General features: G+C 61.7%; 62 protein-coding genes, 1 tRNA gene and 1 pseudogene (1 of these 64 cut by a window edge). 35 read left to right on the forward strand and 29 right to left on the reverse strand.

Features of this window, described 5'->3' with window-relative positions; genetic code table 11:
* The 8 genes from ATY29_RS26600 to ATY29_RS26630 form a co-directional block, all read left to right on the forward strand.
* Positions 1-307 carry the 3' end of a terminase large subunit domain-containing protein gene (locus tag ATY29_RS26600; RefSeq protein WP_097533354.1) on the forward strand. It extends 1,091 nt beyond the left edge of the window, so only the last 307 of its 1,398 coding nucleotides appear in the window; the start codon falls outside the window, past its left edge; it ends in the stop codon at positions 305-307.
* 14 nt (positions 308-321) lie between these two features.
* Entirely contained in the window at positions 322-498 is a 177-nt protein-coding gene (locus tag ATY29_RS37020) for a hypothetical protein (RefSeq protein ID WP_165779365.1), read from the forward strand.
* Positions 488-1,348, forward strand: coding sequence for a hypothetical protein (locus ATY29_RS26605; RefSeq protein WP_097533356.1), 861 nt, complete (start codon positions 488-490; stop codon positions 1,346-1,348). Before ATY29_RS37020 ends, ATY29_RS26605 begins: the two co-directional genes overlap by 11 nt.
* A gap of 93 nt (positions 1,349-1,441) precedes the next feature.
* On the forward strand, positions 1,442-1,750 hold the full coding sequence (locus ATY29_RS26610; protein ID WP_097533358.1) for a hypothetical protein: 309 nt from the start codon (positions 1,442-1,444) through the stop codon (positions 1,748-1,750).
* Between the two features lie 2 nt (positions 1,751-1,752).
* Positions 1,753-2,142, forward strand: coding sequence for an HK97 gp10 family phage protein (locus ATY29_RS26615; protein WP_097533360.1), 390 nt, complete (start codon positions 1,753-1,755; stop codon positions 2,140-2,142).
* A gap of 7 nt (positions 2,143-2,149) precedes the next feature.
* Complete coding sequence (locus ATY29_RS26620; protein WP_097533361.1) at positions 2,150-4,954, forward strand: phage tail length tape measure family protein; 2,805 nt, start codon at positions 2,150-2,152, stop codon at positions 4,952-4,954.
* 45 nt (positions 4,955-4,999) lie between these two features.
* The gene (locus ATY29_RS26625) at positions 5,000-5,413 is read left to right on the forward strand and encodes a DUF3102 domain-containing protein (RefSeq protein WP_244597451.1); all 414 of its coding nucleotides are present in this window, start codon (positions 5,000-5,002) and stop codon (positions 5,411-5,413) included.
* Complete coding sequence (locus ATY29_RS26630) at positions 5,410-5,613, forward strand: hypothetical protein (protein ID WP_097533363.1); 204 nt, start codon at positions 5,410-5,412, stop codon at positions 5,611-5,613. Before ATY29_RS26625 ends, ATY29_RS26630 begins: the two co-directional genes overlap by 4 nt.
* Here the strand turns inward: ATY29_RS26630 and ATY29_RS26635 are convergent.
* The 5 genes from ATY29_RS26635 to ATY29_RS37025 form a co-directional block, all read right to left on the reverse strand.
* The gene (locus ATY29_RS26635) at positions 5,597-6,031 is read right to left on the reverse strand and encodes a hypothetical protein (RefSeq protein ID WP_097533364.1); all 435 of its coding nucleotides are present in this window, start codon (positions 6,029-6,031) and stop codon (positions 5,597-5,599) included. The two genes, ATY29_RS26630 and ATY29_RS26635, sit on opposite strands and share 17 nt — an antisense overlap.
* Positions 6,032-6,240: 209 nt before the next feature.
* A complete protein-coding gene (locus tag ATY29_RS26640) occupies positions 6,241-6,444 on the reverse strand; it encodes a hypothetical protein (protein ID WP_097533365.1) in 204 nt (67 codons plus the stop codon).
* A gap of 18 nt (positions 6,445-6,462) precedes the next feature.
* Positions 6,463-6,753, reverse strand: coding sequence for a hypothetical protein (locus ATY29_RS26645; RefSeq protein WP_097533366.1), 291 nt, complete (start codon positions 6,751-6,753; stop codon positions 6,463-6,465).
* 69 nt (positions 6,754-6,822) lie between these two features.
* Positions 6,823-7,362 (reverse strand): hypothetical protein, encoded by a 540-nt coding sequence (locus ATY29_RS26650; RefSeq protein WP_244597452.1) that lies wholly within the window; start codon positions 7,360-7,362, stop codon positions 6,823-6,825.
* A 10-nt stretch (positions 7,363-7,372) separates the two neighbouring features.
* A complete protein-coding gene (locus ATY29_RS37025) occupies positions 7,373-7,537 on the reverse strand; it encodes a hypothetical protein (RefSeq protein ID WP_097533367.1) in 165 nt (54 codons plus the stop codon).
* A 257-nt stretch (positions 7,538-7,794) separates the two neighbouring features.
* On the opposite strand from ATY29_RS37025, the gene ATY29_RS26655 reads away from it, so the two are divergent.
* Positions 7,795-8,205 (forward strand): hypothetical protein, encoded by a 411-nt coding sequence (locus ATY29_RS26655; RefSeq protein WP_244597453.1) that lies wholly within the window; start codon positions 7,795-7,797, stop codon positions 8,203-8,205.
* The gene (locus ATY29_RS26660; RefSeq protein ID WP_097533368.1) at positions 8,202-8,585 is read left to right on the forward strand and encodes a hypothetical protein; all 384 of its coding nucleotides are present in this window, start codon (positions 8,202-8,204) and stop codon (positions 8,583-8,585) included. Before ATY29_RS26655 ends, ATY29_RS26660 begins: the two co-directional genes overlap by 4 nt.
* A gap of 373 nt (positions 8,586-8,958) precedes the next feature.
* On the opposite strand, the gene ATY29_RS26670 is transcribed toward ATY29_RS26660, so the two are convergent.
* A tRNA-Arg gene (locus ATY29_RS26670) sits at positions 8,959-9,035 on the reverse strand.
* Positions 9,036-9,088: 53 nt separating this feature from the next.
* Positions 9,089-10,252 (reverse strand): M20 aminoacylase family protein, encoded by a 1,164-nt coding sequence (locus tag ATY29_RS26675; RefSeq protein WP_003567121.1) that lies wholly within the window; start codon positions 10,250-10,252, stop codon positions 9,089-9,091.
* A 170-nt stretch (positions 10,253-10,422) separates the two neighbouring features.
* On the opposite strand from ATY29_RS26675, the gene ATY29_RS26680 reads away from it, so the two are divergent.
* Positions 10,423-11,556: a D-alanyl-D-alanine carboxypeptidase family protein gene (locus ATY29_RS26680; protein WP_003567117.1), complete on the forward strand. Its 1,134-nt coding sequence runs from the start codon at positions 10,423-10,425 to the stop codon at positions 11,554-11,556.
* 18 nt (positions 11,557-11,574) lie between these two features.
* A complete protein-coding gene (locus ATY29_RS26685) occupies positions 11,575-12,747 on the forward strand; it encodes a CobW family GTP-binding protein (protein ID WP_003567116.1) in 1,173 nt (390 codons plus the stop codon).
* A 61-nt stretch (positions 12,748-12,808) separates the two neighbouring features.
* On the opposite strand, the gene ATY29_RS26690 is transcribed toward ATY29_RS26685, so the two are convergent.
* The 3 genes from ATY29_RS26690 to ATY29_RS26700 form a co-directional block, all read right to left on the reverse strand.
* The gene (locus ATY29_RS26690) at positions 12,809-13,033 is read right to left on the reverse strand and encodes a sulfurtransferase TusA family protein (protein WP_003567115.1); all 225 of its coding nucleotides are present in this window, start codon (positions 13,031-13,033) and stop codon (positions 12,809-12,811) included.
* Positions 13,034-13,038: 5 nt separating this feature from the next.
* The gene (locus tag ATY29_RS26695; RefSeq protein WP_037091791.1) at positions 13,039-14,286 is read right to left on the reverse strand and encodes a L,D-transpeptidase family protein; all 1,248 of its coding nucleotides are present in this window, start codon (positions 14,284-14,286) and stop codon (positions 13,039-13,041) included.
* A gap of 288 nt (positions 14,287-14,574) precedes the next feature.
* Entirely contained in the window at positions 14,575-15,474 is a 900-nt protein-coding gene (locus ATY29_RS26700) for an AraC family transcriptional regulator (protein ID WP_003567108.1), read from the reverse strand.
* Between the two features lie 154 nt (positions 15,475-15,628).
* Here ATY29_RS26700 and ATY29_RS26705 point away from each other — a divergent pair, with 154 nt between their 5' ends.
* Positions 15,629-16,387: an SDR family NAD(P)-dependent oxidoreductase gene (locus ATY29_RS26705; protein ID WP_003567106.1), complete on the forward strand. Its 759-nt coding sequence runs from the start codon at positions 15,629-15,631 to the stop codon at positions 16,385-16,387.
* Between the two features lie 36 nt (positions 16,388-16,423).
* Positions 16,424-17,092, forward strand: a complete 669-nt coding sequence (locus ATY29_RS26710) for a glutathione S-transferase family protein (RefSeq protein WP_097533370.1) — start codon at positions 16,424-16,426, stop codon at positions 17,090-17,092.
* Between the two features lie 59 nt (positions 17,093-17,151).
* On the opposite strand, the gene ATY29_RS26715 is transcribed toward ATY29_RS26710, so the two are convergent.
* A complete protein-coding gene (locus ATY29_RS26715; protein ID WP_003567104.1) occupies positions 17,152-18,069 on the reverse strand; it encodes an AraC family transcriptional regulator in 918 nt (305 codons plus the stop codon).
* Positions 18,070-18,225: 156 nt separating this feature from the next.
* Here ATY29_RS26715 and ATY29_RS26720 point away from each other — a divergent pair, with 156 nt between their 5' ends.
* A complete protein-coding gene (locus ATY29_RS26720) occupies positions 18,226-18,612 on the forward strand; it encodes a limonene-1,2-epoxide hydrolase (RefSeq protein WP_003567103.1) in 387 nt (128 codons plus the stop codon).
* Positions 18,613-18,754: 142 nt separating this feature from the next.
* Here the strand turns inward: ATY29_RS26720 and ATY29_RS26725 are convergent, their stop codons facing one another.
* The 3 genes from ATY29_RS26725 to ATY29_RS37030 all read right to left on the reverse strand — a co-directional run bounded on the left by ATY29_RS26725 (position 18,755) and on the right by ATY29_RS37030 (position 20,907).
* Entirely contained in the window at positions 18,755-19,708 is a 954-nt protein-coding gene (locus tag ATY29_RS26725) for an acetyl-CoA carboxylase carboxyltransferase subunit alpha (RefSeq protein WP_097533371.1), read from the reverse strand.
* Between the two features lie 63 nt (positions 19,709-19,771).
* Positions 19,772-20,725, reverse strand: coding sequence for a site-specific tyrosine recombinase XerD (gene xerD / locus ATY29_RS26730; RefSeq protein ID WP_097533372.1), 954 nt, complete (start codon positions 20,723-20,725; stop codon positions 19,772-19,774).
* A 5-nt stretch (positions 20,726-20,730) separates the two neighbouring features.
* Entirely contained in the window at positions 20,731-20,907 is a 177-nt protein-coding gene (locus ATY29_RS37030) for a hypothetical protein (protein WP_003567096.1), read from the reverse strand.
* Positions 20,908-21,055: 148 nt separating this feature from the next.
* On the opposite strand from ATY29_RS37030, the gene ATY29_RS26735 reads away from it, so the two are divergent.
* The 3 genes from ATY29_RS26735 to ATY29_RS26745 are packed head-to-tail and all read left to right on the forward strand — an operon-like array spanning position 21,056 to position 24,083.
* The gene (locus ATY29_RS26735; RefSeq protein WP_003567095.1) at positions 21,056-21,646 is read left to right on the forward strand and encodes a shikimate kinase; all 591 of its coding nucleotides are present in this window, start codon (positions 21,056-21,058) and stop codon (positions 21,644-21,646) included.
* Positions 21,643-22,773 carry a 3-dehydroquinate synthase gene (aroB, locus tag ATY29_RS26740; protein WP_003567094.1) on the forward strand — a complete coding sequence of 377 codons (1,131 nt, stop codon included), beginning with the start codon at positions 21,643-21,645 and terminating at the stop codon, positions 22,771-22,773. The genes ATY29_RS26735 and aroB overlap by 4 nt, the downstream gene beginning before the upstream one ends.
* On the forward strand, positions 22,770-24,083 hold the full coding sequence (locus ATY29_RS26745; RefSeq protein WP_097533373.1) for an HlyC/CorC family transporter: 1,314 nt from the start codon (positions 22,770-22,772) through the stop codon (positions 24,081-24,083). Before aroB ends, ATY29_RS26745 begins: the two co-directional genes overlap by 4 nt.
* Before the next feature lie 42 nt (positions 24,084-24,125).
* Here ATY29_RS26745 and ATY29_RS26750 read toward each other — a convergent pair whose 3' ends face one another.
* Complete coding sequence (locus tag ATY29_RS26750) at positions 24,126-24,407, reverse strand: BolA family protein (protein ID WP_097533374.1); 282 nt, start codon at positions 24,405-24,407, stop codon at positions 24,126-24,128.
* Between the two features lie 105 nt (positions 24,408-24,512).
* Here ATY29_RS26750 and ATY29_RS26755 point away from each other — a divergent pair, with 105 nt between their 5' ends.
* The 5 genes and pseudogenes from ATY29_RS26755 to ATY29_RS26775 all read left to right on the forward strand — a co-directional run.
* The gene (locus tag ATY29_RS26755; protein WP_025417190.1) at positions 24,513-25,130 is read left to right on the forward strand and encodes a J domain-containing protein; all 618 of its coding nucleotides are present in this window, start codon (positions 24,513-24,515) and stop codon (positions 25,128-25,130) included.
* A gap of 308 nt (positions 25,131-25,438) precedes the next feature.
* The gene (gene cobS / locus ATY29_RS26760; RefSeq protein ID WP_097533375.1) at positions 25,439-26,431 is read left to right on the forward strand and encodes a cobaltochelatase subunit CobS; all 993 of its coding nucleotides are present in this window, start codon (positions 25,439-25,441) and stop codon (positions 26,429-26,431) included.
* 13 nt (positions 26,432-26,444) lie between these two features.
* The gene (cobT, locus tag ATY29_RS26765) at positions 26,445-28,346 is read left to right on the forward strand and encodes a cobaltochelatase subunit CobT (protein WP_097533376.1); all 1,902 of its coding nucleotides are present in this window, start codon (positions 26,445-26,447) and stop codon (positions 28,344-28,346) included.
* Between the two features lie 21 nt (positions 28,347-28,367).
* On the forward strand, positions 28,368-29,387 hold the full coding sequence (locus ATY29_RS26770; protein ID WP_097533377.1) for an esterase-like activity of phytase family protein: 1,020 nt from the start codon (positions 28,368-28,370) through the stop codon (positions 29,385-29,387).
* Between the two features lie 59 nt (positions 29,388-29,446).
* Positions 29,447-29,521: pseudogene (locus tag ATY29_RS26775) on the forward strand (adenylate kinase); the annotation flags it as partial.
* A gap of 51 nt (positions 29,522-29,572) precedes the next feature.
* Here the strand turns inward: ATY29_RS26775 and ATY29_RS26780 are convergent.
* Complete coding sequence (locus tag ATY29_RS26780; RefSeq protein ID WP_003567080.1) at positions 29,573-30,208, reverse strand: VUT family protein; 636 nt, start codon at positions 30,206-30,208, stop codon at positions 29,573-29,575.
* A 109-nt stretch (positions 30,209-30,317) separates the two neighbouring features.
* Entirely contained in the window at positions 30,318-30,617 is a 300-nt protein-coding gene (gene rpmB, locus ATY29_RS26785; RefSeq protein ID WP_003567078.1) for a 50S ribosomal protein L28, read from the reverse strand.
* Positions 30,618-30,860: 243 nt separating this feature from the next.
* On the opposite strand from rpmB, the gene ATY29_RS26790 reads away from it, so the two are divergent.
* Positions 30,861-31,637, forward strand: a complete 777-nt coding sequence (locus ATY29_RS26790) for a DUF3108 domain-containing protein (RefSeq protein WP_003567076.1) — start codon at positions 30,861-30,863, stop codon at positions 31,635-31,637.
* Positions 31,638-31,668: 31 nt separating this feature from the next.
* On the forward strand, positions 31,669-32,556 hold the full coding sequence (gene yddG, locus ATY29_RS26795) for an aromatic amino acid exporter YddG (RefSeq protein WP_025417185.1): 888 nt from the start codon (positions 31,669-31,671) through the stop codon (positions 32,554-32,556).
* Between the two features lies 1 nt (position 32,557).
* Here yddG and ATY29_RS26800 read toward each other — a convergent pair whose 3' ends face one another.
* Together ATY29_RS26800 and gloB are read right to left on the reverse strand one after the other, a co-directional pair.
* A complete protein-coding gene (locus ATY29_RS26800) occupies positions 32,558-32,980 on the reverse strand; it encodes a cupin domain-containing protein (protein ID WP_025417184.1) in 423 nt (140 codons plus the stop codon).
* Positions 32,980-33,750, reverse strand: a complete 771-nt coding sequence (gloB, locus tag ATY29_RS26805; RefSeq protein WP_097533419.1) for a hydroxyacylglutathione hydrolase — start codon at positions 33,748-33,750, stop codon at positions 32,980-32,982. The genes ATY29_RS26800 and gloB overlap by 1 nt, the downstream gene beginning before the upstream one ends.
* Positions 33,751-33,803: 53 nt before the next feature.
* Between gloB and ATY29_RS26810 the strand changes: the two genes are divergently transcribed.
* The 4 genes from ATY29_RS26810 to ATY29_RS26825 all read left to right on the forward strand — a co-directional run bounded on the left by ATY29_RS26810 (position 33,804) and on the right by ATY29_RS26825 (position 37,119).
* Positions 33,804-34,580, forward strand: a complete 777-nt coding sequence (locus tag ATY29_RS26810; protein WP_003567069.1) for a class I SAM-dependent methyltransferase — start codon at positions 33,804-33,806, stop codon at positions 34,578-34,580.
* Between the two features lie 91 nt (positions 34,581-34,671).
* Complete coding sequence (gene hisC, locus ATY29_RS26815) at positions 34,672-35,769, forward strand: histidinol-phosphate transaminase (protein WP_172643020.1); 1,098 nt, start codon at positions 34,672-34,674, stop codon at positions 35,767-35,769.
* Positions 35,766-36,692: a prephenate/arogenate dehydrogenase family protein gene (locus ATY29_RS26820; protein ID WP_097533378.1), complete on the forward strand. Its 927-nt coding sequence runs from the start codon at positions 35,766-35,768 to the stop codon at positions 36,690-36,692. The genes hisC and ATY29_RS26820 overlap by 4 nt, the downstream gene beginning before the upstream one ends.
* Positions 36,693-36,699: 7 nt before the next feature.
* On the forward strand, positions 36,700-37,119 hold the full coding sequence (locus ATY29_RS26825; RefSeq protein WP_097533379.1) for a GNAT family N-acetyltransferase: 420 nt from the start codon (positions 36,700-36,702) through the stop codon (positions 37,117-37,119).
* Here the strand turns inward: ATY29_RS26825 and ATY29_RS26830 are convergent.
* Positions 37,116-38,132, reverse strand: coding sequence for a DUF2125 domain-containing protein (locus ATY29_RS26830; RefSeq protein WP_097533380.1), 1,017 nt, complete (start codon positions 38,130-38,132; stop codon positions 37,116-37,118). The genes ATY29_RS26825 and ATY29_RS26830 overlap by 4 nt on opposite strands.
* A gap of 50 nt (positions 38,133-38,182) precedes the next feature.
* Between ATY29_RS26830 and ATY29_RS26835 the strand changes: the two genes are divergently transcribed.
* Positions 38,183-38,713 (forward strand): gamma-glutamylcyclotransferase, encoded by a 531-nt coding sequence (locus ATY29_RS26835; protein WP_003567059.1) that lies wholly within the window; start codon positions 38,183-38,185, stop codon positions 38,711-38,713.
* Between the two features lie 2 nt (positions 38,714-38,715).
* On the opposite strand, the gene ATY29_RS26840 is transcribed toward ATY29_RS26835, so the two are convergent.
* The 4 genes from ATY29_RS26840 to ftsE all read right to left on the reverse strand — a co-directional run bounded on the left by ATY29_RS26840 (position 38,716) and on the right by ftsE (position 42,091).
* Positions 38,716-39,513: a lysophospholipid acyltransferase family protein gene (locus ATY29_RS26840; RefSeq protein WP_097533381.1), complete on the reverse strand. Its 798-nt coding sequence runs from the start codon at positions 39,511-39,513 to the stop codon at positions 38,716-38,718.
* A gap of 128 nt (positions 39,514-39,641) precedes the next feature.
* The gene (locus ATY29_RS26845) at positions 39,642-40,358 is read right to left on the reverse strand and encodes a YdcF family protein (protein ID WP_003567056.1); all 717 of its coding nucleotides are present in this window, start codon (positions 40,356-40,358) and stop codon (positions 39,642-39,644) included.
* A 67-nt stretch (positions 40,359-40,425) separates the two neighbouring features.
* Positions 40,426-41,439, reverse strand: a complete 1,014-nt coding sequence (locus ATY29_RS26850; protein WP_025417179.1) for a cell division protein FtsX — start codon at positions 41,437-41,439, stop codon at positions 40,426-40,428.
* Entirely contained in the window at positions 41,432-42,091 is a 660-nt protein-coding gene (gene ftsE / locus ATY29_RS26855) for a cell division ATP-binding protein FtsE (RefSeq protein WP_003567051.1), read from the reverse strand. The genes ATY29_RS26850 and ftsE overlap by 8 nt, the downstream gene beginning before the upstream one ends.
* Before the next feature lie 206 nt (positions 42,092-42,297).
* On the opposite strand from ftsE, the gene ATY29_RS26860 reads away from it, so the two are divergent.
* The 3 genes from ATY29_RS26860 to ATY29_RS26870 all read left to right on the forward strand — a co-directional run bounded on the left by ATY29_RS26860 (position 42,298) and on the right by ATY29_RS26870 (position 44,155).
* Entirely contained in the window at positions 42,298-42,948 is a 651-nt protein-coding gene (locus ATY29_RS26860) for a hypothetical protein (RefSeq protein WP_003567050.1), read from the forward strand.
* Positions 42,949-43,082: 134 nt separating this feature from the next.
* Positions 43,083-43,625, forward strand: a complete 543-nt coding sequence (gene hpt, locus ATY29_RS26865) for a hypoxanthine phosphoribosyltransferase (RefSeq protein ID WP_003567049.1) — start codon at positions 43,083-43,085, stop codon at positions 43,623-43,625.
* Between the two features lie 170 nt (positions 43,626-43,795).
* Entirely contained in the window at positions 43,796-44,155 is a 360-nt protein-coding gene (locus ATY29_RS26870; protein ID WP_003567048.1) for a response regulator, read from the forward strand.
* Between the two features lie 103 nt (positions 44,156-44,258).
* Here the strand turns inward: ATY29_RS26870 and ATY29_RS26875 are convergent, their stop codons facing one another.
* The 4 genes from ATY29_RS26875 to argH all read right to left on the reverse strand — a co-directional run bounded on the left by ATY29_RS26875 (position 44,259) and on the right by argH (position 50,217).
* A complete protein-coding gene (locus tag ATY29_RS26875; protein WP_097533383.1) occupies positions 44,259-46,940 on the reverse strand; it encodes a TIGR02302 family protein in 2,682 nt (893 codons plus the stop codon).
* A gap of 266 nt (positions 46,941-47,206) precedes the next feature.
* The gene (gene lysA / locus ATY29_RS26880; protein WP_003567046.1) at positions 47,207-48,475 is read right to left on the reverse strand and encodes a diaminopimelate decarboxylase; all 1,269 of its coding nucleotides are present in this window, start codon (positions 48,473-48,475) and stop codon (positions 47,207-47,209) included.
* Positions 48,476-48,486: 11 nt separating this feature from the next.
* A complete protein-coding gene (gene lptM / locus ATY29_RS26885) occupies positions 48,487-48,681 on the reverse strand; it encodes an LPS translocon maturation chaperone LptM (RefSeq protein ID WP_003567045.1) in 195 nt (64 codons plus the stop codon).
* A gap of 132 nt (positions 48,682-48,813) precedes the next feature.
* Positions 48,814-50,217, reverse strand: a complete 1,404-nt coding sequence (gene argH, locus ATY29_RS26890; protein WP_003567044.1) for an argininosuccinate lyase — start codon at positions 50,215-50,217, stop codon at positions 48,814-48,816.
* A 26-nt stretch (positions 50,218-50,243) separates the two neighbouring features.
* Here argH and tlpA point away from each other — a divergent pair, with 26 nt between their 5' ends.
* Positions 50,244-50,906 (forward strand): thiol:disulfide interchange protein TlpA, encoded by a 663-nt coding sequence (gene tlpA, locus ATY29_RS26895; protein ID WP_003567043.1) that lies wholly within the window; start codon positions 50,244-50,246, stop codon positions 50,904-50,906.
* A 248-nt stretch (positions 50,907-51,154) separates the two neighbouring features.
* Here the strand turns inward: tlpA and ATY29_RS26900 are convergent, their stop codons facing one another.
* Entirely contained in the window at positions 51,155-52,036 is an 882-nt protein-coding gene (locus ATY29_RS26900) for a 3-hydroxybutyryl-CoA dehydrogenase (RefSeq protein WP_003567040.1), read from the reverse strand.
* A gap of 50 nt (positions 52,037-52,086) precedes the next feature.
* Between ATY29_RS26900 and ATY29_RS36515 the strand changes: the two genes are divergently transcribed.
* A partial coding sequence (locus tag ATY29_RS36515; RefSeq protein ID WP_133118165.1) for a hypothetical protein occupies positions 52,087-52,318 on the forward strand: 232 nt, incomplete at its 3' end.

Genomic DNA, 52,318 nt, shown 5'->3' on the forward strand with positions numbered 1-52,318 from the left:
TGCCGGCGAATGGCCGCGCGAACAGTTCCGTAAGAAGGGCATCACTTACAAGATCGCCGAGAAGCCCCGCTCGGATCTGTATCGCGACATGCTGCCGCTTCTGAACAGCGGGGCGGCCGATCTCCTCGATTCCGATCGGCTCGTCACCCAGATCGTGGGGCTCGAGCGGCGGGTGAGCCGCGGCGGCAAGGAATCAATCGATCACGCTCCAGGAGGTCACGATGACCTGGCGAATGCGGTGGCCGGCGTCCTGAACGCAACGGCCAAGCCGCAGCACGTCGTCACCTGGGAAGAACTCAGGATCTGAAAGGAAAGCAAGCGATGAAGCCCTCGCACACCACTGAAGTAAAACCCGGCGTCCACGTCGATATGCGCGACTACGGCCGGCAGCCGGACTCTGCAGTCACGGACATGAGCCATCTGGATCGCGGCCTCGCCAAGGCGAAGGCCAGCACGGAAGGCAAGCTCAAGCTTGGAGGCAAGCGCGATGATCAATAAGGATTCGAAGTTCCCGGGCAAACACCACTCAGACAAGGGCAAATGGATAGGCCCTTGGATGCCCCAGTGGCGCGATAGTGGCGACAGCGGTCCGTTCACCACTTTGGAGAAGCTCTACGGCGAGATCCAGAGTGCTCCCGAACGGATCCGCGCCAAACGCGCCGAATTGGAAAAGACGGGCAAGTATACCGCTGCCGGCATCAAGGACATGCTCAAGCAGACAGCGCTTAGCGAGACGGTGCCGGACATTCGCCGCGCTGCCGCGCAGCAGGTCAGCAAGTTCCGTCGCGAGATCGATAAGCGTCGGGCGGCGTTCAAGCCATTCGATCATGATCCGAATGACCTCGTCGGTGAAATGCGCCGGCAGGAGGTCCGCGCCTGGCTCCGCACCATGACGCCCGACGAGCGTACCGAGGCTGTCAGGCGTGCCAGTGATCCGTTTATCGTGGAAGCGGCCATTTCGGTCCCGGTCGAGCTGACGGGCTTGCTTCCGTCGACGCGGGATCACCTCAGTCAGTTGCTTGTCGAGCAGCGCTATGGCGATGAAATCGCCGGGCTGAATGAACTCGACGAAGCCGTGAAGACGGTAGAGCGAGCCGTGGACGGCGCCCGTGATGATGTTCGCGAAATCATCGGCATGCTTCGCCATGACTTCGACGCTGAATTCAAGCCGATCGAGCAGCAGATTGATCAGCAGGTCGAACTGGACGCGAAAAGGGCATCCTTCACCCCGCCCCCCGTTGATCTCAATGCCATCGCCGAAACGATCAAGTCGCTGAAGTTCAACGAGCGTAACCTTCTGCTTGATATGGCCCTCGATCTGCAAACCACAGCGGCCAAGGCGGCCTGACGAGATGCGGTCCCCGTCGTTTCACGCCTTTTCGGCCAGAGGACGTGACTTCCTAGCGGCGGGGACCGCACCATTGATGGGAAGGAACTGACCATGGACGCTTTCGCAGCCGCAGCCACGTTCAAGGACAGCGTCGAGGCTTTCGGCGATGCCGCGGTCAATGAACTGACGCGATCGGTGGAGCGCGAGGGCAGCCACCGGATTGCCCGGGCAAATATCATCAGACTGTACCGGGCCAGGAAAACCGAGATCGAGAAAATGGTCGCGGCATACAGCCGACGGCCGTGGCCTACGGAACATCATCAGGGAGTGCGCGACGTCGCCGGGAACGCCTTGGCCGTCCTTGATCTCCTCTATCGGGATTTCCAACGGAATCTCGCCATTCTGCATAAGAGGGGCTGAGAATGGCCAACGCCTTCAGTTTTGCGCTCGATCTCCGGAAGTTCGCAGATTCAATTCCAGAAGAACTGGTGAAGCCTGTCGTTCAGAAGTTTGCCATGCACGCGCTCTCCAGCGTCGTTATGAAGAGCCCGGTCGACACCGGCCGTTTCCGCGGCAATTGGAATGTTGCGGTGAATGCGGTCGATTACTCCGTTTCTGAAGTCACGGATAAATCGGGGGGATCGACGATCGCCAAGGGCGTCGCCACCATCGAAGCGGCTGCGCCTGAACAGGCCATCTTCATTTCCAATAACGTCCCGTATGCGGTCGCCCTCGAAAATGGACACTCGAAACAAGCGCCGGCCGGTGTCGTTGCTCTGACCTTCGCTGAACTCGAATCAATGACCCTGTGAGGTAGACATGAACAGCACCAAGACACTCAGCATTGTCATTGATCCATCGGGAACCGAGGCCGGCGGCCGGGTCGTCAAGCGCGAGCTCCAGGAGATCGGCAACGCCGCGAAGCAAACGCAGCGCATGACTGATGCTTTGGGGCAGGCGCAGCAGCAAATGGCGAAGTCTGCGCAGACTTCGGCGCAAAGCCTGTTTCAACAACAGGACGCGCTGCGGGCCAAGTTCAACCCGACCTTCGCCGTGCTTCAGCGCTACAAGCAGACGCAGAACGAGATCCGGCAGGCGCACACACTGGGCGCTCTGTCGGTCAATGAGATGACAACGGCTCTCTCCCGAGAGCGTCAGGCGGCCTTGTCTGCCGTTGCCGCGATCAAGGGGTACAACAGCGCGGTCACGGCCGCGTCCACCGCGCGACAGACGATGAACAAGGGTGGTGGGATCAGGAGCTTTGAGACTGCCAACCTGGCAGCACAGTTCCAGGATATCGCCGTGACGGCGGCAATGGGTATGAGCCCGCTTCAGATCGCCCTGCAGCAGGGAACGCAGCTTTCGGCCGTGCTCGGCCCTATGGGCGCAGGTGGCGCTGTAAAAGGCCTTGGCGCCGCGTTCTTGTCGCTCTTGAATCCTGTCTCTCTGGTGACGATGGGTCTCGTCGCAGGTACAGCCGCCCTCCTCCAGTATGTGGGTAGCGCCGTAAGCGGTACCAAGACGGTCGACGAGCTGCTCAGTCGACACGCGGACAATATTCGCGGAATCAAAGCCGCCTATGGTGAAGCCGCTGCCGGCCTCAAAGCCTATGTCTCGGAAAGCAAAGCTACGCTTGCGGCCAATGCTGGCGAAACGCTCGAAGCAACCAAGGCGATCGTCGCCAAATCCGCGCGCAACGAGCTGTCCGAGGCGCTCGCCCTGCCTGCCTCCGACTTCGCCGGCAACATCAATGTCATCGATCGGTTCAAAGAGGCGATCAATCAGCTGAAAAAGAGCACCGAAGCCGGCAAGCCGGACCTCCTGGCTTACCGCGATGCGCTGTCCCAGATCGCCACCAGCGCCGACGCGGCGCCCGCTCAGAAAAAGCTCGCCAACAGGCTGCGTGTGATCGACGAGGATGAACTGAAAGCCGCAATGGCGCTGCCGGGAATGCTGAAGGCGGTCCAGGTCGCCGCGGAACAGAGCGCCGGCGGGCTGGACAGGCTGAAGGCAATCGATGTCTCCCAGACCACACAGGGCGTCGCGGCGCTCGGCACATCGCTCCAGACGGTTTCGCAGACCGCGAAAGGCACCGCCGCCACGGTTGTCGATGTCGCCCAGCAGGCGGCAAACTCGAGGCGGCAGACGCTTACCTCGCTGGAGCAGTCCAGCGCTCAGCTGCGCTCGATGAAAGCCGAGCTCTCGGATCTTCAGAAGGCGATCGCCGAGGCTGCAAAAACGCCAGTATCTGAGGTCTTCGGCGATGGCGTTGCCGGCCAGGCCGCCGCGGACGCGATTGCTCGGGCTGCATCATCGATCCAGAAGGTCTTCCAAGCGCTTGATGGTGGTCAAACGACCGCTCTGCAGGCGCACGAGAGCCTGGAGCTCATCCGGCAGAGCCTTTACCAGATCGGCGGCGACCCGCGGATCATCGACGGCTTCATAAACGCCCTGATGAACGGGAACGGGCGCGTTCGTGACCTCCAGGCATCCGTCGAATCCTTGTCGAAGTCGATCCTTTCGATCCCTGACAAGACGGTCAATATCGGCATCCGGCAATACACCGTCCCGTCGGCCGGCGGCGGCTCGGCAAACGTCAACGTCATCGGCGGTGGCGCTCCCGATATGACGATGCAGCAATACAACATCAACGGTCGGAACCACACGGTCTACGGTGGCATCAGCACCTTCGCGACCCATGAGCAATATGCGACGCTGACGCCGGCGGCGCGGGAACGCATCTATCGCGGTCAGTCGGATTTCATGCAGGAACTGTCGCCTACGACGTCGGGCGGGCTGATCTCTCAGAATGATTTTCAGACGATGTATGAAACTCTCGGCTATCGTGCGGCGGGTGGTCCGGTGTCTGCCGGCGGAACCTACCTGGTCGGTGAGAAAGGTCCGGAGATCCTGACGATGGCAGCGGCCGGATCCGTCACCAACGCCAACAGCACTGCCTCGATTCTCTCAGGTGGCCGCGATACCCTGTCGCTGATCGAGGACCACCTTTATGGCGCGCTCCAGGAACTCCGGATCCACACCAACTATTTCGAGACCTATGAGAGCGACTTTGGCGAGATGATCGCCAGCCTTAAGGAGGTCAAATCCGGGATTGCATCGGTGGCTGTGGCGGCGCGCGCGTCGGCCATGAGTTCTTACGGCTCGTTGGGCGGCGGTTACTCCAAGCGTGGAGGCGGCGGCTATGCTGGCTCGGGCTCGGGTTCCAACTCCGCGATCGTCGACTACAACTCCCCCTATATGGGGCCCGGGATTACCTTCACGAATGGGACGGGCGCCATCGGCTACGCCACCTATAACATCACCCCGGGCATACTCGGGACACAGCACAACCCCGGCCTGACTGGCTTTGCGACCGGCGGCCAGATTATGGCGGGTGAAGACCAGAAGGTCGAGTTCTTCAAGCGCAACAAGGAACGTGTCCTGATCGTCGATGACAGCAAGGTATCGGATCAGCGCAGCGGCAGCTCGGCCAGCAAGGAAAAGGCCACCGTGCACGCGCCGATCACGGTCAACTTCCACGGCGACACAGGCGACGCTCGTTCCCGCCAGGCCGTGGCGGATGATTTCCGCCGCGTCGTCCAGCAGGTCGTGCGGGGCCGATAGACCATGAGCTCCCGTTTTGAGATCGAAGTCGAAGGCGTCGGCGTCATGCGCCCGGTCAATAATTTCCAGATGGCGCGGATCAAGAACATTTCCGATCACGAGAACCGAGAGATCGCTTTCGTCGCGTTCGGCCTCGGCATGACGATTAAGCAGTTCAAAGCGTTGCCTGAAGAACAGCGCCGCGCCGCCTGGGATGCACACAGCCGGCTCTGCAGCCCTGCCGCCCTTGCACCCGAGCCGAAGGCGCAACCGGACCGCCCCCGGCTGCCGCGACGCTTCGAACGGGTTTCCGACGACAAGATGATCCAGATCGGCCGGGAGCTGATCAGAATCAAAGACCAGCTGCCCCATGGCCATTTCGGTCCATGGCTCAAGGAGAACAGCGGGCTGTCCATCGGCCAGGCGCAACGCTTCATGCGCGCAGCAAAGGAAGCCCAGCAGGAGCGATCGGCAGCATGACCATCTACGACCAGGACAGAAGTGATTCGGAGAAGTTGTATCGCGCGTTGGGGATGGCTGTGGCGCTCGCGGGCGCCCGACGCCCAGGCATGCCGTTGATGGCAGATGCCGGAGCGTGGGCCGATCTGATCAGGAATTTCGCAGAGATCAGCGATCAAGAAGCCAGCGAACTCGTCAACCGGCTCATTCAGGCATCTTGAACCCGACTGGAAGGTTCGTCGCACGAGCATCGTAGACGCCTTGGCATTTGGGACAGAGATCGTGCCCAGACAGACCGCGGGAGATCGGGATCTGCGCGCCGTTAGATTGCTCACACGCTGGGCAGAAGGCCTTACTTAGCGGCTTTCCGTCCTCACCAATCCCGAAGTTGTAATTGCCAATCCGTATTGTCTTGAGTTTGCCTTCATTGACCCGCTTGAGGCGTTCGATTTCTTGATCTTTTTCCTGCAGGGCTGCCTTGGCGTCGGCTAGGGCGATCTTAACGTCCGCGAGGTTGCCATAGAGCTCGGCAATCTGAAGTCTGAATTCGGAGGCCTTGAAATCCTGATCGAATTCTCTGAGTTTCTTGGCTATGTCTAAAGCTTGCGTTGCCGCAGCCAGCCCCATCATGATATCCATTGTTCCCCCTGCAATTGACTCTGGTCACTTCCCCTCATCAGCCCATAGGCTGTCGTTGCATCGAAGCAGAGGAGATCAGAAGAGTCGAGACGGCATCACGCACACTGTGCGGATGGCATAGGGAGTCCAAGGAGCGCCATCGGCCGCTTAACCCAGCCAGACACCCGCCAAGCCCTGCTGCGCGTCTACGGGCCTCTATGGGGCAAAGCTCAGGAGAAACATCCGGGCGGGGTGAACATCTCGACGGCCCGGATTTCCCGATCGGTCAGCGGCGTGCCGTTCTCCCAGACGAAGCTGAACAGATCCATATAATATAGGGCGTCCAGCGTATCGCCGATCTGCTTTATCGGGCGATCGGGATAGAGTTCGTTGTAGCGCCGACGGGCGGCTTCAGCCTTGGCTTCCCAGTCCATAGCCCATTCCCTGCGGCATCAGGAGCTCCACAGGCCCTTCACCGTATTGCTGGGATCTATCTCCCGCACCGTATATGTCTGCTCTCGCCCGATGATGATCAAGACCAGGCCGGAAAGGAAGGCGACGCTACACGCCATCAATCCGACCAGCGGCGGCCACAGGTTGCGATCATAGGTGTCCAGCAATTCGTTGGTCAGCCACCAATAGCAAGCGGCATCGGCGAGCGGGCTGAAAATGAACATCGATACGCCCAGCAAGCCCATCGAGCTGAAATACTGCGACCCTGAAATCTCGAATCTCTTTGTCATGGCCCCTCGCCTTTACTCTCTCTGGATGCAGAGTGGCAGAATGCACTCTCTCCAGTCAAATCGTTCTCGCTACGGCTTATCGGCGTAGCTGAGACGCTTGCGATTTCGTTCAGCAAGCCAGTCCCCCAAAGTTCCGATTCGCCGCTGATCATGCGTCATGTACGGAAGGCATAGGACGGGAAACGAAATCAGCCATTTCTCAAAGGCGTCTTCCAGTAGGAGTATTTTTTCGATGACCTCGCTACGTTCTGGCCCGTCAGCGACAAGCTTCTCCAGTCTGGCTTTTAGAAGGCTGAGTTCGGTGGCGAAGGCCACAAGTCGCTTGATTTCCGTCGTGACGTCCTCGCCAAACAGGTAGCGAGAACTGCTATAGGCGAGTGCTAAACGGCGCCGAGCGTTGAAGTCTGAAAGGTTACCTTCATTAGACCAGTAGTGCCCCAGGGCGTCGTTGACCTCGTCTATCACCTTCATGCGTCTTTCGAAGAGGTCAAGCATCACCTTTTGATGCGCGGTTCGCCACTGCAGAAAGCCGATCACACCGACTGCAACGGCGATCGTCGGGGTAAGAAGCGCCTGCAAGATCTGTATCCAGGCCGGAACAGCACTCATTTTCCTTACCTCACGCCTTCGCCGCGGCCAGTAGCACATCGCGCACCCAGTCGCTCAATGTCGCCGTTCCGGCCGTCTGCGCCGCAGAGGCAAGCATTTCCATTTCATCATCAGTCAACATCACGACCAGGCGCTTATCGCGCTTCAAGTGCATCGGAACCGGCGGTCTACCCATATCGTCACCTCATTCTGTCTGCCGGCAGAATAGTGCGGGCTAGTTTATGTTGCAATAAGTATTTGCATAGCTATTGACACATAAATAATAATGGCAGTAAATATGCACATAGAAACTCATTAGTCGGAGGGAACCGATCATGCTAACCGCTCTTGCAATCACCATCATCGGTTTGGTTGCGGCATTCCTCCTCAAGGACATCTACCTGGCCTGAGATCAGGCAACCAAAGATCGTCAACCACAATCTGGAGATCACAATGCTTGACAAACCCGTTCAGGCCGCCGGCGAAGCCATGCTTACCCGTCGCCAACTCATTGCCGCCTCGTCCGCCGCTGCTGTGATCGGTGTTGCCGGCATCGCGCCGATCGCAGCTCATGCCGCCGTCGCGGATCCGCTGCTGACTGCGGTCGCTGCTTTCCGGTCTGGTATGGCGGATTACAACGCCAACGCGCCGCAAGATGATCCTGGGGCGAATGCCTACAGCTTGAGCTCGTGGAAGCCACCGCACGCGGTCCTGGCAAACTGGACGGCGCCCGCCACGACCCGGGACGGCGCGATGGCAGCCCTTCGCCTCGCGGTCGACGAGGAGGAGACTGGAGACAGTCCTCTCGTTGGCCCGATGATGCGGGCAGCTCTCGCATACCTCGAGCAGGAGGGCGCGCTATGACGAGGATCACCCGCCGCCGGCTCCTGGGTGGCGCAGCCGCTGCATCGCTCCCTGTGGCCTTGCCAGCGGCTGCAGCCGGCTTGGATGACGTCGCCATTGTCCGGATGCTGATCGACGCCCACAAGGCCGCTGTAGGCCGGTGGGACGATCTGCCAGAGATATGGCCCGACGAGGCCTCCATTGCTTTGTGGGAGAAGCTAAGCGCTGAAAAGGACGAGGCCGCCAAGGCCGTCTGCTTCTACCGTCCGACCACCTTGGAAGGCGTTCACGCCAAGGCCGAATACATCTTTGGCTGCGAGGACTTTGTCGACCAGGAAGCGAACGATGATTGGACCCGGGCTGAGCTGATCAGCGGCTTCCTGCCGGCGGGAACCGTTTGATTATATCAGATGCTCAACGGTGCTGACGTGGCAACCTTCGGAAGGAGGTTCCTTTCGTCATCTTTCGCCCGGAGCAGGGCGTCTATTGTTTGCTGAACCTGAACGAGCTGGTCGCGCCAACCCTCAGTGTGGGCGCGTGCATAATCGCCAGCCAAGTTTTCGGCTAGAGTCCTTCGATGCTCTCGCATCTTCACCAGCGCTGCGTCCAAGTTCTTCAGATGCTCATCTGCCATTCTAGAGCCCTTCCATGTTGCATTCCATGTCGCGTGGAGCAGCCGAGTGTGACAGAAAGCCGTTTGAAATCAATGGTAGCTGCTTGCAACATGACGCAACATGTTTTCGGGGAGCGTATAATCTAAGTCATTGAAATTAATGGTGATCCCGACGCGATTCGAACGCGTGACCCCCAGATTAGGAATCTGGTGCTCTATCCTGCTGAGCTACGGGACCACTTGATGCCATGCATACAAAAGGCTTGGCGCGAAGCCAAGCCTTAATTGTCGTCAGAGGCCGAGCCGTTGTTCGGCCAGGCGAACCCAGTAGGAGATGCCGTGGGCGATGGCTTCGTCGTTGAAGTCGTAGGCCGGGTTGTGCAGGCCGGCGCTGTCGCCGTTGCCGATGAAGATGAAGGCGCCGGGGCGGGCGTTCAGCATGTAGGAAAAGTCTTCGCCGCCCATCATCGGGTCGATCTCGGCATTGACGTTCGCCTCGCCGGCGATGGCGGCAGCGGTTGCGACCGCATGCTCGGTCTCGTCGGGATGGTTGACGGTGACGGGGTAGTTGCGGTGGAAGCTGATTTCGGCCTCGGCGCCGTGGGCTGCGACCATGCCCTCGATGATCTGCCGGAACCGCGTCTCGGCCAGCGTGCGCATCTCGGGGTCGAGGGTGCGGACGGTGCCGGCGAAGGTCGCATCGTTCGGGATGACGTTATGGGCGAAACCGGCATTGAACTTGGTCACCGAAACGACGACCGAGCTGATCGGATCGGCGGTGCGCGAGGCGATCATCTGCAGGTTGGCGACGATCTGGGCGCTGATCACAATCGGGTCGATCGTCCGGTGCGGCTGGGCGGCGTGGCCGCCGCGGCCCTTGATGGTGACGGTGAATTCGTCGGTCGCCGCCATGATCGCGCCCTTGCGGGTGGCGAACTGTCCCACCGGCAGGCCCGGCAGATTGTGCATGCCGTAGACCTCTTCGATCTCGAAGCGCTCCATCATGCCGTCCTTGACCATCAGGTTGCCGCCGCCGCCGCCTTCTTCGGCGGGCTGGAAGATGACGGCGATATTGCCGTTGAAATTGCGGGTCTCGGCCAGATATTTCGCCGCGCCGAGCAGCATGGCGGTGTGGCCGTCATGGCCGCAGGCATGCATCTTGCCCGGCGTCTTCGAGGCCCAGGGTTTGCCTGATATTTCGGTGAGCGGCAGGGCGTCCATGTCGGCGCGCAGGCCGACGGTGCGGTGGCCTTCGCCCTTGCCCTTGATCAGGCCGACGACGCCGGTGCGGCCGATGCCGGTGACGATCTCGTCGACACCGAATTCCTTGAGTTTCTCAGCGACGAAGGCGGCGGTGTTTTCCACCGCGAAGAGCAGCTCGGGCCGGGCGTGGATGTGGCGGCGCCACTCGGCGACCTCGTCCTGCAATTCCGCGGCTCTGTTCAAAATCGGCATACTGACGTTCCTGTTGAAAACCCGACCATCTTTCATCGCATCACAAGGGTGTTGAGGCTGGGCTGTGAGGCTTTTGGAAATTACTTAGTCAATGACCTTTGCCATGTCATAGCCATATAGGCTAAATAGGGGAAGATTTCGAGATTTTCCTGATATCCGAAGGACGAACCGTGTCGACGAGCCACTTCCGTTTGTTTGCTGCCATGCGGCCGCTTTCTTTCGTATCAGCGGCGACTGCCGTTTTTCTGGCCTCCGTTTCGCTTGCCCAGGCCAACCCGCATATTCTCGTCGATGTGCAGACCGGCCGCGTGCTCGAGCATGAAGAAGCCTTTCGCAAATGGTATCCGGCCTCGCTGACCAAGCTGATGACCGTCTATACCGTGTTCGATGCGATCCGCGCCGGCCAGATCAGCCTCGATACGCCCATCGTCATGAGCAAGCGCGCCGCCGCGCAGCCGGCCGCCAAGATGTATTTCAAGCCGGGGCAGAAGCTGACGCTCGACAGCGCGCTGAAGATCCTGATGGTGAAATCGGCCAACGACATCGCCGTTGCGGTCGCCGAAGCCATCGGCGGCACGCAGGAAGGCTTCGTCACCCGGATGAACGGCGAGGCGCTGAAGCTCGGCATGACGGATTCGCATTTCGTCAATCCGAACGGCCTGCCGGGCAAGGGACAGTATACGACGGCGCGCGACCTTGCGGTGCTGACGGTGGCGCTGCGCCGCGATTTTCCGCAATATGCCGGTTATTTCGCACTTGAAGGTTTCACCAACGGCCAGCAGAACGTGCCGAGCCTCAACATGCTGATCGGCCGCTTCGCCGGCGCCGACGGCATGAAGACCGGCTTCATCTGCGCCTCGGGCTTTAATCAGATCGGTTCGGCGACACGCAACGGCCGCACCATCGTCTCTGTCGTGCTCGGCACCGACAGCCTTGCGGCGCGCGCCGATGCGACGGCGAACCTTTTGCAGAAGGGTTTCACCACCCAGTTTCCCGGCAATGACACGCTGGGTTCGCTGAAGCCCTACGGGCAGGGACAGGACCAGGTGACCGACATCTCCGCCGACATCTGCAGCGCCAAGGGCGCCAAGGTGCGCAGCGAAACGCGCGACGAGGTCGGCCGCATGCGGGTGCAGTCCCCCTATATATTGGAAATGGATCACGATCCGCGGTTCGTCTTTGCCGGGCTCATCCCCGGCCAGGATCCGCAGCCGGCGGCGCAGCCTGAAAAAATGGCAAGGGGTGATACGGCGGGAGGGATCGCCAACGTGCCGGTGCCGATGCCGCGCCCGACCTCCTTTTAAGTTTCAAGGTTAGATGAGATGAGCGCGCTTAACGACAGGATTCCGGTCACCATCCTGACCGGCTTTCTCGGCGCCGGCAAATCGACGCTGCTCAACCGCATCCTCAAACATCCCCAGATGAAGGATGCGGCCGTCATCATCAATGAATTCGGCGATGTCGGCATCGATCATCTGCTGGTCGAAAGCTCCGGGGATTCGATTATCGAACTCTCGGACGGCTGCTTGTGCTGCACCGTGCGCGGCGAGCTTGTCGATACGCTCGCCAACCTGATGGATGCGGTGCAGACCGGCCGCGTCAAGCCGGTGAAGCGCGTCGTCATCGAAACCACGGGCCTTGCCGACCCTGCGCCGGTGATGCAGGCGATCATGGGCAATCCGGTCATTGCCACGAATTTCGAGCTCGACGGCGTCGTCACCGTCGTCGATGCGGTCAACGGGCTGCAGACGCTCGACAATCACGAGGAAGCGCGCAAGCAGGCGGCGGTCGCCGACCGGCTGATCGTCTCGAAAAAATCGATGGCCGGCGCTGGAACGGATGCCTTGGAAAAGCGGTTGCGGGCGCTCAATCCGCGCGCCGCGATGATGGATGCCGACAGCAGCGAGGCGAGCAGTGCCGCGGTGCTGGTCAACGGGCTCTATGATCCCGCGACGAAGATCGCCGATGTCGGCCGCTGGCTGCAGGACGAGGACGCGCACGAGGCGCATCATCATCACGATCATGGTGGCCATGATCATGATCACGATGATCACGGCCACCACCATCATGATCATCATGGTCATGCCCAGCAGGACGCGCACGACGTCAATCGTCACGATGCCTCGATCCGCTCCTTCTCGATCATCGAGGCGAAGCCGATCGACCCGATGGCGCTCGACATGTTCATCGATCTCCTGCGCTCCGCCCATGGCGAGAAGCTGCTGCGAATGAAGGCGATCGTTGCCGTCTCCGACCGACCGGAACGGCCGCTGGTGCTGCATGGCGTGCAAAGCATCTTCCATCCGCCGGTGCGGCTTCCCGCCTGGCCCGATCCGCAAGACCGGCGCACGCGCATGGTGCTGATCACCAAGGATCTGCCCGAAGCCTTCGTGAAGGATCTGTTCGACGCCTTTCTCGGCAAGCCGCGCATCGACAAGCCCGATCGTGCTGCGCTCTCCGACAACCCGCTCGCCATTCCCGGTATGAAAATTTGATGCATGTCGCCCGGAAGTGTGTAGCGGTTCCGGGATAACGACATGCATAAAACAAAGCGCATCAGCCCTTGCGGATCAGGAAGCGGTGGCCGTCTTCGGTCTTTTCGGCCTCGACCAGTTCGTGGCCGTCCTCATTGCAGAAATGCGGCATGTCGATCACAGCCAGCGGATCGGTGGTGTCGACGCGGATGAGGGTGCCGCTTGCCATGGCGGCGAGCTTCTTGCGCGTCTTGATCACGGGGAATGGGCATTTCAGGCCGCGAAGGTCGTAAAGAACGGGGCTCAAGCCGTTCAGTTCCGCGCCCAGAATTTCCAGAACGGCTTCTTTGCCGCGGCTTCCGCCGTTTCCTGCGGTTCGGGCGCCGTGAAGGCCAGCGGGTTCTGCGTCGGGACCGGCACGACCGCCGGTGTCGCGGCAGCGATTGCGGTTGCCTGCGGCTGGGCGGAGATTGCCTGCGGCCCGGCAGGCGGTGCCGGCGTGGCGCCTGTCGCGGTCTTGGCGGCGATGCCCTGCGCGGTGCGCTTGGCCATCAGGTCTTCGAGTTCGGCGACCTTGACCATGCGCCCGGCTTCCAGCGAGGTGCCGGTCGGGGCATAAGCCAGTTCGCGGCCCTTGCGCGTCTTGGCGACAACGGCCTTGCGCTCGGCTTCGGACGGGTCGTACCAGGCCATGCCGTCGAATTTGCCCATCGCCTTGGCATAGTCGGCATCATAGGTCTTGCCGTAGTTGGCAAGGGCTGCCGTCAGCGCCGGCGGCGTCGACATGGCAGGGCATTTGCCGGCGGCATTGAAGGCGCCGCCATCGGTTGCCTGCTGGTTGAAGACGTATTTCTTTTCGCAGACGTTCACCTCGGGCGGGCGTTTCGTCACTTCGAAATTGTCGTAGCCGACCTTCAGCATCTTCCAGAAATCGTAGCTGGAGTCGAGGCGATGCTTGACCATGTTTTCCGCCGTCATGCGGAAGGGGAAGGCTTGCAGCTGCACCGTCGCCTGGCCGCCCTTGAAGGCGTCGCGGGCAAAAGCGTAGATCTCCAGCACCTGCTGGTCGGTCATCGAATAGCAGCCGGAGGAAGAGCAGGCGCCATGGATCATCAGATCCGAGCCGGTGCGGCCGTTGGCCGCGTCGTAGCGGTTCGGGAAGCCGGTGTTGATTGCCAGATAATATTTGGAATTGGGGTTCAGGTTGGCGCGTGTCAGGTCGTAAAAACCTTCCGGCGCCTGCCGGTCGCCGGTCTTGACCTTCGGGCCGAGACGGCCGGACCAGGCGCAGATCTTGTAATCGGCGATCTTGTCGAAACGGTTGTCGGTCTTCGCCTTCCAGATTTCCATGGCACCTTCTTCCTTGAAGATGCGGATCATGATCGGCGAATTGCGGTCCATGCCCTTGGCGGCCATGGCGGTGAGGATATGAGAGGGAAGCGGCTGCTCGACCTTGTTCTTGACCTTGGAGAGGTCGACCTGCGCGGTTTCCAACGCGTCATTGCAGCCGGTCAGAGCCAGCGCCATGAGGGAAACATAGGCAAAATGACGTATGCGCATCCAAACTAGCCCATAAAGATTGTGCGACCCGGTCCGCCTATGGAGTTCGGGCATTGGAAGGAATCATAGGCGGTTTATACTTTACAAAAGCTTACCAGCCTATGACCTGCCCTGAACATCCCCGCAAGCGCGAAAGTTACAGATAACATCAATGTGGCCAAGATTTGGCCCCAATCGATGAAAGCCGCTCTTCTCCAGAGCATGATGCAGAAAAGTGTCAGCGGTTTTCGGGCGACATTAGGCCGCTGGACTCGGCTCGGCGTCTTGGAGATTGGCCCGCCCGCAGGTCTAAGCCATCGTCGGGTGTTTAATCGCTTGACGCATCTCCTTGACATGCCGCGCCGGCGGCGCGCCAAATTGCCGAAGATACTCGCGGCTGAATTGGGAGGCGCTCTCGTATCCAACCGCGAACGCCGCGTCCGACGCGCTATGGCCGCCCGCTAGCAAAAGTTGGCGGGCTTCCTGCAATCTGAGCTGCTTTTGATACTGAAGAGGACTGAAGCCAGTGATCGCCAGGAAATGGCGATGCAAGCTTGCGCGGCTCATCCCGCTGGCATCGCAAAGGGCCTCGATGCGAAGGTGCTGGTCGGGGTGATCCCTAATCCACGCGATGGCGCGCCGGACGCGGTCCAAGGCGCCTTCAGGCCGTGCGATCTGACGCAGCAATCGCCCCTGGGGACCTTGTAGCAACCGGTAGAGTAGCTCGCGCTCGATCATCGGGCTGAGAATGGGAATGTCCGCCGGGTTATCGAGCAACGACAGCAACCTGAGCAATGTATCGCGAAGCGGAGCGATCATCGGATTGACCGCGACGCCCATGCCTTTCTGATCGCTCTCGCGTATAGGGGGCATGGTCGCAGCCAACTCGGCCAGCAGCGCCGGCTCCAGGACGAGTGAGACCGCGACATAGGAGCGGCCTTTGCCGGCATCCAGGATTTGCCCAATCAGCGGCAGGTCGAGAGCGCTGATGAAATACTGCGCGCTGTCGTAACTCAGAAGGGTGTCGCCGATTGCAACGCGCTTAGACCCTTGCAGGATGAAACAGATCATTGAGCGATAAAGGCAAGGCACGTTGACCGGAGAATCTTGTCCTACGAACATGTCGAGGCGGGGGATCGGTGTGTCCGTCAAGCCTGTCGCGGCATGACGCAAAACAATGTCCAGATGCGGTGCGAGATCGTCTGTCATTTCTTCAGTGTGCCACCGCTCTGCAGAAAAGCAAAGGCGTTGAGACGATCAGGCAAGAACTTGAGCCGATCGGGCGGGTTCCCAACCCAGCATTAGCCTATCTTGGATCCGAACACAGCGCGCCTCAGGGCGCTACGATCCGAGAAAGGCATCCATGACCCACCCAATCGCACTTATCACCGGCGCAAGCCGCGGCCTTGGCCGTAACATGGCGCTTCAGCTGGCCAAACGAGAGGTTCACATTATCGGCACCTACCGTACTGGCGAGGTCGAGGCCAACGCCTTGCGTCAGGAAATCGAAGCGCTGGGCGGGAAGGCCTCGATGCTGGCGCTCGATGTGACCGATACGGCGAGCTTCGCGGCATTCGCAGGCGCCGTTGCCGAGACGCTCAAGGCGGATTTCCACCGAGATCGTTTCGACTATCTCGTCAATAACGCTGGCAACGGCCTGTTCTCGAACTTTGTCGATGCGACCGAGGAGCAGTTTGCTTCCTTGGTTTCTACCCATCTCCAGGGGCCAATTTTCCTGACCCAGAAGCTCCTGCCGCTGATCGCGGATGGCGGGCGCATCCTGAACGTGTCCTCTGGCTTCGTGCGCTTCACCTTGCCGGGGTACAGCCTCTACGCGGCTATGAAGGCGGCGGTTGAAGTGCTTTCGCGTTATCTGGCTGTGGAGTTGGGTGAACGCAGGATTCGCGTCAACGCCATCGCGCCGGGCGCCATCGCAACCGATTTTGGCGGCGGCGCAGTGCGCGATAATGAGGGCGTGAACGCGTATGTGGCGCAGGGCATCGCGCTTGGCCGCGTTGGGCTGCCCGACGATGTCGGCGGTGCCGTCGCCGCCATCCTGTCCGACGATATGGGTTGGGCCAATGGCACTACGTTCGACATTTCGGGAGGACAATTGCTTTAGACCAGGCAAGCTCTCCCCAGATATCGAAAGGCCATCATGACGACCAGCAAGCTCACCCTCATCAGCCATCCGCTATGCCCCTTCGTTCAGCGCGCGGCCATTGTTCTCCTGGAGAAAAACGTCACCTTCGAAAGGATCAACGTCGATCTCGCTGACAAACCGGACTGGTTTCTGGCGCTTTCACCGACAGGCAAGGTGCCGCTGCTGAAGGTGGAGCGGGCAGGCGACAGGGACGCAACTCTGTTCGAAAGCATGGCGATCTGCGAATATCTCGAAGAGACGCAGGGCGGCGGCAAGCTCTACGCCGAGGATGCGCTGTCGCGCGCGCAGCAGCGCGCGTGGATCGAATATGGCACGGCGACCCTCGCCGAGGCCTGGCAATTCCTTAACGCTAAGGATCGCACGACCTCAGACGCCAAACGTGCCGCCTTTCGGGACAAGCTACAGCGACTGGAGTCAGTAATCGCAGCAGAACCCTATTTCAGCGGAACTGCCTTTAGCATGGTCGATGCCGTATACGCGCCTCTCTTCCGCTATTTCGACATTATTGACGCTGCAGTATCGCAGTCGATCTTCGAGGACCTTCCGCGCGTCACGGCGTGGCGAGCGGCACTGGCGGGACGACAAAGCGTCGTTGCCGCGGTGGGAGGAGATTATGCCGAGCGATTCCGGCGGTACCTCAATCTGCATGGTAACGAGCTGTGAAGAAGTCCATTTACGAGCGAGCGTCGTCGTAGCCGTGGGTTGAGACTACGCTCGCCATTTCAATCAACATCTGGTCGAGCACCAAGCGCTCTTGGCCGGTTGATTCCCCCCAAGCCCGCCTTCGCTCTCCCGGTGTCTTGACCCGGCGGCGCTCCGAAGAGACGCTTGTACTCACGGCTGAACTGCGAAGCGCTTTCATAGCCGACCGCGAAACCCGCCTCGGCTGCACTCGACTGGTTCGCGATCATGCGACGGCGGGCCTCGTGGAGCCGGATATACTTCTGATACTGAAGCGGGCTGACGGCGGCGACGGCTTTAAAGCGGTCGTAAAAGACGGATACGCTCATGCCCGCGAGCGCAGCGACCGCCTTGAAATTGAGGCGCTCGGTGTAGTGGTCGCGGATCCAGGCCATGGCCTTTCGGATGTGCATCAGGCGGGAGTCAGATCCGGCAATCTGGCGGAGCAGGCCGCCATGCGGTCCCATCAGCAGCCGAAACATGAGCTCGTGTTCCAGGGACTGAGCCATGACGGGGATTTCGGTTGGGCGCTCGAGTAACTCCAACAGTCTTCCCCAGGCGCCCAGAAGCGACGCGCTCGCGGTGCTAACCCCGTATCCCGATTCAATCGGCGGCTCTGGCATCGCTGCCATCTCAAGGACGAGGTCGGACAGCAGTGCCGGGTCCAGAAATAGACCGACCGCGACAAATGGTCTATCTTGCGAAGCCTCGCAGACCTGCCCCAACGCGGCGATCTCGGCCGCGACAATCATGCTTTGACCGGGTCCGTACTCGAACCTCTTGTCGCCGATAAACATGCGCTGAGTGCCCTGTATTACCAGGGACGCCGCGGGATCGTAGATCAGCGGGTCGATCTCGGTCGTATGGTCGAGGGTGTAAGCGAACAGCCGCGGCAATTTAAGACTCGGACGGCCGGCGTGGCGCATCGCGATGGCGCGCATTTTTTCGAGTTCGCTCATTGAGCCATCCTAAACCGATTGCCCAGTTCTATCGAACATTTCGGAAGATCAGGCAAGGGTGATGGAAGTTTCGGCATCGTGGCCTTGGGGTTCAAATCTTACTATCGGGCCAAGACAGAGGCCATCGGGGCTTCTGATGGTCCAGGAGAAACTGCCATGCCCACCCCAATCGAAACTGTATCGGCTTTTTGCGCCACGTTCGTTGAAGACGGCGGAAGACCAGCCGTCCGGCGCTGGTTCACACCCACTACGCGCTGGGTCAACGAAGGCATTTCAGTCACGACCGGCGCCGACGAGGCCATTGCAATGATCGATGGACTGGAGACGTCGATGGGCATCTCCACGGTCCATATCGACATGCTTGCGATCGCCACTGACGGGACTCGCGTTCTCACCGAAAGGCTCGACCGGTTCGAGCGTGCTGACGGCAGCGAAATCGGACGCGTGATGATCATGGGCATTTTCGAACTCGAGGGCGACAAGATTGTCGAGTGGCGGGACTATTTCGACGTTACCGCCGTCCAGAAGTTCTCTGCCGGCTGAGACGCCGGCTTGCGAAAGATGGGGCTGGGCGCGGAGATTATTGTGTCCGCACTCAGCACGCCCACCCGCCGGGTGATCGACCTGCGGAACCCGCGCGACAGGATTCAGGTTTTAGGCCGATCCGGCCTAAAACCATCCTGTTCTAGAGATTGCGGCCCATATTGAGGAATTTCTGACGGCGCTCGTTGCGCAGCTGTTCGCCGGAGCGGGAGGCCATTTCGCCGAGCGCATTGGCGATCACGTCGCCGGTCGCGGCGATGACGCTGTCGGGGTCGCGATGGGCGCCGCCGAGCGGCTCGGAAATGATGCCGTCGATGACGCCGAGCGATTTCAGGTCTTCGGCGGTAATCTTCATATTGGTCGCCGCTTCCCGGGCGCGGGTGGAATCGCGCCAGAGGATGGAGGCGGCGCCTTCCGGCGAGATGACGCTGTAGATCGAATGCTCGAGCATGTAGACCTTGTTGCCGGTGGCGATGGCGATCGCGCCGCCCGAGCCGCCTTCGCCGATGACGACGGAAACGAGCGGAACCTTGATGCCGAGGCACATTTCCGTCGAGCGGGCGATCGCCTCGGCCTGGCCGCGCTCTTCGGCGCCGACGCCGGGATAGGCGCCGGCCGTATCCACCAGCGAAATCACCGGCAAGCCGAAACGATCGGCCATTTCAAGGATGCGGATCGCCTTGCGGTAGCCTTCCGGGCGGGGGCTGCCGAAATTATGCTTCAGACGGGTCTTGGTATCGTTGCCCTTTTCCTGGCCGACGACGGCGACTGGCTGACCGCGGAAGCGGGCAAGGCCTGCCTGGATCGCGGCATCCTCGGAAAATTTGCGGTCGCCGGCGAGCGGCGTGAATTCCTGGAACAGGGTCTTGGCGTAGTCGACGAAATGCGGGCGCTGCGGATGGCGGGCGACCTGGGTCTTCTGCCAGGGATTGAGCTTGGAATAGATTTCGACGATCGCCTCGCGGACGCGAACCTCCAGCCGGACGATCTCATCGGTGGTGTCGATGCTCTCGTCTTCCGTTGCGAGCTTCTTCAGCTCGATGATCTTGCCTTCGAGGTCGGAGATCGGCTTTTCGAAGTCGAGATAATTGTGCATGAGGTGCGTTTCCGTTCCTTGTGCCGCGGGGCGTTTTCCTGGCTCCGCCCCTTGTCGCCGGTCCTATTCGTGCTTTTTCGCCTGTTTGGCAAGGGGGTGATGCGTCTGGACGAGCTGCTGCAGCCTCTCTTCGAGGACATGCGTGTAAATCTGTGTGGTCGAAATGTCCGAATGGCCGAGGAGTTCCTGGACGACGCGCAGATCGGCGCCGTTGGTCAGCAGATGGCTGGCAAAGGCGTGGCGCATGACATGCGGCGAGATCATCGACGGCGTCAGGCCGGCGCGGATCGCCAGGTTCTTCAGGTCGCGGGCGAAAACCTGGCGCGGCAGATAACCCTCTTTCGAGGCGGCGGGAAACAGCCAGGGGCTTTCCTGCGGCGCCTTGGCCGCCGCATTTTCCGCCGCCAGCAGGCGCCCGTAGGATTTCAGCGCCGATATCGCCGATTGCGACAGCGGCACCAGCCGCTCCTTGTTGCCCTTGCCGCGGATCATCAGGAAACGGCCTTCCTGGTCGAGCACTCGGGCGGGAAGCGAAACCAGTTCGCTGACACGCATGCCGGTGGCATAGAGCAGCTCCAAGAGCGCCAGCATGCGCAGGCGCTGCAACTGGCCCGGCGCCGCATCGGCTGCCTCGGCCTCAGCCTGCGAAAGCAACTTGCCGACCTCCTCGACACCCATCGTCTTCGGCAACGGGCGGCCTTTCTTCGGCGCATCGAGAATGCCGGTGGGGTCGTCGGTCCTCAGGCCCTCGGCGTAGAGGAACTTGTAGAACTGCCGCATGGCGGCAAGCCGGCGCGCCTGCGAGGAGGGTTTGAAACCCTTTCGGGCGAGCGAGGCGAGATAGGCGGCCAGATCGGCGGAGGCGGCTTCGGTCAGCCGCACGCTGCGCCCGGTCAGGAACGAATGGATATCGTCGAGGTCGCGCTCATAGGATTGCAGCGTGTTGACGGCCGCGCCGCGCTCGGCGCTCATCATTTCCAGGAAGGACTCCACATGGACGCGGCTGAGATCCACCATGCCGGTCACTTCCTGGTCGTGTCGATCGTGCCCGTCGACGGCGGATTGACCCGCTCGGACGGAATACGGATCGTCACGTCGCGCGGCTGCGGCTCGACGAAGGTCACAAGCGCCCACATCGCTCCGTAGACCGTCCCGGCGAGGATCGCGCAGACGAACAGAAAACGGAACAGGGTCGGCATCCGGCAACTCCTTCATGCTCTGCTTCTGTTATAAGAAGCGTATCTGCAAGTGCAAGAAGCGGTATTCAAGCCATGATTCCCTTGTCCGCGACTTGACGCTCTACCTGCATTTGTCGATACGGTTTGCAAACAAAGTGTGAATGGACCGATGAGTGAACCACTGCTGACCGTTGCTGACAGCTTGAAAGACAGAGCTCGCGCCGCGCTCGGTTCACGCAATCTGATCCTCGTCGGGCTAATGGGGGCGGGAAAATCCGCCGTCGGCCGCATCGTCGCCAGCCAGCTCGGCATTCCCTTCATCGACAGCGACCACGAAATCGAGCGCGTTTCGCGCATGACGATCGCCGAACTTTTCGCCGCCTATGGCGAGGACGAATTCCGGGCGCTGGAAACGCGGGTGATGAAGCGGCTGTTAAAGAGCGGGCCGCGGGTCGTCTCCACCGGCGGCGGCGCCTTCATCAACGAGCGGACGCGCCGGCATATCAGCAAGGGCGGCGTCTCCGTCTGGCTGAAGGCGGATCTCGAGGTGCTCTGGGAGCGGGTCAACAAGCGCGACACGCGGCCCTTGCTCAAGACGGAAAATCCGAAGCAGACGCTCGAAGGCCTGATGAATGCGCGCTACCCGATCTATGCGCAGGCCGACCTCACCGTGCTCTCGCGCGACGTGCGCAAGGAAATCATGGCCGACGAGGTGCTGAAGGCGGTGATCGAAGCTCAGAAGGAAAATGCAGCGTCATGAATGCGATACCCTCCGCCTCATCAGTCCAGACCGTGCATGTGCCGCTCGGCGAACGGGCCTATGACATCCTGATCGGGCCAGGGCTGATCGCGCGCGCTGGCGCCGAAATCGCCTCCCGCCTCAAGGGCCGCAAGGCGGCTGTTATCACCGATCAAAATGTCGCGCCGCTCTATCTCAAGGCGCTTGTCGCAAGTCTTGAAGAAGCGGGCATCGCTTCGGCTGCGGTCGTGCTGCCGGCCGGCGAGAAGACCAAGAGCTTCGAACATCTGATGACCGCCTGCGACAAGGTGCTCGAAGCCCGCGTCGAGCGCAACGATTGCGTCATCGCGCTCGGCGGCGGCGTCATCGGCGATCTCTCCGGATTTGCGGCCGGCATCGTGCGCCGCGGCGTGCGCTTCGTGCAGGTGCCGACATCGCTGCTGGCGCAGGTGGATTCTTCCGTCGGCGGCAAGACCGGCATCAATTCCCGCCACGGCAAGAACCTGATCGGCGTCTTCCATCAGCCGGATCTGGTTCTGGCCGATACCGATGTCCTGAATACGCTGAGCGAGCGCGAATTCCGCGCCGGTTACGCCGAAGTCGCCAAATACGGGCTGATCGACAAGCCGGATTTCTTCGCCTGGCTCGAAGCCAACTGGAAAGCGGTTTTCACGGGCGGCTCCGCCCGCATCGAGGCGATTGCCGCCAGCTGCCAGGCGAAGGCCGACGTCGTCGTTGCCGACGAGCGCGAGAACGGCCAGCGGGCGCTGCTCAATCTCGGCCACACGTTCGGCCATGCGCTGGAGGCGGCGACCGCCTATGACAGCTCCCGCCTCGTGCATGGCGAAGGCGTTTCGATCGGCATGGTGCTGGCGCACGAATTCTCTGCACGGATGAACCTGGCAAGCCCCGACGATGCGCGCCGCGTCGAGCGACACCTGAAGGAGGTCGGCCTGCCGACCCGCATGTCCGACATTCCAGGCGCGCTGCCGCCGGCCGAAACGCTGATGGATGCGATCGCCCAGGACAAGAAGGTCAAGAGCGGCAAGCTCACCTTCATCTTGACGCGCGGCATCGGCCAGTCCTTCGTCGCCGACGACGTTCCCGCCTCCGAAGTAATCAGCTTTCTCCGGGAAAAACACCCTTGACGACGATTGAAGGCGCTCTGGCATTTCTTGCGACATATTGGCCGGAGATCCTTTCGATCACCGCGCTCGTGCTGATGTCCGCCTTTTTTTCCGGCTCGGAAACCGCCCTGACCGCTGTTTCGCGCAGCCGCATCCATACGCTCGAGGTCAATGGTGACGATCGCGCCGGCCTCGTCCGGCAGCTGATCGAGCGGCGCGACCGGCTGATCGGCGCACTGCTGATCGGCAACAATCTCGCCAATATCCTGTCTTCCTCGATCGCCACCAGCCTGTTCCTCGGCCTGTTCGGCAGTTCCGGCGTAGCGCTGGCGACGCTGGCGATGACCGTCATTCTGGTCATCTTCGCCGAAGTGCTGCCGAAGAGCTGGGCGATTTCGACGCCCGACCGCTTCGCGCTTGCCATCGCCGTTCCGGCCAGGCTGTTCGTTCTCGTCGTCGGCCCGATTTCCTCCTTCGTCAATGCGATCGTCCGCCGGATCCTGGCGCTGTTCGGCATCAATCTCTCGCGCGAGGTATCGATGCTGACGGCGCATGAGGAGCTGCGCGGCGCCGTCGATCTGCTGCACCGCGAGGGATCGGTGGTGAAGGCCGATCGCGACCGCCTCGGCGGCGTGCTCGATCTCGGCGAACTCGAACTCTCCGACATCATGGTTCACCGCACGGCAATGCGGGCGATCAACGCCGACGATCTGCCGGAAGCGGTGGTGCGCGCCATTCTCGAAAGCCCCTATACGCGCATGCCGCTGTGGCGCGGCACGATCGACAACATCATCGGCGTCGTGCATGCCAAGGATCTGCTGCGGGCGCTTGCCGAGCCGAACATGGAGCCGCAGAACCTCGATATCGTGAAAATCGCGCAGAAGCCATGGTTCGTGCCCGACAGCACCAATCTCGAAGATCAGCTCAACGCCTTCCTCAGGCGCAAGCAGCATTTCGCCGTCGTCGTCGATGAATATGGCGAGGTGCAGGGCATCGTCACGCTGGAGGATATTCTCGAGGAAATCGTCGGCGATATTTCCGACGAGCACGATATCGAGATCCAAGGCGTGCGCCAGGAGGCCGACGGTTCGGTCGTCGTCGACGGCGGCGTGCCGATCCGCGACTTGAACCGCGCGCTCGACTGGCATCTCCCCGACGAGGAGGCGACGACGATTGCCGGCCTGGTCATCCATGAATCGATGACCATCCCGGAAGAGCGCCAGGCCTTCACTTTTTATGGCAAGCGTTTTGTGGTCATGAAGCGGGAAAAGAACCGCATCACCAAGCTGCGCATTCGGCCCGCCGGGGAAGACGGCGCAAAACCTAGCTGATCCGGCTTGGATTGCGGTCGATCTCTCTCCATATAGGCGTTGCTACCAGCGGGTCGGCTCACCAGGTGCTGCCGGTTCGACGGCCAGCGCATGCAGGCCGGCATCGAGTTCCGGTTTCAACAGATCGGTAATCGACCGGTGGCGCGCCAGCCGCGACATGCCGGCGAATTTAGCCGAGACGATTCTCACCCGCATATGGGTTTCGCCGGTGCCAGTAATGTCAGGCTGATGGCCGGCATGCAGAGGGCTTTCGTCGATGACGCTCAGGCGCTCCGGCGCGAAGGCTTGGACTAGTTTTTCTTCGATGCGGGTTCGCAGGGTCATTGTCCGGTCTTGCTGTTTCGCGAAAAAGGTTCCCACCAAGCCAGCAACAAACCCGTTTGTCAATTCTTGTCGTCGCCTCGCGACAGCCCCATAATTAGCGCCGCTATGAGACTTGATTCCAAATATTTCGATCGCATCCGAACACGCCGCAAACGCGAGCAGGAGACAGAGCAGGCCCCGCCTACCTGTCAATGGGACGGCTGCGACAAGAAGGGCTCGCATCGCGCTCCTGTCGGACGCAATGCGGAAGGCCAGTTCTTTTTGTTCTGCTTCGAGCACGTCAAGGATTACAACAAGGGCTACAATTATTTCTCCGGTCTTTCCGACGGCGAGATTGCCCGCTACCAGAAAGAGGCGATCACCGGCCACCGGCCGACCTGGACCGTCGGCGTCAACAAGTCGGCGAAGGACAGTCCGCTGCATTCCGAGATACGCTCCGGCGCCTATACACGCGTTCGCGATCCCTTCGGCTTCGTCAAGGAAGGCGGCAAGGGCAGCGGGCCGCGTTTTCCTCAGGCGCGCAAACTGAAATCGCTGGAAAGCAAGGCCTTCGATACGATGGGCCTCGACGCCAATGCGACGTCGGCGGAGATCAAGAGCCGCTACAAGGAGCTGGTCAAGAAGCACCATCCGGATGCCAATGGCGGCGACCGCGGCTCGGAGGAGCGTTTCCGCGCCGTCATTCAGGCCTATCAATTGTTGAAGCAGAACGGTTTTTGTTAGTTCCCGTCCTTGCTCTTGGGCTTCAATCGGGTATGGTCCAAATCGGCTGAGGCCGCAGGCAAACGCGGCTCATATTTGTGCGTTTTCCCGACATCGCCTCCGCCGACCTTCCGGACGCGGCGTTTCTTGTCCGGGACTCTTCAAGAATGCTCGCACGCGGTCATTATCCCGCCGAGGTTTCGTTTCAGTCCCGGAGAAGCATCGCCGACGTTCCGACCTGGACGGGCGCGGAATAAAATCGCGGCGTCACGGTTGCGACATGGCCTGAGACAGTATGGCCGGGTGGCATCACCCGCCTTGGAGACATGATGAGCAAGATCGACCTCGATATTTCAGAACAGCCCGATACCACCGTTTCGGTCCGCGAGACCTTCGGCATCGATTCCGACATCCGCGTTCCCGCCTACAGCAAGGGCGACGCCTATGTGCCGGACCTCGACACCGACTACCTGTTCGACCGCGACACGACGCTCGCCATTCTTGCGGGCTTTGCCCATAACCGCCGCGTGATGATTTCCGGCTATCACGGCACCGGCAAGTCCTCGCATATCGAGCAGGTGGCGGCGCGCCTCAACTGGCCCTGCGTGCGCATCAACCTCGACAGCCATGTCAGCCGTATCGATCTCGTCGGCAAGGATGCGATCGTCGTCAAGGACGGGCTGCAGGTCACCGAATTCAAGGACGGCATCCTGCCCTGGGCCTATCAGCACAATGTCGCGCTGGTCTTCGACGAATACGATGCCGGCCGCCCCGACGTGATGTTCGTCATCCAGCGCGTGCTGGAATCCTCCGGCCGCCTGACATTGCTCGACCAGAGCCGCGTCATCCGGCCGCATCCGGCCTTCCGCCTGTTTGCGACCGCCAACACGATCGGCCTCGGCGATACCACCGGCCTCTATCACGGCACCCAGCAGATCAACCAGGCACAGATGGACCGCTGGTCGATCGTGACGACGCTGAACTACCTGCCGCACGATCACGAAGTGAATATCGTTGCCGCCAAGGTGAAGAGCTTCGGCAAGGACAGGGAAGGCCGCGAGACCGTTTCGAAGATGGTCCGCGTCGCCGACCTGACGCGCGCCGCATTCATGAATGGCGATCTCTCCACCGTGATGAGCCCGCGTACCGTCATCACCTGGGCCGAGAATGCCGAAATCTTCGGCGACCTCGCCTTCGCCTTCCGCGTCACCTTCCTCAACAAGTGCGACGAACTGGAGCGTCCGCTGGTTGCCGAGCATTATCAGCGGGCCTTCGGCGTCGAGCTGAAGGAAAGTGCCGCCAATATCGTTCTCGGAGCCTGAGGCCCGACCGATCATGGCAGCTCGCGGTGACAATTCGAAAGCAAAGCCCGGCGCGCCCATCGACGTCGAGCCATTGCGCCGGGCGATAACCGGCTGCGTGCGCTCGATCGCCGGCGACGGCGATGTCGAGGTGACCTTCGCCAATGAACGGCCGGGGATGACCGGCGAGCGCATCCGGCTGCCGGAGCTTTCCAAGCGGCCGACGGCGCATGAACTGGCGGTGACCCGCGGGCTCGGCGATTCCATGGCGTTGCGCCTTGCCTGCCATGACGAGAAGATGCATGCGACGATGGCGCCGCAGGGTTCGGACGCCCGGGCGATCTTCGACGTCGTCGAGCAGGCGCGTGTCGAATCGATCGGGGCGCTGCGCATGGAGGGCATGGCTGCGAATCTGCGCTCCATGACCGAAGAGAAATATTCCAAGGCGAATTTCACCGGCATCGAGCGCCAGGAAGACGCCCCTGTCGGCGAAGCCGTGGCGATGATGGTGCGCGAGAAGCTGACCGGGCAGCGCCCGCCAGCTTCCGCCGGCAAGGTTCTCGACCTCTGGCGCGGCTTCATCGAAGGCAAGGCCGGCACCGAGCTCGACAATCTGTCGGGCGCGATCAACGACCAGCAGGCCTTCGCCAAGGTCATCCGCAACATGCTGTCGGCCATGGAAATGGCCGAGGAATACGGCGACGACGACAGCGACGCCGACAATGACGACCAGTCGGATCAGGAAGACCAGCCGAGCGGCGACGAGCAGGATCAGGACGAGGTCGACGAGGATGCCGGCACCGATGCCGCCCCGGTCGAGGACAGCGAAGTCGCCGACGAGCAGATGGAGGACGGCGAGACCGAAGGCGCCGAAATCTCCGACGACGACATGATGGAAGAGGGTGAGGACGATTCGGAAACGCCGGGCGAGACCCGCCGTCCGAACACACCCTTCGCCGATTTCAACGAGAAGGTCGATTATCACGTCTTCACCGAGGAGTTCGACGAGATCATCACCGCCGAGGAACTCTGCGACGCCGCCGAGCTGGAGCGCCTGCGCGCCTTTCTCGACAAGCAGCTGGCGCATCTGCAGGGCGCGGTCGGCCGTCTCGCCAACCGGCTGCAGCGCCGCCTGATGGCGCAGCAGAACCGTTCCTGGGATTTCGACTTGGAAGAAGGCTATCTCGATCCCGCCCGGCTGCAGCGCATCATCATCGATCCGATGCAGGCGCTGTCCTTCAAGATGGAGCGCGACACGCAATTCCGCGACACCGTCGTCACCCTGCTGATCGACAATTCCGGCTCGATGCGCGGCCGACCGATCACGGTTGCTGCCACTTGCGCTGATATTCTCGCTCGCACGCTGGAGCGTTGCGGCGTCAAGGTCGAGATCCTCGGCTTTACGACGAAGGCCTGGAAGGGCGGGCAGGCGCGTGAAAGCTGGCTTGCCGGCGGCAAGCCGCAGACGCCGGGCCGCCTCAACGACCTGCGCCACATCATCTACAAATCCGCCGACGCGCCGTGGCGGCGGGCGCGCGCCAATCTCGGGCTGATGATGCGCGAGGGGCTGCTCAAGGAAAATATCGACGGCGAAGCGCTGATCTGGGCGCATAACCGCCTGCTCGCCCGCCGCGAGCAGCGCCGTATCCTGATGATGATTTCGGACGGGGCGCCGGTCGACGATTCGACGCTGTCGGTCAATCCGGGCAATTATCTCGAGCGTCACCTGCGCGCCGTCATCGAACGGATCGAGACGCGCTCGCCAGTGGAATTGCTGGCAATTGGCATCGGTCACGACGTGACGCGTTATTATCGTCGCGCCGTGACGATCGTCGATGCCGACGAGCTCGCCGGCGCGATGACCGAGCAGCTTGCCTCGCTGTTCGAGGACCAAGCCACCCAGCCGCGCGGCGGCCGGCTCCGCCGTGCCGGCTGACGCTGCTCTAGGGAAACGGGAATGATAGGCAAGCGCCTCTGCCGTGCGGCGTCGATCGCTCTCAGCATCGCCGCCGGCGTGTGCCCGTCATGGGCGGGCGAAGTGCCGGTCATTAGCCGGCAAATCTCCGATTTCAGGATCGGCTCTTCGCAGATGCAATTCGGGTCGCTGGAATTTCTCGGCGGGCTGGAGATGGTTTCGAGCAGAGCGCTGTTCGGCTCGCTCTCCTCCATTCGCTTCCGGCAGGATCAAAAACAATTCGTCATGGTGCTCGATACCGGGCAGTGGCTGACCGGCAGCATCGAGCGCGACGTCAAGGGCAGGCTTTCCGGGCTTTCCAATGTCGAGATCACCCCGATGAAGAACAGCGCCGGGCGCAGCTTCGAGGGCAAGGGTCATATGGATGCCGAGGGTCTGGCGTTTGACGGCGACCGGATCCTGGTCTCCTTCGAGCAGGATCATCGTGTCGATGTCTATCCCGATCCGGGCTTTGCCCAATCGGGAGCGATCGCCACACTGCCGATCCTCATCCCGCGCAAGTTGTTGCGCGACAACCGCGGTATCGAGACCATCACGGTCGCGCCCGCGTCGAGCCCGCTCAAGGGCGGCGTGGTCATCGTCTCGGAACGTGGTCTCGATCGCGACGGCAACCGGCTGGCCGCCATTCTGAGCGGGCCGCTGAAAGGGCAGTTTGCGGTCGCACGCGATGGCAGCTTCGACGTCACGGACGGCGCCTTCCTGCCGAACGGCGACCTGCTGCTGCTGGAACGCCGCTTCAACATGGCCGAAGGCATCGGCATGCGCCTTCGGCGCATCAATGGCGCCGATATCCGGCCCGGCGCCGTCGTCGACGGCGAATTGCTGCTCGAAGGCAATTTCAACTCGCAGATCGACAATATGGAAGGGATCGACACGTTCCAGGCTGCCGACGGCACGACCCATATTGTCCTGGTATCGGACGACAATCATTCGATCCTGCAGCGCAATCTGATGCTGGAATTCCGACTTTCCGACAATGTGAAGCAGGCTGCGTCAGACTGATGTCATAGGTCTCGGCTACCCCCCGCGCGCAGCATCGGTGGCCGGCCTGCGGAGGAAACATGGTGCATATTTACGTCATGGGCGCATCCGGTTCCGGCACGACGTCGCTCGGTCTTGCGCTCGCTGAAAAGCTGCATCCTGCGATCGCCGCCGGAGCGGTCCGGTGGCGTCGGTGATCTCGTTGTTCAGCTGGCGCGGGCGGCCTGCATCGGCCGCAGCACGTTCATCAGGGCGCCATAGGGCAGCAGCATGACGAGGCCGACGATCATCTTGACGGCGAAATCGCCGAGCGCCCAGGAAATCCAGCGCGGCGCCTGCGTGGCGAAGACGCCGAAGACGGGAGCGGCTTCCAGCGCGAAAGGTTCGTTCGGGCCGAGGAACACGAAAAACGCGGCGAAGGACAGCGAGAAGAACATCACCGTATCGAGCGCCGAACCGATCAGCGAGCCGACGAGCGGGGCGCGCCACCAGGCCTGGCGGCGGAGGCGGTTGAAGACAGCGATATCGAGCAGCTGGCCGGCGAGATAGGCTGAGCCCGAGGCAATGGCGATGCGCGGCACTGACGTAAAGAAGGACAGCGTCACGCCGACGACAAAGCCGGCAAGCACGACCTTGCGGGCTGCCTGCGGGCCGAACTGGCGGTTGGTCAGATCGGTGATCAGGAAGGCGACCGGATAGGAAAAGGCGCCCCAGGTCAGGATATCGGCAAGGTTGATGCCGGCGACTTCGGCGTTCAGCGGGAACTGGACGAGGAAGTTGGAGGCGACGACGACAAGCGTCATCAGGGCGACATAGGCGATCGTATAGCGCGTCTTCAGCATTTTTTTATCCTGGGTGATGCCACCAGTTGGAGGACTCAGGCAAAGCAAAAGGCTTGACCGGGTTTATCCGTGCAAGCCTTTTGAAGCCGTATGAAAGAAGGGCAGAAGCTTAGGCAGCAACAGCCGCTTCGGCGGTCTTCTTGACGATCTGGCGGCGCAGCAGTCGTGCGCGCATCGACAGTTCGTTTTCGCTTGCCTTGATCAGGAAGGCATCGAGGCCGCCGCGATGCTCGACCGAGCGAAGGGCAGCAGCCGAAACGCGAAGACGATAACGCTGGTTCAACGCGTCTGATATCAGCGTCACCTGGCACAGGTTCGGCAGGAACCGGCGCTTGGTCTTGTTGTTGGCATGGCTGACATTGTTACCAGTCAGGACGGCCTTGCCGGTCAATTCGCACACGCGGGACATGGAACACCTATTCTTGTTTTTGTCGGGCCATCGAAATTGCCATCCCGGTCAAAACCAGGCGCGCAATCCAACGGGCATGATTGGAAAGTTGCGGTTCTATAGTCAGACCGGCTGCTCGCGTCAAGCCAAACCTTGGCCTTTCCCGCAATTCTGTCAAAAAGCTGCTGTTTTCTTCCCTTCACGGCAGGAGTATAGAGCGCTCGGCAAAGGCTGCCGGCGCGCGGCAAGACAAGGCTTTTTTTTATGGCTCATACGGGCAGACGGATTTTCATTTCGGCCATCACGGCGCTTCTTGCCATACCGGCATCGGCGGCCGAAATCCAGCATCGGACGGAATACCGGGTGACGCTCGCCGGCCTGCCGATCGCGCGCGCCGCGTTCCTGACGGAGATCGAGGACGATCACAGCTATAAGATTGCCGGCAGCATCAATTCGGCCGGCCTTGCCGATCTCATCACGACGATTTCGGCCAAGACCAGCGTCACCGGCGTCGTGCGAGACGACAGGCTGCAGGCGCAGAAATATTCGCTCTATTACAAGACCGGCAAGAAGGCCCGCGTCTACGAGGTCAGCTACCGCAACGGCAACATCGTCTCGGCGACGACGACACCGACGCCGAAACGGCCGAAAAACTGGATCGATGTGACGCCGGGCGACATGCGGTCGGTGCTCGATCCGATCTCCGGCCTGGTCTTCACCGGCGATACCAAGGTCTGCTCGCAGACGCTGCCGATCTTCGACGGCGAGACGCGCATGGATCTGGTGCTGTCGCCGAAGGGCGACGAGGATTTTTCGACCAACGGCTTCAAGGGCAAGGCGGTCGTCTGCGGCGTGCGCTTCGTGCCGCGCTCGGGCTACAAGAAGGGCCGCAAGGACATAACCTATCTCAGCAAGAGCGACCGGATGGAAATCTGGTTTGCCAAGTCGGAGGCGGCAAATGTATACGCTCCGGTCTATGTGCGCATTCCCACTGAATATGGCATGGTGACGATCACCGCCGTCAAATACGGCAGCAGCTGACGGAGTTCATGTCTCCGTCAAAGGGGGATGGGTGAAGCTTCGTGCGACATTGATCGGTTTTGCCGCCATTTTGATGTGGTCGTTCCTGGCGCTGTTCACATCAGCCTCCGGCAAGATGCCGCCGTTTCAGCTTTCGGCCGTCTGCTTTGCGATCGGCAGCATCCCCGGCCTCGTCGTGCTGTTTCTCAACCCGTCACGTCTGGCGCTGCTGAAGCAGCCGGCCAAGGTCTGGTTGACCGGCATCGCCGGCCTGTTCGGCTATCATTTCCTGTATTTCACCGCGCTCAGAAACGCCCCGGCGGTGGAGGCGGGGCTGGTCGCCTATCTCTGGCCGCTGCTGATCGTCGTCGGTTCGGCGCTGCTGCCGGGCGAACGGCTGCGCTGGTATCATGTTACCGGCGCCCTCGCCGGGCTCTGCGGCACCTTCCTGATCGTCGCCCGCAACGGCATCGATTTTAACGGCGCTTATGCGGTCGGCTACGGGGCCGCCTTTCTCAGCGCCTTCACCTGGTCCGGTTACTCGCTGCTGACCCGGCGCTTCGACGCCGTCTCCACCGATGTCGTCACCGGCTTCTGCCTTGCGACCTCGCTCCTGTCGCTCGTCTGCCATCTTGGCCTGGAGACGACCGTCTGGCCGGCAACGGGTTTCGAATGGCTCGCCGTCATCGGGCTCGGGCTCCTGCCCGTCGGGGCTGCCTTCTATGCCTGGGACTACGGCGTCAAGAACGGCGATATCCAGATCCTCGGCGCGGCCAGTTATGCCGCACCATTGCTGTCGACGCTGATCCTGACGTTGTTCGGCTTTGCCGAGCCGAGCTGGCGCATCGCTCTCGCCTGCCTGCTCGTCACCGGCGGGGCGGTGCTGGCCGCCCAGGACATGTTCCGCCGCAGGATCCAGCCGCCGGTTGCGGCGGAATGATCTAGCCGCCGGGCGTCCAGCCGGATGGCGCCATCTCGAAGCTGGAAAATTCGAAGCCGGGCGAGACGGTGCATCCCACAAGGGTGAAATCGCCGAGGCTTTCGGCCGCTTGCCACCAATTGGCGGGAATGATCGCCTGCGGCCGTTCGCCGGCGGAAAGGTTTGTTCCGAGCGTCAGCGTTTCGCTCGTCGTTCCGTCTTCAGAGCGATGCAGCGAGAGCGGCGCGCCGGCGTAATAATGCCAGACCTCGGCGGCGTCATGGACGCGGTGCCAGTGCGAGCGCTGTCCCCTGGTCAGGAGGTAATAGATCGCCGTCGAGTGGCCGCGTGCTCCGCCCACAGTATCGCGAAACGTCTGCACGTACCAGCCGCCTTCCGGGTGCGGCTGCATGCCGAGTTCGCGAATGATCTCCTCGGGAGACATCAGAAATTGTCCTTGCGCTTGCGGATCTCGGCAAACACTTCCTCATTGGTTTTGCCTTCCATCAGCAGATTGCGGCGGATCGCCGGATCGGCGGCGCGCAGGAACGGATTGGTTTCCTTCTCCAGCCCCAGCGTCGTCGGAATGGTGAATTTGCCCTCAGTGCGCAAGGCCTCGATCTCGGCGGCACGACCCTTCAGCCGTTCATTGCCGGGATCGACCGTCAGCGCGAAGCGGGCGTTGGAGAGCGTATATTCGTGGCCGAAATAGACGGCGGTTTCATCGGGCAGCACGGCAAGCTTCTGCAGCGAATGCCACATGTCGGCGGCGGGGCGTTCGAACAGCCGGCCGCAGCCGAGCGCAAACAGCGTGTCGGCGGCAAAGAGCAGCTTGTCGTCGGCGAAGTGATAGCAGATATGGCCGGCGGTATGGCCCGGTGTTTCGATGACGTTGACCGTGTGATCGCCAAAAAGGAAGCTGTCGCCATCGGCCATCGTCCGGTCGAGGCCGGGAATGGCGATGGCCTCGTTGATCGGGCCGATGATCTCGCAGCCGAACTGTTCCTTCAGCGCCAGGTTGGCGGCGACATGGTCGGTGTGGTGATGGGTGGTAAAGATATGGGTGATCTTCCAGCCGCGGCGCGCCGCCGCTTGCAGAATCGGCGCTTCCTCCGGCGCGTCGATCGCCGCGGTCAATTCTGTTTCCGGGTCGTGGACGAGAACGCCGAAATTGTCGGTGCGGCAGAGAAAAACGTCCAATTCCAAAGGTTTCATCGTGCAATAATCCCTTGTCATGCGAGTCTCGCGGAAATGTAGAGGGTCCGGCCTTGAAGTCCAACCGCCCGCTGATAACATTTATCGCAATGCACGCCGATATCGTCGACCTACGCCAGTTCTACCACTCCGAGCTCGGGCGTCTTGCCGAGCAGTCGATCGCCATGGCGCTGTCGTCGCTCTGGGTGCGGCTGCCGCAGGAGCGTCTCGTCGGCCTCGGTTATGCCGTGCCCTTCCTCGATCGCTTCCAGGCCGACACCGAACGCACCTTCGCCTTCATGCCGGCCGGTCAGGGCGCGGTTAACTGGCCAATGGGCTCGCTCTCGACGACGACACTGGTCTTCGACGAGGAACTGCCGCTGCCGGATTCCTCGATCGACCGGGTGCTGATGGTGCATTCGCTGGAATTCGCCGAAAGCCCGCGCGAAACGCTGAAAGAGCTCTGGCGGGTGCTGGCGCCGGGCGGACGGCTGGTCATCGTCGTGCCGAACCGGCGCGGTGTCTGGGCGCGGATGGAACATACACCCTTCGGCTCGGGCCGGCCCTATTCCCGCGGGCAGCTGACCCATCTGCTGCGCGAGACGAATTTCACGCCCGGCGCGACCGCTGAAGCGCTGTTCTTCCCGCCCTCGAAGCTCAGGACCATCCTGCGGCTTCGCCGCGCTTTCGAGCGGATCGGCCGGACGCTGTGGCCGGCCTTCTCAGGCGTCATCATCGTCGAGGCGCAGAAGCGGCTCTATCAAGGGCTGCCGGTCGCTGCACGCGCCTCCCGCCGCGTCTTCGTGCCGGTTCTGGCACCCCACGGCGTGCCGACCACACGCAACCGCTGACGCCGTTGCCTGCTCTCGACAAGAACGGCATTCCGCTTTAATGCGACGTGGTCATTTCCGGCAATTCCAAGGTCGAACCATGAGCGTTGAGATGAGCAAGCCTGTTCCGCGTCCCGGTATTCTCGATATCGCATCCTATGTGCCGGGCAAGGAACATGCGCCGGGGGTTGCCCGCGTCTACAAGCTTTCGTCCAACGAAACGCCGCTCGGCGCCAGCCCGAAGGCGATCGAAGCCTGCAAGGCGGCTGCCGACAATCTCGGGCGTTATCCCGACGGGCAGTCGGTGGAATTGCGTGAGGCGATCGCCACCGTGCACGGACTCAACCCGGCCAACATCCTGTGCGGCAACGGCTCCGACGAGCTGCTCGGCCTGCTCTGCCATGTCTATCTCGGCGCCGGCGACGAGGGCATCATCACCGAGCACGGTTTCCTGGTCTACAAGATCCAGATCATGGGCGCCGGCGCGACGCCCGTCGTCGTCAAGGAAAAGGATCATACCGTCGATGTCGATGCGATCCTTGCCGCGGTGACGGAGAAGACGAAGATCGTCTTCATCGCCAATCCCGGCAATCCGACGGGCACCTATGTCCCGGTCAGCGAGATTCGCCGCCTGCAGGCCGGGCTGCCGAAACATGTCGTCCTGGTGCTCGATGCGGCTTACGCCGAATATGTCCGCCGCAACGATTATGAGGCCGGCATCGAGGTCGTGTCTTCCAATGCCAACGTGGTGATGACCCGCACTTTCTCGAAGGCCTACGGACTTGCGGCGCTGCGCGTCGGCTGGATGTATGCGCCCGCTGAGATCGTCGACGCGGTGAACCGCGTGCGCGGGCCCTTCAATCTGAACGCGGCGGCAATCGCTGCGGGTGCCGCGGCCATCCGCGACCAAGCCTTCGTGCAGCAGGCCGTTTCCTTCAACCAGATGTGGGTGGAGACGCTGACCCAGGCGCTTGAGGCGATCGGCCTGAAGGTGACGCCGTCGGTCGCCAATTTCGTCCTTATCCATTTTCCCGACATCGACGGCAAGCGCGCCGCCGATGCCGACGAGCTGCTGACGAGCCGCGGTTACATCCTGCGCGCCGTGCGCAGCTATGGTTTTTCCAATGCGCTGCGCATGAGCATCGGCCCCGAAGAGGCCAACCGCGGCGTCATCGCCGCACTCAGCGAATTCATGGGACGCAAGGTATGAACGTGCAGTTCGATCGTATCGCGCTGATCGGCATCGGTCTGATCGGCTCTTCGCTTGCCTACGACATCCGGCGGCTCGGCCTGGCAAGAGAGATCGTCGTCGCCACACGCAGCCCCGATACGCTGAAGCGTGCCGAGGAACTCGGTCTCGGCGACCGCTACACGACCTCTTCGGCCGATGCCGTCAGGGATGCCGATCTGGTGATCGTCTCGGTGCCGGTCGGCGCTTCGGAAAGTGTGGCCAAAGAGATAGCAGCAAGCCTGAAGCGGGGGGCTGTCGTCACCGATGTCGGCTCCACCAAGGCCTCGGTGATCGCGCAGATGCTGCCGCATATTCCGGCCGGTGTGCATTTCATTCCCGGCCATCCGCTGGCAGGTACGGAAAAATCCGGCCCGGATGCCGGCTTCCCCGGTCTCTTCGAAGGTCGCTGGTGCATCTTCACGCCGGTCGCAGGCACCGACGAGACGGCAATGAAGCGGCTGCGCGGCTTCTGGGAAGCGCTCGGCTCGAAGGTCGATGAGATGGATGCGGAGCATCACGACAAGGTGCTGGCGATCGTCTCGCACCTGCCGCACATCATCGCCTACAACATCGTCGGCACCGCCGACGATCTGGAGACGGTGACGGAATCGGAAGTCATCAAATATTCCGCCTCCGGCTTTCGCGACTTCACCCGCCTTGCGGCCTCCGACCCGACCATGTGGCGCGATGTCTGCCTGCACAATCGCGATGCGATCCTCGAAATGCTGGCGCGCTTCTCGGAGGATCTCGCCTATCTGCAGCGGGCGATCCGCTGGGGCGAGGGCGACAAGATCTTCGAACTCTTCACCCGCACCCGCGCCATCCGCCGCTCGATCGTCCAGGCCGGCCAGGACGTCGACGCACCGGATTTTGGCCGCCCCCACGCACTGGACAAGAAGTAACCTCGCGATGGTGGAGGTGACGAGCGCAAGTCAGGCGGATATCAACTGGCTGGTTCGCGAGGATGCCAGTGCCGGCAAGGCATGGGTATCGCGATGCGTGGCGCTTGGCGAATATCTCATCGCCAGGCAGGCTGGGGAGATCGTCGGCTTCCTGCGCTTCTCCCGCTTCTGGGGCAGGGTTCCCTATATGGAAATGATTCGCGTCCTGCCCGGCCACCACCGGTCGGGCGTCGGGACCGCACTGTTTCTCGCTTGGGAAGAGGCGATGCGCGGCGAGGGCGCCCGCCTGCTGATGACCTCAAGCGAATGCGACGAGAGCCGTCCTCAGGACTGGCATCGCCGCAACGGATTTTCCGAAACCGGTGCGATCGAGCTGCCAGGCCTGCAATTGGTGCCTGAGGTGTTCTTCGTCAAACGGATTGATTAGATAGGCGGAATCCGGCCGAGCGGGATGAAGCCACTGACGGTGGCGTTGCCGTGATCGACGACGAGATCGACCGAGACCTTGTCTTTGCCGCCGGCAAGCGATTTCAAGAGCTTCGTCGCCGTATCGACGGTCGAGGCAACATCCGGAAAGGCCTGTTTCAAGCTGTGGCCCCAGGGGCCGAGCTGTTCGATCTCCAGCTTGAATTTTCCGGAGAGCAGACCCTGCTCGTCGAAGGAGAAGGGGCCGGTCAGCGTCATTACCTTGCCGTCGCCGATGTCGGCGACGATGCGGCGCAGTTCGCCGCTGGCGCCGTTGAGGCCGCTCGGATCACTGCCGTCGATCAAGCCGGCTTTGCCGGCGACGGTCAGATCGATGCTGGCAGAGAATTTCGGGAAGATCTGCGGCCAGTCCTTGATCGCCGTATTCGCATCCTGCACGGAGATCGCGCCGTCCAGATCGCCGCTGTTCTGGCGCAGATGGATTTCGGTGCGAGCCGCATCGAAGCTGATTGTCTGGCCGGTGTAGGAGGAGACGGCCGTCGCCTTCAGGCCATCGATGGCGGTCGAGCTGCGGTTGATGCCCCTGAGCCTGGTCGCCAGACTCGCCTGCAGATCCGTCCATTGCGCCGAGATCGAAAGGCCGTTGGTGGTGCGGATCTCAGCCGGCGAATCGAGTTCCCAGACGATATTCCCGGGTGCGTAGACCTGGGCTGCCGAGCGCAGCGCTCCGAAGCTGGCCGAGACGCCGTTGACATTGTCGTCGACATCGACCTTGGAGCAGAACAGGCCGATGCGGAAGGGATAGCCGCGGAATTCGATATCGGAGCATTCGCCGGTCACGCCTGCCTGGTCGCGCGGCGCGATCGCCTTCAGCACCGTGGTCTTCAACGCCGAGGCCGCATAGAACCAGCCGCCGGTATAAAGCGCGATCACCAGGAGGATGCCGCCGCCCAGCAGCCAGAATTTCTTACTGCTACCGGATTGGCTGCTGCCGGATTGGCTTGACGCTGCCATGATGTTCTCCAATGGTGAATCGCAAATGTGATTCCGGTCTGGCGTGCGATATGGACGAATTTTGGGTGTTTGGCTACGGTTCGCTGATGTGGAATCCGGGCTTCGAGTTTTTGGAACGGGCAGATGCTCTGGTGCACGGCTACAGGCGTTCGCTCTGTGTACGCTCCTTCGTCCATCGCGGCACGCGCGACAGTCCGGGCCTCGTCCTCGGCCTCGACAGAGGCGGCGCCTGCCGCGGCATGGCCTTCCGTATTTCCCCGGATAAATGGGATGAGGTGATCGATTATCTGCGCGCCCGCGAACTGGTCACCAATGTCTATCTGGAGCGGCGGGTGCGGCTGCAATTTGCCGGAGGCCGCAGGGTGGGTGCGGTTACTTATGTTGCCGATCGCGACCATGAGCAATATGCCGGTACGCTCGACACATTTGAGGCGGCGCGCGTGGTGAACGAGGCCACGGGCCAGTCCGGGCCGAACGATGCCTATGTTTTCAACACGCTGGCACATCTGAGGCAGATGGGCATTCGCGATCACTGGCTGGAGCAGGTCGTCAACGAAGTGGAGCGGCTGCGCGCCGCTTGACTTCAGGCGGTCGCCGCCTTGAGCTTGCGCAGCTCCGCCAGCCTTTCGACTGCGGTCGGCGGCAGCGGCAGATGCGGGTTCGCCTCGACGGTTTCAAGCAGAAGCTCGTCGCTTGCCCGTTCCGAAACCTCGATCAGACGGGCGAAAAACGCGTCCGGATCCATGCCCGGCAGGATCGGCGGCAGGATCCTGACCTTGAAATGGCCGGGATAACGACGAATGCTCCGGCGTGGCCAGAACAGACCGGGATGCATGACGATCGGCACCACGGGAATGGCGAGATCGCGGTACATACGGGCGATGCCGTATTTATAGACCGGCTCGGCGCCCGGCGGGCGGCGGGTGCCCTCGGGATAGATGATCAGCTGGCGGCCGGTCGAAAGCTCTTGCTTTGTGCGCTTCAACACTTCCACCATCACCTTGCCGCGGGCGCCGCGATCGACGGGGATCACCCGCTGCTTCTTGGCATACCAGCCGAACAGCGGAATCCACATCAGTTCGCGCTTCAGAATGTAGACCGGGTCCTTCAGCCAGGGCAGCAAGGCATAGGTATCCCAGAAGGACTGGTGCTTCGGCGCCAGGATGTAGCTGCCATCAGGCAGGTTCTCCAGACCCTCGATCTCGAAGGTGGTGCCGACGATCACCCGCATCAGCCAGTGGTTGGAGCGCGCCCAGTTCTTCGGGATCGCATAGGCGGTCAGGCGTGGCGCCAGAAAATAATATGGCGAGAGCACGATCATCCGGATGATGAGGTTGGCGTAGAAGATCGTGTTGAAGAGGACGGAACGCAGAGCGATCATGAAACTTTCCCGAGGCATGCTCACGCGACCGGCCTACACGATATTAGCCGCCATAAAAAGCGTTTGATGACGCCTCGATGCAAAAGCCTCGAGCATTTTGCCGATTTCTCCCGACTCAAGGAAAGGCTCTAGTTCTGGCCAGACGCACTTGCCGAGCGCAGCCCAGTGTGGCGGCCGAAGCCGGTGATGTTGCGGGCGCCGGTCAGCAGCACCTTTACATATTCGGCAAGCATGACGCGCATCGCGTTCGGGTCGGTGAACCAGTTGCGGCTCTTTAAATCCGAATTGACCACGGGATAAGCGATGAATTCGATGTCGGGGTCGACATAGGAGAGTTCGGCGAGGCTTCGCGGCATATGGTAATTGTTGGTGACGACGATGACGCTCCTGTAGCCGTTGGCGTGGATCCAGTTAGAGGCTTCCTCGGCATTGCCGATCGTGTCGATGGCGTCGTGGCCGATGTCGACGCAGCAGGAAAAAAGGTCGGCCGATCCCTGCGTCATCCTGCGGATCTGCCTCGGCGTCGTCGTCGGGTGGACGCCGGAGATCAGCAGCCGTTTGCCGGCGCCCTTCTGCAGCAATTCGACGGCCTGGTCGATACGTTGGTAGCCCCCCGTCAGTACGACGATCGCATCCGCCTTCGGCTCGACCGGAGGCTTCAGAGTCGTGACGGAATCGGCAAAACGCAGGAAGCCGCCGAACACCAGCGCCATTGCCAGCACGCAGGCAAAGCCGCCCCAGCGCAGCAAGCGGCGGATCAGCCCGCGCCGCGGCGGCAAAGCCGCCGGACGGTCAAGCTCCGGGCCCTGATGAATCGGGTTGGGTGTCGTATCTCCCATCGTCATGAATCGTGACTATACGCTGATTGCGGCGCGGAACAGACGCTTTCACAACAAAACGGCATGGTGACGATCAACTCGCAATGCCGTCGGTGCGTGTTGGGTCCGAGCGCAATGTATCGATTTCATAGATCGTCCGCATGACGGTCAGGCGCGCGGTGAAGGTGGTCAGCAGCGCGATGACGATCATCGTTGCGAAGATGCCGGCATAACCGAGCACGCCGACGGAAAAGGTGCCGAAAAGCGCGGTGGCCTGGTCCGTCTCCGGGGTGGCCAACGTGCGGCTCTGCCAGAAACCGGCGGTGGCGAAGAAGAGAGCGGCAAGGGCGCTGCCGATCGCCGAACCTTTGAGGCTGATCTTGAGGAAATGCTTCTGGAATTCGGTGGCGACGAAGGAGCTTTCGGCGCCGACGAAATGCAGCACTTCGACGATGTGGCGGTTGCCCGACAGCGCGCCGCGCGTGGCGAAGACGACGGTCAGCACCATGGCAGAGAAGACCAGCAAGAGGATGCCCGTGCCGATCATGACGGTCGTGTGCGCCATCGACACCAGCCGATCGACCCAGGTGCGGTGATCGTCGAGGCTGGCCTGCGGGATGCTGTCCTTGAGCATCGCCCGCATGCCATCGAAATCCGGCGGATTGCTCTCGTCGATGGTAATGACGACCAGGCGGGGGACGGGGAGATCCTTGAGATCGAGACCAGGGCCGAGCCAGGGTTCGAGCAGCCGGGCGGTCGCCGCCTCGTCGACGATCTGGCCGCTCTTGGTGCCGACGAAGGTCAGCGCCAGGTCGCGCGCCTGCGCCAGCGCCTTTTCCATGTCGAGATTGTCGTCCGGCTTGATCTGGATAGTGATCTCGCGGGAGATCTGGCTCTCCCAGCTTGCCGCCGTCGAGCGCACCATGCTGACGCCGCCGAGCGTCAGGCAGGCGAGAAAAGCCATGATTGATATCACCACCATCAAGGCGCTGCCCTGGATGTTGGACGGCGGCAGGATCGGCGCGGTCGGACGCACGCGCATTTCCGGCCGCTTCTGCTCGGCCTTATCAGGCGCCTTGCCCGGGTTTCTGGATGGGGGCTCAGTCATAGATATCGAGATGCCCCCCCGAAAGGATCATGCGGCGGGCCTCCACCTGTTCCATCAGCGCCAGGTCATGCGTGGCGATGACAACGGCCGTGCCGAGGCGGTTCAGCTCGAGAAAAAGGTTGAGCAGGCGCTTGGCCATCGGCGGGTCGACATTGCCCGTCGGTTCGTCGGCAAGCAGCACTTCCGGCCGGTCCATCAGTGCCCGGGCTATCGCGGCGCGCTGCTTCTCGCCGCCTGAGAGCACGGGCGGCAGCACGTTGATGCGTTCGCCGAGGCCGACCCATTTCAACAGTTCCAGGACGTCGGTCTTGTAGGAACTCTCATCCTTGCCGCGCACGCGTAAGGGCAGAGCGACATTCTCATAGGTCGTCAGATGGTCGAGCAGGCGAAAATCCTGGAAGACGATGCCGACGCGGCGGCGCAGCAGCGGCAGTTCCGGGCGGGGAATTTCGGAAATGTCGCGCCCGAACATGCGGATCAGGCCGCGGGTCGGCTGCAGCGACATGAAGAGCAGCCGCAGCAGCGACGTCTTGCCGGCACCCGATGGGCCCGTCAGGAACTGAAAGGATTTTTTCGGAATGTCGAAGGTCAGGTCCCGGAGGATTTCCGGGCCCATGCCATAGCGCAAACCGACATTCTCGAAGTGGATCAACGGGCAGCTCAGTCTGTTCTTGGTTTCACCGTGTGACTTGTTAACCAACACCGTTAACAGCCGGTAAATTTTGCTGGAAAGACGCCCGTTTGATGGCGATCTTTGCGAAGCATTAACCATTAAAATTTACGACTGAGGAGGATTCGTTTCAATGCCAAGATTCCCCCTGGCAGCGAAACCATGTGGACATCTGCGAGGCAGCCATCATGGAAGCATCCTCCTTCAGCCGCCGGACGCCGGGCCAGGCCTATGATTTCCTGCCGCCGGAACCCGCACGCCGCCAATATCGCGCGGCGCGTCCCGCCGATATTTCCGACGCCGAATTCGTAACGCTCGGCAAAGTCCGACCGACGGAGTTTGCTGCAAGAACCTATAACGACAACCGCAGGCGCGCGGCCCAAACACAGGCAGCGCCGCCGCAGCAGGCGCCGGCAATGGCAACTGTTCTGCGCGATGCGGAAGCTTTCCTGCAGCGCGCGTCGATGCGGAGCTTCGCAGGCTTGGTGCTGGCGCTCGCCGTGCTCGTCTTCGGGCTTGCGGGCGGCTTTTCCGGTTTTTCGGCAGAGCCGGCCTATTCCGGAGCGCCGCTGCATTTCACCCATGTGACGGTGGCGCCGCGCGACGCGAACGGCATGCGGGTGCTCGTCATCAACGGCATCATCGAAAATGACAGCGGCACGACGCAGATGGTGCAGCCGATCCGCGCCGATCTCGTCACCGACGAGCGGCTGACTGCAAGCATCGTCATCAATCCGCCCTCCGATGTCATCTATAGCGGCCAGAGCCGAGGCTTCTCGGCGCGCGTCCAGCATGCCGGCGGAAAACTACCGGAGGTCCGGCTCTCGTTCCTGCCGTAGACGCCACTTCCGCACCGAGTGGCGGAATTTCCCGCTGCAGGTCGCGCCAATCCCGTTAATTCATGGCTGACGAGGCTGTTTCAAGCTCGCATATGTGCTAACGGCTTACCCTTCTTTTCATGGAGCAAGCCCTTATGCCTGTCGTGCGCGGAAAAAATATCGAGCCGCTCTTCACTGCCGAGCAGATCGCCGAGCGCAATCATTCGATGGCGCGGGAGATCGCCAACGGCCCGACCAAGGACCTGCTCGTCATCGCCGTGCTCAAGGGTTCGTTCATCTTCGCCGCCGACCTGATCCGCGCTCTGCATGATAGCGGACTTGCCCCGGAGGTCGAGTTCATCACGCTGTCGAGCTATGGCATCGGCACGGTTTCGCAGGGCGTCCGCATCGTCAAGGATATCGACAGCGACGTCCATGGCCGCGACGTCCTGCTGATCGACGATATTCTCGAGTCCGGCCGGACGCTGCTGTTTGCCAAGGAATTGCTGTTCGAGCGCGGCGCGCGCAACGTCACCATCGCCGTGCTGCTCGACAAACGCGTCAAGCGCAAGGAAAAGCTGGAGGCCGATTATGTCGGCTTCGAGTGCCCCGACTATTTCGTCGTCGGCTACGGCATGGATGTGGCTTATGCCTTTCGCGAACTGCCCTTCGTCGGCGTGGTCACCGGCGACGCCTGAGCTGCTGCGGCGTGTTCCGGCATCTTTGACCTCCGAAAGATGCGGGGCGCGCTGTCTTGCCGGTCGAGACGGGTTGTTAACCATTCCGTCCATCGCTTCGCCATCTTTACCGATCGAAAAGGAAAGTCTGGTGATTTCCGTCGCGGGGCTGAAGACGGAGCAATGCACATATGGCAAGAATTCTGATTACGGAAGACGAGGACTCCCTGCGGTCTTTCGTAGCTCGGGCGCTCAGGCTCGACGGTCATGAGACGGATGAAGCGGCCGATGGCGCCGAGGGGCTGGAGAAGCTGAGGGACGGGGCCTACGATCTGCTGCTTTCAGATATCCGCATGCCTGTGATGGATGGCATCGAACTCGCCCATCAGGCAAAAGACGCCTTTCCCGGCCTGAAGATTCTGCTGATGACCGGTTATGCCGAACAGCGTGAACGGGCCGATGATCTTGCCGAAAAGATCATCGACGTTGTCGCCAAACCATTTGCGCTTCCGGATATCCGCAAGGCGGTCGCCAGGGCGCTCGTCGCCTGAGGCATGATGCCGAACGCCTGAGCGGGTTTCGGGACGACGTATGCACCGTCTTGCGGTCACCTGTTTTAGCGCGCCGCCGATCCATTATACGGCGGCGTAAGGCCTACTGAATATCCAGCAACCGTTCGAGATACCGCCGTTCCATTTCCTGCGGCGGATTGTTGCCGAGCTTTTCGCGGATCGCGTCGAGGATTTCCCGGGCGCGCTGAACGTCGATCTCGTCGGGCACCTTCACGCTGTTGTCGCCGAAATCCGGCCCCTGGACGCGGCGCGGGCGGCCGAGCGGGTCGCGGCCATTCTGATCCCCCTGACCAACCTGGCCGTTCGGACCTTGCCCTTGCTGACCCTGTTGGGCCTGCATCATCTGGTTCATCATGTCGCGGGCGCCCTGGCGAAGCGCTTCGAGCGCGCGGCCCTGGCCCTCGATGGCCGGCTGGCCGCGGCCCTGGCCGAGCTCACGGCCCGCACCTTCCATCTCGCGTTGCGCCTGGCCGAAGCCGGGGCCGGGCTTCATTCCCATCTCGCCCAGCTTTTTCTGCAATTCGCCGAGCTGTTTGCCGAGCCCATCCTGCTGGGCGCGCAGTTGTTTCAGCGCCTCGCGCAGCTGCTCGGCGGTCATCTGGTCGGAGGGCTGCTGGCCGTCCTTGCCTTGCTGGCCCTGCTGCTGATCCTGCGGCTCGCCGTTCTCTCCAGGGTTCATCTCGTCGAGCAGCGGATCGTTTTCGCCCATCTCGGGTTCGCCGCGCTGCATGCGATCCCTGAGCTGCTGATCGAGACGGAAGGTCTCTTCCATCAGCTTCTGCTGGTCGCGCAGGATCTCACCGAGCTTGTCGATCTGCTTGCGGGCTTCGCTGTTTTCCTGGCTCTGCTGGCCGCGCTGCGGCCTGCCGGCCTGCAGGTTGTTCATCATGCGCTGTAATTCCGACAGCATCTGCTGGGCTGCGTCGCGATTGCCGGAGCGGGCGAGATTCTCGATCTGGTCCATCATCCGTTCCAGATCCTGCTGGCGCAGGATATTCTGGGCGTTCTGGTTCGGCTGCATCGGCGCATTCTGCATGCGTTGGGCAAGCTCGGTCATATAGTCCTGCATCGCCTTGCGCAGCTCATCCATCAGCTTCTTGATTTCCTCGTCCGGCGCGTTGCGGTCCAATGCGTCGGCAAGTTTCTGCTGGGCCTCGCGCAGCTTGCGCTCGGCTAGCGAAAGATCGCCGTCCTCCATGCCGAGAGCGATCTCCCAGAGATATTGGGCGGTATCCTTTAGCGCCTCATCACCCCTTGCAAGCTTCATGCGCGTCAAGGCGGATTCCAGCAGCAGATAATTGGTGAGCTTGGGGATGGTCTCCTCGGGGCGGATGGTCAGCGCCTCGTTCAGCGCGATCGCCTGCGGCATTTTGCGGGTGTCGAGCGCGAAGACCTGCCGCTGCTCGGCGACGGCCGCGGCAAGCGGCTCGTTGAAAGGCCGCGACGGCAGGATCATCTCATGCGGCGGGCTGCGCCCGGTCTGGCCGGCGGCATCCTTGGCGACGAGTGTCACGCGCACGCGCTTGCCGGCAAGCGGATGTTCGGTCAGGTTGCGGCTGGTCACGCCCTTGGCGTCGCGGGCGTTGCGGCGGGGAATATCCAGCCGGTATTCCGGCAATGGATAGAGCGGCGTCGCCGTCGGATCGGTCTCGACCGGAACGATCTCCGCATGCGCCTCCTGGACGCCGTAATCGTCCTTGACGGTAAAGCCGATTTCAAGCGCGCCGTTGACACTGGGCTTCGGCAAACCGTCGAAGGCGATCTCCGGCGCCTTATCGGGGAGGACCTCGAAGCTCCAGCGGCGACCGTTGACTTCAAGGGCGCCATTCTCTTCGAGCTTCATCACATGCGTCTGCGCGACCAATGCCTGGCTGGTGGGGGCCTGGCTGGTGGGTGCCTGGCCGGCGGGGGCCGTCTTCGGCTGTTCGCTGCCAGCCGCCGTCTGCTGCGGCTTGGTATCGGCCTGCACGGCGATATCCTGCGCCTGGCCGTTCGCCTTGCGGAACACGACCTTTTCGGCAGTCTTTCCGCCGCTGACGCGAACGGTGAGGCCCGAAAACTGCGGGATGCCGATCGCCGCCTGCTCGCTGCCGTCAGCGGTCAGGTAGATCGGTGCGCGGCCGGTATAGGAGGGCGGTGTCACCCAGGCGTCGATGCGCACTGCCGGATCGACGATCACCTGCTCGGGCGCTGCTTGAAAGGCGTCTCCAAGCGAGCCGCCGTTGATCGACAGCGAATAGGCAAAGGCGGTGACCAGCAACAGCGCCGGCACGGCGCGCAGGGCAAAACGGTCATGCGCGGCGATATCGGGTCGCGGCAGCCCGGCATCGAGGGCTGCGATCTTTTCGGCCATGCGGGTCTGGTGCTCGCGCCAGAGCGCCCGGGCGAAGGGCGTATCGAAGGCCGGTTCGTCTTCCTGGACGGTGACCGGCTGGTGCGGCAGGCCGTTGCGCTCTTCCAGCATGCGGTCGGCTTCGGTGACCCCCGGCCAGCGCAGATTGCGCAAGGGCAGGAGCGAGACGAGAAAGGCGGTGGCAAAGCCGACCAGCAGCAGGATGCGCAGCCAGTCCGGCACACTACGGAAGAGGCCGAACCAGGAGGCTGAGAGATAAAAGGCGGCGACGGCCAGAACCGGCATCAAAGGCGGCAGCAACTGCTCGAAAAACAGCACGACGCGCGCCAGCAAGCGTTTCGTCGTTACCAGCCGGGCAAGCGAAGGGCGGAGCGCAAATGCACCTTTTCTCTGCTTCGAGGGGCTTGTCATCGATCCGGTCTCCGCGATCTGGCGTTTTGGAACAGAGGGCGCTTCCGGCGATTGCGGGGCAATACGCTCATGACTGACAAGGATATCACTCTTTGTGGCGAAGGCGAGGGCGAGCGGCCGGCAATACCGGGTTTTCACGTTTATTCGCCAAAAAGTGATGGCTGGTTAAAGCGCGTCGCGATCTTTCAGATTGCTCCTCGCGCTTTAGGTCGGTGTTTTACGCATGTCGTGATCGCAAGAACGCTGCACAGTTTGCGCGAGATGCTTCAGTCCAGCCAGGTCGGAACCGAGTCGAGGCTGATCAGCTCCGCATAGGTCCTGCGCGGGCGAATCGTATGGAAATCGCTGCCTTTGACCAGAACCTCGGGCACCAACAGGCGGCTGTTATAGGTGCCGGCCTGCACCGCGCCATAGGCGCCGGCCGTGCTGACGGCGATCAGGTCGCCGGGCTTCGGCATCGCCATTTCGCGATCGAGCGCCAGGTAATCGCCGGTCTCGCAGACGGGGCCGACGACGTCGGCGCGGATGCGGGGGGCGTTCGCCGCCGAAATCGTCACCGGACGGATCTCGTGATAGGCCTCGTAGAGGGTGGGGCGGATGAGATCGTTCATCGCACCGTCGACGATGACGAAGGTCTTTTCGCCGCCATCCTTCACATAGAGGACTTCGGTCACGAGGATACCGGCATTGCCGACGATCAGGCGGCCGGGCTCGGTGATGATCTTGCAGTTGAGGCCGCGCAACTGGTTCTTGACGATCGCCGCATAGGCATCCGGCAGCGGCGGCGGATTGTTGTCGTCCTTATAGGGGATGCCGAGGCCGCCGCCGATATCGACGTGATCGATGGTGTGGCCGTCGGCGCGCAGCGTCGCGACAAGATCGTGCAGCAGCCTGAACGCGTCGTCAAAGGGCTGCAATTCAGTAATCTGGCTGCCGATATGCATGTCGATACCGGTGACCTCGATGCCCGCCAGCTTGGCGGCATGGGCATAGATGGCGCGGGCACGTTCCCAGGAAATGCCGAATTTGTTTTCCTTCTTGCCGGTCGAGATCTTGGAATGCGTTTTCGCGTCGACATCCGGGTTGATGCGGAAAGAGACCGGGGCTTTCTTGCCGGCGCTGACGGCGCGCTGATTGAGGATTTCGAGCTCAGGCTCGGATTCGACGTTGAAGCAGTAGATACCGGCCTCAAGAGCGAAATCCATCTCGGACGGCGTCTTGCCGACACCTGAAAACATGATGCGGCTTGCCGGAATATCGGCGGCGAGCGCGCGGCGCAGCTCGCCTTCGGAGACGACGTCGATGCCGGCGCCGAGCCGGCCGAGCGTCTTCAGCACCGCCTGGTTCGAATTCGCCTTCATCGCGTAGCAGACCATGGAGTCCATATCGGCAAAGGCCTCCGAAAAGATGCGGTAGTGGCGCTCCAGCGTTGCCGTGGAATAGACATAAAAAGGCGTGCCGACCGCCTTGGCGATCTCGGGAACTGGGACGTTCTCGGCATGAAGGACGCCGTCGCGGTATTCGAAATGGTTCACGGGCTTAAGCCTTAAAGAAGCGGGTCGAGAAGGAAGGGCTTATCGACGGTTCCCGGCTGTTTCGTCGGCTTGGAAACGTCGCCTTCCTTGGTTGCCGCAGCACTCGGCGGATCGAGATCGCCCTTGCGCCCGCATCCGGCAACGGCAAGGCCGATGACGGCGAGCGCCGCCGTCAGGCGGATGAGGTGCGGCAAGCTCTTCTGCATGGATATCCTCTTGTGCGGCATTTGATGTCCATCGTTCATATCGAAGTTTAGCCGCCTTGTGCACCCTGATTGTTGGGCGCTTTTCCCGCCTGCGACGAAGGGCGAGACGGCATTTCACACGCCCGCTATTTCTCAGTTGCGGGCGCGCCAGAAGGCGATCTGCTTGCGCACCTCGGAGGGCGCCGTACCGCCGAAGCTCTTGCGGCTGGCGACCGAGGCCTCGACGGTCAAGACGTCGTAGACCTTGTCGGTGATCGCGGAATGGATCGCCTGCAGGTCGGCGAGCGGCAGTTCGGCAAGATCACTGCCCTTGCTTTCGGCAAGCGCCACGGCGCGGCCGGTCACGTGATGGGCATCGCGGAAGGGCAGGCCCGCTTCACGCACCAGCCAGTCGGCAAGGTCGGTTGCCGTCGAATAGCCGGAGCCGGCCGCCGCCTTCATGCGCGCGGTGTTGACGGTCATGTCGCGCACCATGCCGGTCATGGCGGCGATTGCCAGTTCCAAGCTCTCGGCCGCGTCGAAGACCTGTTCCTTGTCTTCCTGCATGTCCTTGGAATAGGCGAGCGGCAGGCCCTTCATGATCGTCAGCAGCGCCACGAGCGAGCCATTGATGCGGCCGGTCTTGGCGCGCACCAGTTCGGCCGCATCCGGGTTCTTCTTCTGCGGCATGATCGAGGAGCCGGTGGAGAAGGCGTCGGAGAGGCGGACGAAACCGAATTGCGGGGTCGACCAGATGACGATCTCTTCGGCCAGGCGCGACAGATGCATGCCTGTTATCGCTGCGATCGACAGGAATTCGATGGCGAAATCACGGTCGGAGACCGTGTCGATGGAGTTGCGGGTCGGCTCACGGAAACCGAGCGCCTTGGCCGTCATGTGGCGGTCGATCGGATAGCCGGTGCCGGCAAGGGCGGCAGCGCCGATCGGGCTTTCGTCCAGATGCTCGATGGCGTGGCGCACGCGCGAGCGGTCGCGGCCGAACATTTCGACATAGGCCATGCAATGATGGCCGAAGGTAACGGGCTGGGCGGTCTGCAGATGGGTGAAGCCCGGCATGACGCTTTCGGCATGTTCCTCGGCGCGGTCGAGGAAGGCGGCGATCAGGCCGGTCAGCATTCGTTCGGTCTTCTCGAGCTCTTCCTTCACCCAAAGGCGGAAGTCGAGCGCCACCTGATCGTTGCGCGAGCGGGCGGTGTGCAGCCGGCCGGCGGCCGGTCCGATCAGCGTCGCCAGACGCGCTTCGATATTCATGTGGATGTCTTCGAGCCGGCGCGAAAATTCGAAATTGCCGCTTTCGATTTCTGACAGGATCGTGTTTAGCCCGTGAACGATCTTGTCCTTATCGTCCGATGAAATGATCGCCTGGTGGGCAAGCATGGTCGCATGAGCGATCGAACCGCGGATGTCCTGGGCGAATAGCTTCTTGTCGAAACCGATCGAGGCATTTATCTCCTCCATGATCGCGTCCGGGCCGGAGGCGAAGCGCCCACCCCACATCTGGTTGGAGGATTTGGTGTCCGTGTTGCTCTCGGCCATGGAAGATGCCCGTCCTGGAGAATGAAATGACGACAAAAAAACCTTTCGGCCTGCCGTCCGTAAAATTGATCGCAATCGCCGCCGTTGCAGGCGTCATTGCCGGTGCGGCAGCGGTATACGTGAAGGAGACCGGGATTGGCAATGGCGGCGGTGAAACGGCTTCGGCCGAATGCTCGCTGGCCAAGGAGCGCGCTGCCAATCTGACGCCGCTGATGAAGGGGCAGGTTGCCGCCATGGTTGCCGCCAATGAACCGCGCAAGCTGACCGGGGTGTCCTTCAACGGCCCCGACGGCAAGCCTATGACGCTCGATCATTTTGCCGGCAAGACCGTGCTTCTCAATCTCTGGGCGACATGGTGCGTTCCCTGCCGCGAGGAGATGCCGGCTTTGAACGCGCTCGAAAAGCAGATGGGCAGCGACAAATTCCAGGTCGTGCCGGTCAATATCGATAGCGGCGACGACGAGAAGCCGAAGGCTTTCCTCGCCGAGACTGGCGTCGATGCGCTGCAGCTTTACCGGGACAATACGATTGCCGTCTTCAACAGCCTGAAGAAGGAAGGCCTCGCCTTCGGCCTGCCGGTGACGCTGCTGCTCGACGACCAGGGCTGCCTGATTTCTGCGATGAACGGCCCGGCTGCCTGGGACAGCGACGATGCAAAGGCGCTGATCAAGGGGGCGATCGGGTCGTAAGGAGTCCGGTCAGGAGTCGCCGTCTCCTTTGATGAGAAACACACCCGCGAGCCCGATGAGGACGCAGCATTGCAGCAGGAACATCGGTGTTTCGGTCGACATGGCATTTCCTCCCGTTCACGGCAAGGAAAGCATGTCGCGGGCGCTCGGTCCATTCGCCCTTTCTGATGATGTCTGCATAAAGCATGTCGCGCAACATTGGTTTTGCGATCACGACATGCGGAAAACCTGAAAGATGGCGACGCGCTTTAGCGCGTCGGGACTGGCACTTCGCCGCGATAATCGTAGAAGCCGCGGCCGGATTTGCGTCCGAGCCAGCCGGCTTCGACATATTTCACCAGTAGCGGGCAGGGGCGATATTTCGAGTCTGCCAGACCGTCGTGCAGCACCTGCATGATCGACAGGCAGGTATCGAGGCCGATGAAATCGGCAAGCTGCAGCGGCCCCATCGGATGGTTGGCGCCGAGCTTCATCGCCGTGTCGATCGCGTCGACCGTGCCGACGCCTTCATAGAGGGTGTAGATCGCCTCGTTGATCATCGGCAGCAGGATGCGGTTGACGATGAAGGCTGGGAAATCCTCAGCGACGGTGATGGTCTTTTCCAGCGTACCGACGAATTCCTTGGCGGCGGAGAAGGTCTTCTCATCGGTCGCGATGCCGCGCACCAGTTCCACCAGTTTCATCACCGGCACCGGGTTCATGAAATGAATACCCATGAAGCGCTCGGGGCGGTCGGTGGCGGCAGCAAGCCGGGTGATGGAAAGGGAAGAGGTGTTGGTGGCAAGCAGCGCTTCCGGCTTCAGGACCGGACAGACCTGGGCATAGATCTTGCGCTTGACCGCCTCATCCTCGGTGGCGGCCTCAATGACGAGATCGGACGGAGCGAGATCGTTGATATCGGACGAGCCCGAGATGAGCGACAAGGTCGACTTGCGCTCCTCTTCGGTCATCTTGCCGTTCGTCACCAGCCGAGCAAGGTTGCCGTTGACGGTAGCAAGGCCGGACTCGATGCGATCCTGTGAGAGATCGTAGATGTGAACCTTGTAACCTGCGGCGGCCGAAACATGCGCGATGCCGCAGCCCATCTGGCCGGCACCGATAATACCAATATTCTTCAACACCGCATTCATCTCCAAACCCCCGCACGGCATTCGCCCCCGCGCTGCCGCATTTTTTTGCAATGCTGCCGGACGAAGGATCGCCCGGCAGCAGTAGTAGCCCGATAAAAGATAATTTTCCAGTCATTCGCAAGTGCGAAAGAAAGGCATTTGGGGCGTTTGAAGCGCGCCGCGATCTTTCGGATTCGCTTTTGGCGCTTTCGGTCTTGGCTCGACCTGTTTTAAAGCGCCTTTTGCAATTCCGGCAGCGCCTCGAACAGATCGGCGACCAGGCCGTAATCGGCGACCTGGAAG

This window comes from Rhizobium hidalgonense (genome assembly GCF_002914525.1).
GTDB classification, from domain to species: Bacteria; Pseudomonadota; Alphaproteobacteria; order Rhizobiales; family Rhizobiaceae; genus Rhizobium; species Rhizobium hidalgonense.

What these genes read in the sequence shown, in the direction of transcription:
- ATY29_RS37020 (WP_165779365.1), top strand. Translation starts at nt 322, where the DNA reads ATGAAGCCCTCGCACACCACTGAAGTAAAACCCGGCGTCCACGTCGAT.
- ATY29_RS26605 (WP_097533356.1), top strand. Translation starts at nt 488, where the DNA reads ATGATCAATAAGGATTCGAAGTTCCCGGGCAAACACCACTCAGACAAG.
- ATY29_RS26610 (WP_097533358.1), top strand. Translation starts at nt 1,442, where the DNA reads ATGGACGCTTTCGCAGCCGCAGCCACGTTCAAGGACAGCGTCGAGGCT.
- ATY29_RS26615 (WP_097533360.1), top strand. Translation starts at nt 1,753, where the DNA reads ATGGCCAACGCCTTCAGTTTTGCGCTCGATCTCCGGAAGTTCGCAGAT.
- ATY29_RS26620 (WP_097533361.1), top strand. Translation starts at nt 2,150, where the DNA reads ATGAACAGCACCAAGACACTCAGCATTGTCATTGATCCATCGGGAACC.
- ATY29_RS26625 (WP_244597451.1), top strand. Translation starts at nt 5,000, where the DNA reads ATGCGCCCGGTCAATAATTTCCAGATGGCGCGGATCAAGAACATTTCC.
- ATY29_RS26630 (WP_097533363.1), top strand. Translation starts at nt 5,410, where the DNA reads ATGACCATCTACGACCAGGACAGAAGTGATTCGGAGAAGTTGTATCGC.
- ATY29_RS26635 (WP_097533364.1), bottom strand. Translation starts at nt 6,031, where the DNA reads ATGGATATCATGATGGGGCTGGCTGCGGCAACGCAAGCTTTAGACATA.
- ATY29_RS26640 (WP_097533365.1), bottom strand. Translation starts at nt 6,444, where the DNA reads ATGGACTGGGAAGCCAAGGCTGAAGCCGCCCGTCGGCGCTACAACGAA.
- ATY29_RS26645 (WP_097533366.1), bottom strand. Translation starts at nt 6,753, where the DNA reads ATGACAAAGAGATTCGAGATTTCAGGGTCGCAGTATTTCAGCTCGATG.
- ATY29_RS26650 (WP_244597452.1), bottom strand. Translation starts at nt 7,362, where the DNA reads ATGAGTGCTGTTCCGGCCTGGATACAGATCTTGCAGGCGCTTCTTACC.
- ATY29_RS37025 (WP_097533367.1), bottom strand. Translation starts at nt 7,537, where the DNA reads ATGGGTAGACCGCCGGTTCCGATGCACTTGAAGCGCGATAAGCGCCTG.
- ATY29_RS26655 (WP_244597453.1), top strand. Translation starts at nt 7,795, where the DNA reads ATGCTTGACAAACCCGTTCAGGCCGCCGGCGAAGCCATGCTTACCCGT.
- ATY29_RS26660 (WP_097533368.1), top strand. Translation starts at nt 8,202, where the DNA reads ATGACGAGGATCACCCGCCGCCGGCTCCTGGGTGGCGCAGCCGCTGCA.
- ATY29_RS26675 (WP_003567121.1), bottom strand. Translation starts at nt 10,252, where the DNA reads ATGCCGATTTTGAACAGAGCCGCGGAATTGCAGGACGAGGTCGCCGAG.
- ATY29_RS26685 (WP_003567116.1), top strand. Translation starts at nt 11,575, where the DNA reads ATGAGCGCGCTTAACGACAGGATTCCGGTCACCATCCTGACCGGCTTT.
- ATY29_RS26695 (WP_037091791.1), bottom strand. Translation starts at nt 14,286, where the DNA reads ATGCGCATACGTCATTTTGCCTATGTTTCCCTCATGGCGCTGGCTCTG.
- ATY29_RS26700 (WP_003567108.1), bottom strand. Translation starts at nt 15,474, where the DNA reads ATGACAGACGATCTCGCACCGCATCTGGACATTGTTTTGCGTCATGCC.
- ATY29_RS26705 (WP_003567106.1), top strand. Translation starts at nt 15,629, where the DNA reads ATGACCCACCCAATCGCACTTATCACCGGCGCAAGCCGCGGCCTTGGC.
- ATY29_RS26710 (WP_097533370.1), top strand. Translation starts at nt 16,424, where the DNA reads ATGACGACCAGCAAGCTCACCCTCATCAGCCATCCGCTATGCCCCTTC.
- ATY29_RS26715 (WP_003567104.1), bottom strand. Translation starts at nt 18,069, where the DNA reads ATGAGCGAACTCGAAAAAATGCGCGCCATCGCGATGCGCCACGCCGGC.
- ATY29_RS26720 (WP_003567103.1), top strand. Translation starts at nt 18,226, where the DNA reads ATGCCCACCCCAATCGAAACTGTATCGGCTTTTTGCGCCACGTTCGTT.
- ATY29_RS26725 (WP_097533371.1), bottom strand. Translation starts at nt 19,708, where the DNA reads ATGCACAATTATCTCGACTTCGAAAAGCCGATCTCCGACCTCGAAGGC.
- xerD (WP_097533372.1), bottom strand. Translation starts at nt 20,725, where the DNA reads ATGGTGGATCTCAGCCGCGTCCATGTGGAGTCCTTCCTGGAAATGATG.
- ATY29_RS37030 (WP_003567096.1), bottom strand. Translation starts at nt 20,907, where the DNA reads ATGCCGACCCTGTTCCGTTTTCTGTTCGTCTGCGCGATCCTCGCCGGG.
- ATY29_RS26735 (WP_003567095.1), top strand. Translation starts at nt 21,056, where the DNA reads ATGAGTGAACCACTGCTGACCGTTGCTGACAGCTTGAAAGACAGAGCT.
- aroB (WP_003567094.1), top strand. Translation starts at nt 21,643, where the DNA reads ATGAATGCGATACCCTCCGCCTCATCAGTCCAGACCGTGCATGTGCCG.
- ATY29_RS26750 (WP_097533374.1), bottom strand. Translation starts at nt 24,407, where the DNA reads ATGACCCTGCGAACCCGCATCGAAGAAAAACTAGTCCAAGCCTTCGCG.
- ATY29_RS26755 (WP_025417190.1), top strand. Translation starts at nt 24,513, where the DNA reads ATGAGACTTGATTCCAAATATTTCGATCGCATCCGAACACGCCGCAAA.
- cobS (WP_097533375.1), top strand. Translation starts at nt 25,439, where the DNA reads ATGAGCAAGATCGACCTCGATATTTCAGAACAGCCCGATACCACCGTT.
- cobT (WP_097533376.1), top strand. Translation starts at nt 26,445, where the DNA reads ATGGCAGCTCGCGGTGACAATTCGAAAGCAAAGCCCGGCGCGCCCATC.
- ATY29_RS26770 (WP_097533377.1), top strand. Translation starts at nt 28,368, where the DNA reads ATGATAGGCAAGCGCCTCTGCCGTGCGGCGTCGATCGCTCTCAGCATC.
- ATY29_RS26780 (WP_003567080.1), bottom strand. Translation starts at nt 30,208, where the DNA reads ATGCTGAAGACGCGCTATACGATCGCCTATGTCGCCCTGATGACGCTT.
- rpmB (WP_003567078.1), bottom strand. Translation starts at nt 30,617, where the DNA reads ATGTCCCGCGTGTGCGAATTGACCGGCAAGGCCGTCCTGACTGGTAAC.
- ATY29_RS26790 (WP_003567076.1), top strand. Translation starts at nt 30,861, where the DNA reads ATGGCTCATACGGGCAGACGGATTTTCATTTCGGCCATCACGGCGCTT.
- ATY29_RS26800 (WP_025417184.1), bottom strand. Translation starts at nt 32,980, where the DNA reads ATGTCTCCCGAGGAGATCATTCGCGAACTCGGCATGCAGCCGCACCCG.
- gloB (WP_097533419.1), bottom strand. Translation starts at nt 33,750, where the DNA reads ATGAAACCTTTGGAATTGGACGTTTTTCTCTGCCGCACCGACAATTTC.
- hisC (WP_172643020.1), top strand. Translation starts at nt 34,672, where the DNA reads ATGAGCAAGCCTGTTCCGCGTCCCGGTATTCTCGATATCGCATCCTAT.
- ATY29_RS26820 (WP_097533378.1), top strand. Translation starts at nt 35,766, where the DNA reads ATGAACGTGCAGTTCGATCGTATCGCGCTGATCGGCATCGGTCTGATC.
- ATY29_RS26825 (WP_097533379.1), top strand. Translation starts at nt 36,700, where the DNA reads ATGGTGGAGGTGACGAGCGCAAGTCAGGCGGATATCAACTGGCTGGTT.
- ATY29_RS26830 (WP_097533380.1), bottom strand. Translation starts at nt 38,132, where the DNA reads ATGGCAGCGTCAAGCCAATCCGGCAGCAGCCAATCCGGTAGCAGTAAG.
- ATY29_RS26835 (WP_003567059.1), top strand. Translation starts at nt 38,183, where the DNA reads ATGGACGAATTTTGGGTGTTTGGCTACGGTTCGCTGATGTGGAATCCG.
- ATY29_RS26840 (WP_097533381.1), bottom strand. Translation starts at nt 39,513, where the DNA reads ATGATCGCTCTGCGTTCCGTCCTCTTCAACACGATCTTCTACGCCAAC.
- ATY29_RS26845 (WP_003567056.1), bottom strand. Translation starts at nt 40,358, where the DNA reads ATGACGATGGGAGATACGACACCCAACCCGATTCATCAGGGCCCGGAG.
- ATY29_RS26850 (WP_025417179.1), bottom strand. Translation starts at nt 41,439, where the DNA reads ATGACTGAGCCCCCATCCAGAAACCCGGGCAAGGCGCCTGATAAGGCC.
- ATY29_RS26860 (WP_003567050.1), top strand. Translation starts at nt 42,298, where the DNA reads ATGGAAGCATCCTCCTTCAGCCGCCGGACGCCGGGCCAGGCCTATGAT.
- hpt (WP_003567049.1), top strand. Translation starts at nt 43,083, where the DNA reads ATGCCTGTCGTGCGCGGAAAAAATATCGAGCCGCTCTTCACTGCCGAG.
- ATY29_RS26870 (WP_003567048.1), top strand. Translation starts at nt 43,796, where the DNA reads ATGGCAAGAATTCTGATTACGGAAGACGAGGACTCCCTGCGGTCTTTC.
- ATY29_RS26875 (WP_097533383.1), bottom strand. Translation starts at nt 46,940, where the DNA reads ATGACAAGCCCCTCGAAGCAGAGAAAAGGTGCATTTGCGCTCCGCCCT.
- lptM (WP_003567045.1), bottom strand. Translation starts at nt 48,681, where the DNA reads ATGCAGAAGAGCTTGCCGCACCTCATCCGCCTGACGGCGGCGCTCGCC.
- argH (WP_003567044.1), bottom strand. Translation starts at nt 50,217, where the DNA reads ATGGCCGAGAGCAACACGGACACCAAATCCTCCAACCAGATGTGGGGT.
- tlpA (WP_003567043.1), top strand. Translation starts at nt 50,244, where the DNA reads ATGACGACAAAAAAACCTTTCGGCCTGCCGTCCGTAAAATTGATCGCA.
- ATY29_RS26900 (WP_003567040.1), bottom strand. Translation starts at nt 52,036, where the DNA reads ATGAATGCGGTGTTGAAGAATATTGGTATTATCGGTGCCGGCCAGATG.